The 53,812-nt window shown below is 58.0% G+C and carries 45 protein-coding genes (1 of these 45 cut by a window edge); 31 read left to right on the top strand and 14 right to left on the bottom strand.

The genetic code is table 11. The features are described from left to right. Positions 1-188: 188 nt before the first annotated feature. Entirely contained in the window at positions 189-1,196 is a 1,008-nt protein-coding gene (locus tag GTO89_RS09290; protein ID WP_170294442.1) for a methyl-accepting chemotaxis protein, read from the top strand. Between the two features lie 216 nt (positions 1,197-1,412). After that, complete coding sequence (locus tag GTO89_RS09285; RefSeq protein ID WP_161261791.1) at positions 1,413-2,438, top strand: polysaccharide deacetylase family protein; 1,026 nt, start codon at positions 1,413-1,415, stop codon at positions 2,436-2,438. 60 nt (positions 2,439-2,498) lie between these two features. On the opposite strand, the gene GTO89_RS09280 is transcribed toward GTO89_RS09285, so the two are convergent. Beyond that, positions 2,499-3,890, bottom strand: a complete 1,392-nt coding sequence (locus GTO89_RS09280; RefSeq protein WP_161261790.1) for a hypothetical protein — start codon at positions 3,888-3,890, stop codon at positions 2,499-2,501. A 267-nt stretch (positions 3,891-4,157) separates the two neighbouring features. On the opposite strand from GTO89_RS09280, the gene GTO89_RS09275 reads away from it, so the two are divergent. The 5 genes from GTO89_RS09275 to GTO89_RS09255 all read left to right on the top strand — a co-directional run bounded on the left by GTO89_RS09275 (position 4,158) and on the right by GTO89_RS09255 (position 10,388). Further along, complete coding sequence (locus tag GTO89_RS09275) at positions 4,158-5,564, top strand: RsmB/NOP family class I SAM-dependent RNA methyltransferase (protein WP_161261789.1); 1,407 nt, start codon at positions 4,158-4,160, stop codon at positions 5,562-5,564. Between the two features lie 136 nt (positions 5,565-5,700). Continuing rightward, positions 5,701-6,474, top strand: a complete 774-nt coding sequence (locus GTO89_RS09270) for a histidinol phosphate phosphatase (RefSeq protein WP_161261788.1) — start codon at positions 5,701-5,703, stop codon at positions 6,472-6,474. A 17-nt stretch (positions 6,475-6,491) separates the two neighbouring features. After that, positions 6,492-6,974 (top strand): methylated-DNA--[protein]-cysteine S-methyltransferase, encoded by a 483-nt coding sequence (locus GTO89_RS09265; RefSeq protein WP_161261787.1) that lies wholly within the window; start codon positions 6,492-6,494, stop codon positions 6,972-6,974. A gap of 210 nt (positions 6,975-7,184) precedes the next feature. After that, positions 7,185-9,344, top strand: coding sequence for an EAL domain-containing protein (locus GTO89_RS09260; protein WP_161261786.1), 2,160 nt, complete (start codon positions 7,185-7,187; stop codon positions 9,342-9,344). 6 nt (positions 9,345-9,350) lie between these two features. Next, the gene (locus tag GTO89_RS09255; RefSeq protein WP_161261785.1) at positions 9,351-10,388 is read left to right on the top strand and encodes a BMP family lipoprotein; all 1,038 of its coding nucleotides are present in this window, start codon (positions 9,351-9,353) and stop codon (positions 10,386-10,388) included. On the opposite strand, the gene GTO89_RS09250 is transcribed toward GTO89_RS09255, so the two are convergent. After that, a complete protein-coding gene (locus tag GTO89_RS09250) occupies positions 10,360-10,809 on the bottom strand; it encodes a YaiI/YqxD family protein (RefSeq protein ID WP_161261784.1) in 450 nt (149 codons plus the stop codon). The genes GTO89_RS09255 and GTO89_RS09250 overlap by 29 nt on opposite strands. Positions 10,810-11,216: 407 nt before the next feature. Between GTO89_RS09250 and gltB the strand changes: the two genes are divergently transcribed. From gltB to GTO89_RS09235, 3 genes are all read left to right on the top strand, one after another. Beyond that, positions 11,217-15,836, top strand: coding sequence for a glutamate synthase large subunit (gene gltB, locus GTO89_RS09245; RefSeq protein WP_161261783.1), 4,620 nt, complete (start codon positions 11,217-11,219; stop codon positions 15,834-15,836). Between the two features lie 184 nt (positions 15,837-16,020). Continuing rightward, positions 16,021-17,505 (top strand): glutamate synthase subunit beta, encoded by a 1,485-nt coding sequence (locus GTO89_RS09240; protein WP_161261782.1) that lies wholly within the window; start codon positions 16,021-16,023, stop codon positions 17,503-17,505. 196 nt (positions 17,506-17,701) lie between these two features. After that, positions 17,702-20,377: an ABC transporter substrate binding protein gene (locus GTO89_RS09235; protein ID WP_161261781.1), complete on the top strand. Its 2,676-nt coding sequence runs from the start codon at positions 17,702-17,704 to the stop codon at positions 20,375-20,377. A gap of 392 nt (positions 20,378-20,769) precedes the next feature. Here GTO89_RS09235 and GTO89_RS09230 read toward each other — a convergent pair whose 3' ends face one another. Further along, complete coding sequence (locus GTO89_RS09230) at positions 20,770-22,836, bottom strand: methyl-accepting chemotaxis protein (protein WP_161261780.1); 2,067 nt, start codon at positions 22,834-22,836, stop codon at positions 20,770-20,772. 329 nt (positions 22,837-23,165) lie between these two features. Between GTO89_RS09230 and GTO89_RS09225 the strand changes: the two genes are divergently transcribed. Next, positions 23,166-24,614, top strand: a complete 1,449-nt coding sequence (locus GTO89_RS09225; protein ID WP_161261779.1) for an N-acyl-D-amino-acid deacylase family protein — start codon at positions 23,166-23,168, stop codon at positions 24,612-24,614. A gap of 26 nt (positions 24,615-24,640) precedes the next feature. On the opposite strand, the gene GTO89_RS09220 is transcribed toward GTO89_RS09225, so the two are convergent. Further along, positions 24,641-25,687, bottom strand: a complete 1,047-nt coding sequence (locus tag GTO89_RS09220) for a hypothetical protein (protein WP_161261778.1) — start codon at positions 25,685-25,687, stop codon at positions 24,641-24,643. A 328-nt stretch (positions 25,688-26,015) separates the two neighbouring features. On the opposite strand from GTO89_RS09220, the gene GTO89_RS09215 reads away from it, so the two are divergent. Together GTO89_RS09215 and GTO89_RS09210 are read left to right on the top strand one after the other, a co-directional pair. Continuing rightward, positions 26,016-28,154: a sensor histidine kinase gene (locus GTO89_RS09215; RefSeq protein ID WP_161261777.1), complete on the top strand. Its 2,139-nt coding sequence runs from the start codon at positions 26,016-26,018 to the stop codon at positions 28,152-28,154. Between the two features lie 12 nt (positions 28,155-28,166). Further along, entirely contained in the window at positions 28,167-29,729 is a 1,563-nt protein-coding gene (locus GTO89_RS09210) for a DUF3369 domain-containing protein (protein ID WP_161261776.1), read from the top strand. 186 nt (positions 29,730-29,915) lie between these two features. On the opposite strand, the gene GTO89_RS09205 is transcribed toward GTO89_RS09210, so the two are convergent. Further along, positions 29,916-30,167, bottom strand: a complete 252-nt coding sequence (locus GTO89_RS09205; protein WP_012282061.1) for an AbrB/MazE/SpoVT family DNA-binding domain-containing protein — start codon at positions 30,165-30,167, stop codon at positions 29,916-29,918. Positions 30,168-30,280: 113 nt separating this feature from the next. Between GTO89_RS09205 and GTO89_RS09200 the strand changes: the two genes are divergently transcribed. From GTO89_RS09200 to GTO89_RS09165, 8 genes are all read left to right on the top strand, one after another. Continuing rightward, positions 30,281-30,505 (top strand): 4Fe-4S dicluster domain-containing protein, encoded by a 225-nt coding sequence (locus GTO89_RS09200; RefSeq protein ID WP_161261775.1) that lies wholly within the window; start codon positions 30,281-30,283, stop codon positions 30,503-30,505. 197 nt (positions 30,506-30,702) lie between these two features. Continuing rightward, positions 30,703-30,909, top strand: a complete 207-nt coding sequence (locus GTO89_RS09195) for a DUF1657 domain-containing protein (RefSeq protein WP_161261774.1) — start codon at positions 30,703-30,705, stop codon at positions 30,907-30,909. An 87-nt stretch (positions 30,910-30,996) separates the two neighbouring features. After that, on the top strand, positions 30,997-31,203 hold the full coding sequence (locus tag GTO89_RS09190) for a DUF1657 domain-containing protein (protein ID WP_161261773.1): 207 nt from the start codon (positions 30,997-30,999) through the stop codon (positions 31,201-31,203). A gap of 77 nt (positions 31,204-31,280) precedes the next feature. Beyond that, positions 31,281-32,141 carry a DUF421 domain-containing protein gene (locus GTO89_RS09185; protein ID WP_161261772.1) on the top strand — a complete coding sequence of 287 codons (861 nt, stop codon included), beginning with the start codon at positions 31,281-31,283 and terminating at the stop codon, positions 32,139-32,141. Positions 32,142-32,154: 13 nt separating this feature from the next. Next, positions 32,155-32,634, top strand: a complete 480-nt coding sequence (gene spoVAC / locus GTO89_RS09180) for a stage V sporulation protein AC (protein ID WP_161261771.1) — start codon at positions 32,155-32,157, stop codon at positions 32,632-32,634. Position 32,635: 1 nt separating this feature from the next. Continuing rightward, positions 32,636-33,646: a stage V sporulation protein AD gene (gene spoVAD, locus GTO89_RS09175; protein WP_161261770.1), complete on the top strand. Its 1,011-nt coding sequence runs from the start codon at positions 32,636-32,638 to the stop codon at positions 33,644-33,646. Positions 33,647-33,745: 99 nt separating this feature from the next. Further along, positions 33,746-34,099: a stage V sporulation protein AE gene (gene spoVAE, locus GTO89_RS09170; RefSeq protein WP_161261769.1), complete on the top strand. Its 354-nt coding sequence runs from the start codon at positions 33,746-33,748 to the stop codon at positions 34,097-34,099. Positions 34,100-34,161: 62 nt separating this feature from the next. Beyond that, a complete protein-coding gene (locus GTO89_RS09165; protein ID WP_161261768.1) occupies positions 34,162-34,650 on the top strand; it encodes a YhcN/YlaJ family sporulation lipoprotein in 489 nt (162 codons plus the stop codon). 10 nt (positions 34,651-34,660) lie between these two features. Here the strand turns inward: GTO89_RS09165 and GTO89_RS09160 are convergent, their stop codons facing one another. From GTO89_RS09160 to GTO89_RS09135, 6 genes are all read right to left on the bottom strand, one after another. Continuing rightward, on the bottom strand, positions 34,661-34,999 hold the full coding sequence (locus GTO89_RS09160) for a CXXX repeat peptide modification system protein (protein WP_161261767.1): 339 nt from the start codon (positions 34,997-34,999) through the stop codon (positions 34,661-34,663). 11 nt (positions 35,000-35,010) lie between these two features. After that, entirely contained in the window at positions 35,011-35,973 is a 963-nt protein-coding gene (locus GTO89_RS09155) for a CXXX repeat peptide maturase (RefSeq protein WP_161261766.1), read from the bottom strand. After that, entirely contained in the window at positions 35,974-37,161 is a 1,188-nt protein-coding gene (locus GTO89_RS09150; RefSeq protein WP_161261765.1) for a radical SAM peptide maturase, CXXX-repeat target family, read from the bottom strand. Positions 37,162-37,223: 62 nt separating this feature from the next. Beyond that, complete coding sequence (locus GTO89_RS09145) at positions 37,224-37,760, bottom strand: hypothetical protein (RefSeq protein ID WP_161261764.1); 537 nt, start codon at positions 37,758-37,760, stop codon at positions 37,224-37,226. 335 nt (positions 37,761-38,095) lie between these two features. Then, entirely contained in the window at positions 38,096-38,392 is a 297-nt protein-coding gene (locus GTO89_RS09140) for a zinc-ribbon domain containing protein (RefSeq protein ID WP_161261763.1), read from the bottom strand. Between the two features lie 201 nt (positions 38,393-38,593). Continuing rightward, positions 38,594-39,571, bottom strand: coding sequence for a patatin-like phospholipase family protein (locus GTO89_RS09135; protein WP_161261762.1), 978 nt, complete (start codon positions 39,569-39,571; stop codon positions 38,594-38,596). A gap of 218 nt (positions 39,572-39,789) precedes the next feature. On the opposite strand from GTO89_RS09135, the gene GTO89_RS09130 reads away from it, so the two are divergent. The 5 genes from GTO89_RS09130 to GTO89_RS09110 all read left to right on the top strand — a co-directional run bounded on the left by GTO89_RS09130 (position 39,790) and on the right by GTO89_RS09110 (position 45,057). Next, positions 39,790-40,554: a GNAT family N-acetyltransferase gene (locus GTO89_RS09130; RefSeq protein WP_161261761.1), complete on the top strand. Its 765-nt coding sequence runs from the start codon at positions 39,790-39,792 to the stop codon at positions 40,552-40,554. A gap of 27 nt (positions 40,555-40,581) precedes the next feature. Then, positions 40,582-41,484 (top strand): lysophospholipid acyltransferase family protein, encoded by a 903-nt coding sequence (locus tag GTO89_RS09125; protein WP_161261760.1) that lies wholly within the window; start codon positions 40,582-40,584, stop codon positions 41,482-41,484. Positions 41,485-41,650: 166 nt separating this feature from the next. Then, positions 41,651-42,661, top strand: coding sequence for a hydrogenase small subunit (locus GTO89_RS09120; protein ID WP_161261759.1), 1,011 nt, complete (start codon positions 41,651-41,653; stop codon positions 42,659-42,661). Positions 42,662-42,685: 24 nt separating this feature from the next. Further along, on the top strand, positions 42,686-44,095 hold the full coding sequence (locus GTO89_RS09115) for a nickel-dependent hydrogenase large subunit (protein ID WP_161261758.1): 1,410 nt from the start codon (positions 42,686-42,688) through the stop codon (positions 44,093-44,095). Positions 44,096-44,145: 50 nt separating this feature from the next. Further along, positions 44,146-45,057, top strand: coding sequence for a DHH family phosphoesterase (locus GTO89_RS09110; protein ID WP_161261757.1), 912 nt, complete (start codon positions 44,146-44,148; stop codon positions 45,055-45,057). A 143-nt stretch (positions 45,058-45,200) separates the two neighbouring features. On the opposite strand, the gene galE is transcribed toward GTO89_RS09110, so the two are convergent. Then, positions 45,201-46,187: a UDP-glucose 4-epimerase GalE gene (gene galE, locus GTO89_RS09105; protein WP_161261756.1), complete on the bottom strand. Its 987-nt coding sequence runs from the start codon at positions 46,185-46,187 to the stop codon at positions 45,201-45,203. 188 nt (positions 46,188-46,375) lie between these two features. On the opposite strand from galE, the gene GTO89_RS09100 reads away from it, so the two are divergent. Further along, positions 46,376-47,449, top strand: a complete 1,074-nt coding sequence (locus GTO89_RS09100; RefSeq protein WP_161261755.1) for a YeiH family protein — start codon at positions 46,376-46,378, stop codon at positions 47,447-47,449. On the opposite strand, the gene GTO89_RS09095 is transcribed toward GTO89_RS09100, so the two are convergent. Beyond that, positions 47,396-48,361 (bottom strand): LysR family transcriptional regulator, encoded by a 966-nt coding sequence (locus GTO89_RS09095; RefSeq protein ID WP_161261754.1) that lies wholly within the window; start codon positions 48,359-48,361, stop codon positions 47,396-47,398. The genes GTO89_RS09100 and GTO89_RS09095 overlap by 54 nt on opposite strands. 212 nt (positions 48,362-48,573) lie before the next feature. On the opposite strand from GTO89_RS09095, the gene GTO89_RS17840 reads away from it, so the two are divergent. Beyond that, the gene (locus GTO89_RS17840; protein ID WP_328793885.1) at positions 48,574-50,556 is read left to right on the top strand and encodes an ATP-binding protein; all 1,983 of its coding nucleotides are present in this window, start codon (positions 48,574-48,576) and stop codon (positions 50,554-50,556) included. Positions 50,557-50,655: 99 nt separating this feature from the next. Further along, on the top strand, positions 50,656-51,105 hold the full coding sequence (locus GTO89_RS09085) for a response regulator (protein ID WP_161261753.1): 450 nt from the start codon (positions 50,656-50,658) through the stop codon (positions 51,103-51,105). A gap of 84 nt (positions 51,106-51,189) precedes the next feature. Here the strand turns inward: GTO89_RS09085 and GTO89_RS09080 are convergent, their stop codons facing one another. Continuing rightward, positions 51,190-52,197, bottom strand: coding sequence for a methyl-accepting chemotaxis protein (locus GTO89_RS09080; RefSeq protein WP_161261752.1), 1,008 nt, complete (start codon positions 52,195-52,197; stop codon positions 51,190-51,192). Positions 52,198-52,435: 238 nt separating this feature from the next. Here GTO89_RS09080 and speD point away from each other — a divergent pair, with 238 nt between their 5' ends. Both speD and GTO89_RS09070 read left to right on the top strand, forming a co-directional pair. Then, positions 52,436-53,281 carry an adenosylmethionine decarboxylase gene (speD, locus tag GTO89_RS09075; protein WP_161261751.1) on the top strand — a complete coding sequence of 282 codons (846 nt, stop codon included), beginning with the start codon at positions 52,436-52,438 and terminating at the stop codon, positions 53,279-53,281. Positions 53,282-53,421: 140 nt separating this feature from the next. Continuing rightward, positions 53,422-53,812: the 5' portion of a Crp/Fnr family transcriptional regulator gene (locus GTO89_RS09070; RefSeq protein ID WP_161261750.1), read on the top strand. Its footprint extends 281 nt past the window's final position; 391 of the gene's 672 nt are visible here — the first part of the coding sequence; it begins with the start codon at positions 53,422-53,424; its stop codon lies off the right edge, out of view.

The raw sequence follows: 53,812 nt of genomic DNA, 5'->3' as shown, positions 1-53,812 counted from the left end.
CTATATAAAATTTGAAAAAATGCTATGGATGGGCGATCTGTGTTTGCTATACTGGTATCGCGCGTCTGTGACGATGAAGTCCGTCATGGCTCCTTTCGGGGCCGTGAGGGACTTTTTTGTCGTTATCCGCATAAGAGAGCGTCAATGGCTCCCGCCGTTCGGAAGGCGACGAAGGAGGAGATCATCTCATGGCGGTAGTGACACCGCAGGAGAGCAGCATGTCGGTTTTGTTGAAGCGATTGACAGAGGGAACGAGCCGGATGGTGAAGACCATCCAAACCATTGACCGGATCAGCAAACAGACCAATCTGTTGGCGTTAAACTCTGCCATCGAAGCGTCAAGAGCGGGAGAGGCGGGGCGGGGCTTTCGCGTCGTCGCCGATGAGATCAAGAAACTGGCCGGCCACAGCTTCCAGGCGACCCGGGAGAGTTCCGCCACCATCAACGACATCCATCGAACAGCCAATGAGGTCATCGCCGTCCGGACGGCTGATCTGGCCTATGACACCATCGACAAGATCGACCGCAACCTCTTTGAGCGCAATTGCGACGTTCAGGCATGGGCCACCTTCCAGGCCATCCGCGACTGTCTCCGCGAACCGGACAGGTACCGGTCAGAGGCGACGAGCCTGTTAAAAAAGATCGTCGATCTCTATGAGGTCTACCATGACCTGTACCTCGTCGATCGGAAAGGCCGGATCGTGGCGACAGGCCTCCGCGAAGATCTCCTTGGCAGCGACATGTCTGACGAGGACTGGTTCCGGGAGACGATGAACCGGGAGATTGTCCACGTGACAGACATGTATTTCTGCCAATCGGCGGGCGGCCATACCGTCGCCTACTCCTGCCCGGTCCGGGACGACCAAGGCGCTGTCGCGGGCGTCCTATCGACACGGTTCAATTGGCGGTTCATCTACGACATCATCGATAAGGCGAAAGTGAGCCAGGGGGGAAGCCTTTACCTGATCAACAAGGACGGCGTTGTGATCGCCTCCCTCGATCGCAGCGGGATTCTGGAGAAGAACCTGAGCGAACTGCCGGCGGTTAGGAAAGCGATCGCCGGCGAAACCTATGGATACGTCATCGACAGCGCCCAGGGAAAACTCCAGATCTACGGGTACGCCCACACCCAAGGCTATAACGCCTATGGGGGGAAGGGCTGGTCGGTCATCGTTACAGAGCGCGCGGGCGATTAAGGGAGAGAGCGGTCTCGCCTTCACCGCCATTGCAAAAGGCAACCAATTTCCCGAATTTTCAGAGAAAAGTGGAAAAATAATGGAGAAAGATTGAAGGGCGACGCGATTTTGTGCTATCCTTGTCCTAAAAATAGGCTAAAATGTGAACGCGCCGATTCTCCCTGAACCGAATCGGCGCTTTTTGTTCCATCAGCCTGATGACGCGGAGATGATTGGATGACATTGTCCTTGAAGAGAAAAAGGATGGGGCTGGCGGCTTTTGTCGTCGTCCTGCTCCTGCTGGCGGCCTTCGCGACGGGCTGTGGGCCGACCGGCTCGTCGTCGGCTGCCCCGCCGACACCGAACAGCGCCGCTTCGACTGATGCATCGACAGGAGCGAATCCCCCTGTTTCGCCGTCGTCGACGGCCGACGCAGGAGCCGCTGCGGAAACGCCGGGGCGATACCACCAGGCGGGAGAACCGATCCGGATTCTCATGTACCATCACTTTACCAACCGGGGTTATTTTAAGAACAATGGCGTGGCCGTCATCATCGATGACTTTGCGGCCCAGATGGAGTACCTGCGCCGGGAGGGCTACCATGTGGTTCCGCTCCAGCGCATCTGGGATTACGCCCAAAAGGGAACGCCCCTGCCATCTCGACCGGTGGCGCTCACCTTTGACGACGGTTATGAATCGAACTACACCCTGGCCTTTCCCATCCTAAAAAAGTACAACTATCCCTTTACCCTCTTCCCGGTGGCGGGCTGGCTCCTGGATGAAAACCCGCCCCACACCTTCAACCCCGCCAAAGCGGATCTTCTCGATTGGCGCCAGGTGGACGAGATGGTGGCCAGCGGGCTCTGCGACGTCCAGTCACACACCTTTGACCTTCACGACAAGGTGAATGGACGGTCCTTGCTGATTGCGCCGAAGGTCGTTGATGCCAAGACAGGACGGAAAGAGACGCCCGACGAGGTGCGCAGCCGCGTGAAAAGCGACTTGCAGATGGCGAAGGAAACCATCGAGAACCGCTATGGTCGCCCGGTCACCACCCTGGCCTATCCCTACGGCGAATACGATGTTTCCGTGATGAACATCATGGATGAACTGGGGTACAGCTATGCCGTCTGTATGGGCCGCGCGCAGCACAAGGACAACCTCAAAGCCGTCATCCGCCTCGGCATTGTGCAGGAGGATGGGATGGAGGGCTTTGCCAAAAAAATGAACCAGTGGGCGTGGACCATCAAGGGGAAAAAGTAGATAGGCGCAAAAAAGAGAAATCGGATACGGACGAAAAAATGGGGCTAACCGCTGCGGCGGTCAGCCCCATTGACTATAGTCGAGGGTGTCTGGTTGAAACCAGCGAACAGACAGGCTCGGGCGGCCCGTGTGGTCGGCAGGGTTGCGCGAGAGCAGGTAATCGGGGAATTGCCGTTCGCCGAGGAAGAGTTTCGTTTTGGCGGGATCGGTGCAGTAGAAGGTGATGCCCCGCACATCGTCGAGGACCGGTTTGAAAGCGCCCAGATGAGGGTCGTCGACGCCTTCAATGACGATGGATGCGCCTTCGCTGTCCTTGTGGACGCTGAAGCGAAGGAAATTGTTGATCTGGTTGTACCGCAGCAGCCGGGACGTGCGCGCCACCAGGATCGTCCCCTCGTGATGAAGCTGGGCGATGCGGCGGAGCGGCGGCAGCGTTTCATCGGGGAAGGCGTTGTAGAGGTCGGCGGGTCCGCCCAGGTGTTGGGCGACGGCGCTGAAGCCGCCCTCGTCGATCAGGCGGCGCAGGCTCTCTTCCGTCAACTGCCGGTCAAGGTTGTAGGGGCTCCAGAGATAATCCGGTGTGGCGCGGAGGAAGTGGCGGGCGCAGGAGAACCGGTGAAAGCCCCAGACACGCTGTCCGTCCCCCAAGGTGATCGGGTAGAGCAGATCAGGATAGCCGAAGAGGTATTCCTGGGACGAAGAGGCCGAATGCCAGACGAAACGGATGCCATAGGGGATCAGCAGGTCTGTGTGGTAGTAGGGGGAGGAGGGATCGTCGCCCCCCTCGTAGGTCCGTTTCCGGCCGTCTGACAGGTTTTGCACGTTGGAACTGTTGCCGTGGTTGATCCACACGGTGAATTGAAAGCCCAAGCTGTACCACTTGGCGATGCTTTCAGCGGCCACCCGGCGGTGAAAGGTCGTCTCACTGCCGTTCTGCCGGTTAAAATCGCCGTAGCTGTGCACGCTATCGATCCAACCGCAGCGGACATACTTGGTGATCCAATCGGCGGCATACTCATCGCGCAGGTTCATGTCGCGCCAGTAACTCATCTGGTCGCGCAGGTTGTTGCCGAAGCGATCGATCGTCCCCTCCCAGTTGGTGTCGACGACCATCCAACAGGAGTCGGCGATGTCGAGCGACAGGGCTTGTCCCGTCTCTGTCGGCAGGTCGGAGTTCAAAAACTGGTGGATCCGGTTGAATTCCTTCGGCGAAGTGCCGTCAATGTCAGAGGTGATGGACAGGCTGGCCCGGTAGGGATAGGGATGGCGGCGAAGGACGATATCTTCGGCGCCTTCAACAGACCGCAATGTCCATGGGAAAGAGGGCCTCCTGGAAGAAAAGAGGCCCCCATCGCTCCGGCTTTTCCAGAGCGCCAGGGCAGCCAAGCCAGCCGCCCCGGTGGCGCCGGCGGCCAGAAAGGCCCGGCGGTTCATTTTATGTTGCCAATCCAACATCATAGTCCCCTTGATGAAGTCATCCGATTTGTTCATACTGTATCGGAAAGCGCGCGAACGACGCCTGAGCGATCGAAGCGAATCCATGTAGGTACATAAAAAAGGCTACAGGACCCGTGGCCCCCTGTCAAGGATTAGCGGGTGTAAATAATAGTATATTATTACTTTTGTTGGACGCAACCAAGCGTATGTAGGAGATCATGGCCCCTTCGATTGTCAAGTGTCGAAAGAACGGCCAGGGTCACCGAGAAGGAGGAACGTTCCGTGATTTCGCTGCCCCCCCTGTTTATCGACCGCATGGCGGCGCTTCTCCCGGCGCAGGAAAAAAACGCTTTTTTTGCAAGTTATCAGCGGGGGCCGGCCCAGGGCCTTCGCTTCAATCCGCTGAAACTGGGCCGGGAAGACTTTCTTGCCGCCATGCCCTTTCGCCTGGAGCCGGTTGCCTGGTGTGCCGGCGGCTTTTATGTGGATGGCGAGGAACGGCCGGGCAAACACCCCTTCCATGCCGCCGGGCTCTATTACATCCAGGAGCCGAGCGCCATGGCCGTCGTCGAGGCCCTTGCGCCCCAACCGGGCGAGCGGGTGCTCGATCTCTGCGCCGCGCCGGGCGGCAAGGCCACCCAGATCGCCGGGCGGCTGAAGGGGCAGGGGCTTCTGGTGGCCAACGAGATCCACCCGAAACGGGTGAAAGCCCTGTCAGAGAACCTGGAACGCTGGGGCGCCCGAAACATCCTCGTCACCCAGGAGAGCCCCGACCGGCTGGCGGGACGGTTCCCCGCCTTCTTTGACCGGATTGTCGTCGACGCGCCCTGCTCGGGCGAGGGGATGTTTCGCAAGCTACCCGAGGCGATCGACGATTGGTCCCCAGAAAAGGTGAGCCGCTGCGCCGCCATCCAAGGGGAAATCCTGCCGCTGGCGGCGCAGATGCTCCGGCCGGGCGGCGTGATCGTTTATTCCACCTGCACCTTCGCGATCGAGGAGAATGAGCGGCAGATCGAGGCCTTTTTGGGCGAACACCCGGACTTTGCACAGGAAACCTTCCCAGCGACGCAGCACTTTTCACCGGGATATCTGGATAAAACGGCCCGCCTCTGGCCCCACCGGCTGCGGGGAGAGGGTCATTTCATCGCCCGCCTGCGCAAAGTCGGCGAGCGGGAGGGGGAGGGGCAACGGGAGGCGTCTTCCGGAAGGCGCCATTTTGCAAAAGCGCAGGGGCGGCGAGGCGATGGTCGCGGCGACGACAAAACCGTCGTGCCCAAAGAAGCGCGCGCCCTTTTCGAACGCTTTTGCGCCGCTGACCTGCGCGTCATCCCCGAGGGCCCGCTGGCCTTGTTCGGCGACGCCCTCTACGCCCAGGTGGAAGGATTGCCCGGCCTCGACGGCATCAAGGTGGCCCGGGCCGGGTGGCATCTGGGGACGGTCAAGCCGGGGCGTTTCGAGCCGTCCCATGCGCTCGCCCTGGCCCTGTCGCCTGGCCAGTGGCGCCGCAGCATCGAACTGGACCCTGACGGCGATGAGGCCCTCCGCTACCTGCGCGGCGAAAGCCTCTTCGCCGGCGGCGAGGCTGGTTGGACCGTCGTGACGGTCGGCGGTTTTCCCCTCGGCTGGGCAAAAGCCTCCGGCGGGCAGTTGAAAAACCACTACCCGAAGGGGTTGCGCTGGCTCGGCTGACGGGCCTTTCAGGGCGAAAAACAGAATGCAGCATCAAAACGCGATTATTTTCACAAGAAAAAAATATCCTCTCCAGCTGCGCCGAGGTACAATAAAGGGGAGAAACAGCAATGGGAGAGACGCACTGGAGGTTGCTATGATTTTTGATACACATGTGCATACGCGCTTCTCGACAGACTCGCTGATGGCCCTCGACCAGGCGAAGGAACGGGCGGAGAAGTTGGGAATCGGACTGATCATCACCGACCATATGGATCTGGAATACCCGAAGCCCCACAGCTTCACCTTCGACGTGGACGCTTTTTTTCGTGCCTACGAGCCTTGCCGGAGCGAACGATTGCGGCTGGGCATCGAGATGGGCATGCGCAGCGAACTGGTGGACCACAACCGGACACTGGCGTCGGCCTACCCCTTCGATTTCATCATCGGCTCCATCCATGTGGTCGATGGCGTCGAGGTCGTGGCGCAGCGTTTCTTTCAGGGGCGCACCAAACAGGAGGTCTATGACCGCTACTTTGACAACATGCTCGACTGTGTCAAGGCCTATGACTTTATCGACAGCCTGGGCCATATCGATTACATCGCCCGGTACGCCTTGCTCGACGATCCGGAGATCCACTACAGCGAGTTTCGGGAAAGGATCGATCCGATCCTGGCTGTGTTGGCAGAGCGGGGACAGGCCATCGAGATCAATGCCCGTCGCCTCGGCAATCCGGCTGTGGCGGAGGCGATCCTTCCCATCTACCGGCGCTTTGCCGAACTGGGCGGGCGGCGCGTCACCATCGGCTCTGACGCCCATACGCCTCGCGATGTGGGACAGAACCTGAAGGCGTCGCTGGACTTGGCGGAACGATGCCGCTTGCAGCCGGTCTGGCACAAGGCGCGGGTCGCCCAGCCGGTCGTCCTGTAGCGGAAGGGGGGAGGAGGATGCCGGAAGTGTGCCAAATCGAATACCAGTCGGCGATCGGCCTCATCGAGATCGGGGGGACGGATCAGGGGATCGAGTCCATCTGCTTCGTCGAGGACAGGGGGAACGACGCCCGTCAGGCAAGACCCGATCCGCCCGCCTGCCTGGTGGACTGCCTCCGGCAGTTGGACGAGTACTTTCAAGGCGCTCGTCAGACCTTTTCCCTGACCATGGCGCCCCGGGGCACGGCATTCCAGCAGCGCGTGTGGCAAGCCCTGGCCGCCATCCCCTTTGGCGAGACCCGTTCCTACCGGCAGATCGCCGAAACCATTGGCAATCCCAGGGCGGTCCGGGCCGTTGGCGGCGCCAACCACAACAACCCCCTGAGCATCATCGTCCCCTGTCACCGCGTCATCGGCAGCGACGGCAGCCTGACCGGTTACGGCGGCGGCCTGTGGCGCAAAGAGTGGCTGCTCAACCATGAAAAAGGGATCCTGCGATAGACGCCCGCCCGGGTGTCTATCTTTTTTTCGGCTCGCCCCAGGGGGCCGCGGCCTTGGCCAGGGACAGGCCAAATTTTTTTAAGACAAAAGAAAATATTTACAGGAAAAACATTATAACAATAGAATATTCATGCATAAGCACGCTGCTGTAATGGCTTCCTAATGATTGGATCGGCCGATTGCAACAGGGGAACGAGGGGTGATCCATCGTTGCGTTGGCTTCAGAATACGAAGATTGCAAACAAACTGCTGGCCTTTTTCCTGTTCATGGCCCTGCTGCTGGCTGTGGTCGGCTTTGCCGGCTACTGGGGAAGCCGGGAGATCACCAACATCATGTACCGGATCACCCAGAACCAGATCGTTCCCATGCAGCAATTAAACCGTTGCCGGTTCCTGCTGAAAGAACAACAGACCATCAGCATCCAACTGCTGTTGGCGTCGCCCAACAAGGCTGAATACAACAGCCTCAGCGCTCGCCAGGCGGAACAGTTCAAGGCCACCGATACCCTTTTGGGGGAATTTTACGGCATCCCCCTGGATGAGGGGGAATTGGATTGGATGCGCCGCCTGCGGCAGGAATACAGTCTCTTCCGCTTGGAATGGGATCATGCCAACGAGCGCTTCCAGAAGGGGGAGTCGCAAGGGGCGCTGGCCCAATACCAGAGCCGAGCGGCGATTCACCTCGACAACGCCGAGGTCCTGTTGCGTGTCTTGACCGACCACAGCATGGAGAAGGTGACGATCCTGAACCGGCAAGGCGATCGGCTGGCTCAAAACGCCGGACAGTTTGTCGCCGTCATCGCCGTTCTGTCCATCGTCATCGCCCTATTGTCGGGATGGAAACTGTCGGCGCTGATCACCCGCCCGCTCAAGGAGATGCTGAAGGAAGTCGAGGCGGTCGCCGCCGGCGACATGAGCGGCCTCGGCCGCAGCGTTCCCGCCAATTCGGAAGACGAGATCGGCAAGCTGGCCAAAGGGTTTAATCAGATGGCGAAGCGGCTGCGCAGTTACCTGAACGACTTGCAGGACATCAACCAGGCGATCCATCACCAGGCCCACCATGACGCCTTGAGCGGTCTGGCGAACCGAAGGCAGTTCCACAAGCGCTTGGAGGAACTGCTGGCGCTGGCCGGAAAGGATCCCTTCGCCATCCTCTTCATCGACCTGGATCGGTTCAAAGACATCAACGACACCTTTGGTCACAGCATCGGCGATCTGCTGCTGAAGGAGGTCGCCGGACGCCTCTCGACCTGCCTGTCCCAGTCTGACACGATCGCCCGCATCGGCGGCGACGAATTTACGGTCATCCTGATCCATCCCCGCTGTGACAAAGAGGTTCGTGAGGCGGCACAGCAGGTCCTCGACAGGATCGGCGAGCCCTTTTACATTCGCGGGCATGAGTTTTACATCTGCGCCAGCATCGGCGTCAGTCGCTACCCCGTTGACGGAAAAGACAAGGAGGCGCTGGTGCGGGCCGCCGACACCGCCATGTACCATGCCAAGAAAAAGGGCCATGACAACATCCAGTTCTACACGGAAGACATGCACGAGAGCAACCTGCGCCGCCTATCCCTCGAAAAGGATCTGCGGCAAGCCATCGAAAAGGGCCAACTGGAGCTGTACTACCAGCCGAAGGTGGAACTCCGGCGGGGATGCATCGCCGGCATGGAGGCGCTGCTGCGCTGGGAACATCCCCGGCAAGGGAAGATCGGCCCGGCGACCTTTATTCCCATCGCCGAGGAGTCTGGCTTGATCCATCCACTGGGGGAATGGGTCTTTCAACGAGCCTGCATCCAGAACAAAGACTGGCAGGATGCGGGATATCCCAAGATGCGAATGGCCGTCAACCTCTCGCCCTATCAGTTTCGCCAGCAGGACCTGCCCGATCGCCTGGCCTGCATCTTGCGGGAAACGGGACTCGATCCGGAGTGGCTCGAGTTGGAGATCACCGAAAGCAGCCTGATGGAACAAACAGAGGACACCCTGATGATGTTGCGGCGCCTGAAGGCGCTTGGCGTTCACATCAGCATCGACGACTTCGGAACGGGATACTCCTCCCTCAACTACCTCAAGCAGTTTCCCATCGATTGCGTCAATATTGATAAGACCTTCATCGACGATATCGTCGTGAACCCAAAAGACTCCAAGATCGCCTATGCTATCATCGGCCTCGTCAAGAGCCTCGATCTGCGGGTCGTCGCGGAAGGCGTGGAAAGTGTGGAGCAGTTGAGTTTTCTCGACCGGCACCACTGTGACGAGATACAAGGATACTACTTCAGCCGTCCGCTGCCGGCCGCCATCTTTGAATCGCTGTTGCAGGACCGGCTGTGGCTGCCCCAGCGCTGCGCCATCAAGCCGGAAAAGGGGTGAGCGAATTTGGCGAACCGCTATCGCGTGGCCGCGCTATTGCTGGCGACCCTGTTGCTCCTCCTGCCGGTGGGCTGCAGTGTGGCGACACGGGAAGCGCCCCCCCTCCGGGTGGTGTTGCTCTACGACCAGGGAGGGCCGGGGGACTGCTGTTTTAACGATATGGCACGGGAAGGAGTGAAACGGGCGGCCAAGGAATTCGGCCGGCGGATCGACACAAAGACCTTTCAGGTATCTTCCTACGGCGATAACCGGGAACTGCTCTTGGAACTGCAGGGGCAGAGCCGGGTCGATCTGGTGATCGCCGTCAGCTATGATTTTACCCGGTCGGTGCAACTGGTGGCGCCTCGCTACCCGGAGACGCACTTTGTCGTCATCGACGGCTATCTTCCCGGCCTTTCGCCGGAAGGAAACGTGACCTGCGTTACCTTCCGGGAGCAGGAAGGATCCTATCTGGTCGGCGCCATCGCCGCCCTGTTGACGAAGACAGGGAGCATCGGGTTCATCGGCGCCGTCAAAAATCCGGTCATCGAACGCTTTGAAGCGGGGTATCAGGCGGGCGCATGGCGGATAGACCCCGAGGTCAAGGTTTTATCGAACACGATCGGGATGGATTCCTCGGCCTACCTAAACCCTAGACGGGCCAAAGAACTGAGCGAGTGGCAGTACAACGCCGGTGTCGACATCATCTACCATGCCGCCGGCGCCTCGGGCATCGGCGTGATGGAAGCCGCCCGCGACCGGAACCGGTGGATGATCGGCGTTGACGCCGACCAATCGTTGACCGCTCCGGAAGGCATGCAGCCCTACATCCTGACGAGCATGCTCAAGCGTGTCGATGTGGCCGTCTTCGAATCGATCCGCATGGCCGTCCAGGGCGCCATCCATGGCGGCAACATCCTGTTGGGCTTGCGGGAAGACGCCGTCGGGTATGCCGAGAACGAATTCAACCGCGAGCGCATGGCGCCGATCCGGGAGCGGATCGAGTCCATTCGCGCCGAGATCATCGAAGGAAAGATCAAGGCGCCGGGCTGGCTGGGGGAGTAAGGAGCGCTTCCAAGGACGCGGCGAACCGTCGATCGGCATCGGCGGTTCTTTTTTTCGGCCCTTTCGTCCGGCCGCCGCCGCGGCGAAAACGCGCCTTCAATTCGCGCTCCTCCAGCAGCAGATCCATCCGCGCGGGGTCGTAGATCTGGCCTGTGGGGCCGAGGCAGCGGACGCCTTTGCCGATCAGCATGGCGGCGAGGCCGAAGTCCTGGGTGACGGCCACATCGCCCCGTTCGGCCAGGTTCATCACCTTGATGTCTGTTTCCTGAGCGGCGCCGCCGACGATAACATGGTGATCCGATTCGATCACATGGTTAAAGCTGGCGACGGTCCAGACGGGGACGTGAAAGCGGCGTCCCAGTTCGAGGCTGAGCCGGAGCGCCTCGCGAGGGCAGGCGTCGGCGTCGATGAGCAGTTTCATGGGATTCCCCTTCCTGTCTCTTGCTCGCGTTGGCGCGCCGGAGAGCCGCCGGAGACAAAAGACAAATTTTTTAAATAAACCCAGACTGCTGTCATGTTTCCTATTGCTGCATCAAAAGCGGGGAAAACTTAGCTTTTTACCGAAAAGTATACAATATTCTTTTAGGGTTTTCGCCGAATATGGGGCTAATTTACAGCATCGCATCTCCAAAAGCGCGACATTTGTTGCTATAATATTATGACAGAAAAATACCGCCCTCTGGCGGGCAAACAGGCAGTAGGCAAGCCTTTCCGGTATCGTGAAGCGTGTCCTGCTGGGAGTCCCGGATCAGAGGGGCCTTTTTATGCCCCTGTGCCGGGTTGAATTTGTTGTCAGCAATCGAGTTAGTGCAAAAGGAGAGAAAGAGATTGCAAGAAAAGAAATGGATTGGCTTGCCTCCCAAGCAGGGTCTCTATGACCCGCAGTTTGAGCATGATGCCTGTGGCATCGGATTCGTCGCCAACATCAAAGGGAAGAAGTCCAATGCGATGGTCCGCCAGGCCCTGTCCATCCTGATCAACCTCGATCACCGGGGCGCTAAGGGCGCGGAAGTGAACAGCGGCGACGGCGCCGGCATCCTGATGCAGATCCCCCATACCTTTATGACCAAAGAATGCGCTGCCCTGAACATCGCCCTGCCGCCGGTCGGCGAGTATGGCGTGGGCATGCTCTTCCTCTGCCCGAACGAAGCGGAGCGCGCCGCCTATGAGGCCCACTTCGAACGCATCGTCCGGGAAGAGGGGCAGGCCTTCCTCGGCTGGCGCGCTGTTCCCACCGATAACAGCAGCCTGGGCGACGAAGCCAAGTCGACGGAGCCCTTCGTGCGGCAGGTCTTTATCGGCGCCTCTGACGCCGTCAAGGCCCAACTGGCTCAAGATCCCCAGGCCTTTGAGCGCAAGCTCTATATCATCCGCAAACGGGCGGAAAAAGAGATCCGCCACGGCGGCAAACCGGGCTGCCAATACTTCTACTTCGCCAGCCTGTCGGCGCGCACCATTGTCTACAAAGGCATGCTCACGCCCGACCAGGTCGACAAGTACTATGTGGAACTGAAAGACCCCGCCATGGATACGGCCCTGGCGCTGGTTCACTCCCGTTTCAGCACCAACACCTTCCCCAGTTGGGAGCGGGCCCATCCGAACCGCTACCTGATCCACAACGGCGAGATCAACACGGTCCGCGGCAACGTCAACTGGATGCATGCCCGCCAGGCCATGTGCCAGTCCGACCTCTTCGGCGACGACCTGGCTAAGACGATGCCGGTCATCGACACGAACGGCAGCGACTCGGCCATGTTTGACAACTGCCTCGAATTCCTGCACATGAGCGGCCGTTCCCTGCCCCACGCCGCCATGATGATGATTCCCGAACCCTGGTCCAACCATGAGTCCATGAGCGACGCCAAGAAAGCCTTCTACGAGTACCACAGCTGCATGATGGAGCCCTGGGATGGCCCGGCCGCCATCGTCTTCTCTGACGGCCGCATGATCGGCGCCGTCCTCGACCGCAACGGCCTGCGCCCTGCCCGCTACTACGTTACCAAGGATGACATGATCATCATGGCCTCCGAAGTGGGCGTCTTGGAAGTGGCCCCGGAAAACGTTCTCGTCAAGGAGCGCCTGCATCCGGGCCGCATGCTCCTCGTCGATACGGAACAGGGCCGCATCGTCACCGACGAAGAACTCAAAGAGGGCATGGCCGCCGCTAACCCCTACCGCCAGTGGCTCGACGAGCACCTGTCCAGCCTGGAAGACCTGGCCGATGCCCCCGCCGTTCCGGAAGCCGACCATGAGACGGTCGTCCAACGCCAGCAGGCCTTCGGCTACACCTATGAAGACCTGACGAAGACCCTCGAACCGATGGGCAAAAACGGCGTCGATCCCATCGGCGCCATGGGCCATGACATGCCCCTGGCTGTCCTCTCGGATAAACCGCAGTTGCTCTACAATTACTTCAAACAACTCTTCGCCCAGGTTACCAACCCGCCCATCGACGCCATCCGGGAAGAACTGATCACCGGCTCGGGCACCACCTTGGGACCGGAGAAAAACCTCCTGAAGCCGGAGCCCGACTCCTGCCGCCAGATCCGTCTCAAGTCGCCCATCCTCAGCAACGAGGAATTGGCCAAGCTCCGCAGCGTCGACCGGGACGGCTTCAAGACCATCACCCTGCCGATCCTCTTCAACGTCAAAGAAAACGGCGCCGGCCTCGAAGCGGCCCTGGCTGATCTCTGCCAGGCGGCCGACAAGGCCATCGCTGACGGCTATTCGCTGATCATCCTCTCTGACCGCGGCATCGACGCCGAGAAGGCCCCCATCCCCGCCCTGCTCGCCGTCTCCTGCCTGCACCACCACCTGATCCGCAAAGGCACCCGCCTGAAGGTGGGCATGCTCCTCGAATCGGGCGAACCGCGGGAAGTCCATCACTTCGCCCTGCTCCTCGGCTATGGCGTCGGGGCCATCAACCCCTACATGGCCTTTGAAAGTCTCGACGACATGATCCGCCAGGGCATGCTGCCCGGCCTCAGCCATAAGGACGCCGTCAAGAACTACATCAAGAGCGCCACGAAAGGCGTCGTCAAGGTCCTCTCCAAGATGGGCATCTCGACGATCCAGAGCTACCGCGGCGCCCAGATCTTCGAGAGCGTCGGCATCGCCTCCGAGGTGATCGAGAAGTACTTCACCGGCACGCCGTCGCGCATCGGCGGCATCCGCCTCGCCGAGATCGCCAAGGAAGCGGAAATGCGGCACTGGCGCGCCTTCAACGACCAGCCCGGCCGCGACGCCACCTTGGACACCGGCTCCGGTCACCAGTGGCGCACCGACGGGGAAGAGCACATGTTCAACCCCGAGACGATCACCACCCTCCAGGAAGCCTGCCGCAAGGGCGACTACAAGCTCTTCAAGCGCTACACATCGGCGCTGAACGTGGAGACCCAAAAGGCGCGCACCCTGCGGGGCCTGCTCAAGTTCAAGAAGAAAAACCCCATTCCCCTCGATGAGGTGGAATCGGTTGAATCCATCTGCCGCCGCTTCAAGACAGGCGCCATGTCCTTCGGCTCCATCAGCCAGGAGGCCCATGAAGCGATGGCCATCGCCATGAACCGCATCGGCGGCAAGAGCAACACCGGCGAAGGCGGCGAGGATCCGGCCCGCTTCGTCAAGATGCCCAACGGCGACTCCAAGCGCAGCGCCATCAAACAGGTCGCTTCCGGCCGTTTCGGCGTCTCCAGCCACTACCTGGTCAACGCCGATGAGATCCAGATCAAGATGGCCCAAGGCGCCAAGCCTGGCGAAGGCGGCCAGCTCCCCGGCGGCAAGGTCTATCCCTGGGTCGCCAAGTGCCGCGGCACCACCGCTGGCGTCGGCCTCATCTCGCCGCCGCCCCACCATGACATCTACTCCATCGAAGACCTGGCCGAACTGATCCATGACCTGAAAAACGCCAACCCCCGGGCGCGCATCAACGTCAAGCTCGTCTCCGAAGTCGGCGTCGGCACCATCGCCGCCGGCGTCGCCAAGGGCCGCGCCGACGTGGTGCTCATCTCCGGCTATGACGGCGGCACCGGCGCTTCGCCCCGGACCTCCATCCGCCATGCCGGCCTGCCCTGGGAGCTGGGCCTGGCGGAAACCCACCAGACCCTGGTGCTCAATAAACTGCGCGATCGCATCGTCGTCGAGACGGATGGCAAGCTGATGACCGGCCGCGACGTCGTCATGGCCGCCCTGCTCGGCGCCGAAGAATACGGCTTTGCCACAGCGCCCCTCGTCGTCCTCGGCTGCGTCATGATGCGCGTCTGCAACCTGGATACCTGCCCTGTCGGCGTCGCCACCCAGAACCCTGAACTGCGCAAAAAGTTTGCCGGCGACCCGGCCCATGTGGTCAACTTCATGCGCTTCATCGCCGAAGAGATGCGCGAAGTCATGGCCGAACTCGGTTTCCGCACCATCGACGAGATGGTCGGCCGCACCGATGTCCTTGAAGCGGGCGACGCCGTCGACCACTGGAAAGCCAGCGGCCTCGACCTCTCCGCCCTCCTCTTCCAGCCCGACATGCCTGAAGAAGTGGGTCGCTACTGCCGCATCCGTCAGGATCACGGCCTGGACCGCTCCCTCGACATGCGCGAACTGGTCCCCATGTGCCGCCGCGCCGTCGAACGGGCGGAAGCTGTGGAAGCCTCCTTCAAGATTCAAAACACGGACCGTGTCGTCGGCACCATCCTCGGCAGCGAGGTCACTCGCCGCTACGGCGCCGAAGGGTTGCCGGAAGACACGATCACCCTTCGCTTCACCGGCTCTGCCGGCCAGAGCTTCGGCGCTTTCGTGCCGAAGGGCATGACGATGATCCTCGAGGGCGATGCCAACGACTACTTCGGCAAAGGCCTCTCGGGCGGCAAACTCGTCGTCTTCCCGCCGGCCGTCTCCTCCTTCGTCCCCGAAGAAAACATCATCACCGGCAACGTCAACCTCTACGGCGCCACAGGCGGTGAGGCCTACATCCGCGGCGTCGCCGGCGAACGCTTCTGCGTCCGCAACTCCGGCGCCACCGCCGTCGTAGAAGGCGTGGGCGATCACGGCTGTGAATACATGACCGGCGGACGTGTCGTCGTCCTCGGCGAGACCGGCCGCAACTTCGCTGCCGGCATGTCCGGCGGCATCGCCTACATTCTCGACGAAGAGGGAACCTTCGCCGGCCAGTGCAACATGGAAATGGTTTCGCTGGAAAAACTGGAGAACGCCGCCGAGATCGCCGAGGTCAAGGGCATGATCGAGCGCCATGTCCAGTACACGGGCAGCGAACTCGGTCAAAAGGTCCTCGCCAACTGGGAAGCCACCCTGTCCAAGTTCGTCCGGGTCATCCCGAAAGACTACAAGCGGATGCTGGCCGCCATCGAGCGGGCCACCCAGGCGGGACTCAGCGGTGAAGAAGCCATTATGGCCGCCTTTGAAGAGAACAAGCAAGCCAAGTCTCGCGTCGGCGGGAACTAAGGGAGTCACGGCGCAGCGTCGGGGTCGAGCCCAGGTTCAGCATGGCGAGTAACTTCCCGAGTGCGCTCTGGAAGGACATCGGGATTAACGCGAATCCAGTACCATACGTGAACCGGGCCGAACCCGGCGCCTGGCCGGCGTCGACAAGAGTACAGGACAAGAAAGAGAAGTAGGAGGAACGGCCATGGGCAAACCAACCGGCTTTTTAGAATACCAGCGCCAGCTTCCCGCTGACCGGGAACCCCTTGAGCGGGTCAAGGACTGGGGCGAGTTTCACTATCATATGAGCGAAGAAGACCTGCGCACCCAGGGCGCCCGCTGCATGGATTGCGGCGTCCCCTTCTGCCACAGCGGCATGATGATCGGCGGCATGGTCTCTGGCTGCCCCTTGCACAACCTCACCCCCGAATGGAACGACCTCGTCTACCGGGGCCTCTGGAAGGAAGCTTGGCTGCGCCTGAAAAAGACGAGCAACTTCCCCGAGTTCACCGGCCGCGTCTGCCCCTCCCCCTGTGAGGGCGCCTGCACCGCCGGCCTCGCCACCTCCCCGGTGACGATCAAAAACATTGAGTGCCACATCATCGACAAGGCCTTCGAGGAAGGTTGGGAAGTCCCCACGGAACCGGCCAAGCGGACCGGCAAAAAAGTGGCGGTCATCGGCTCGGGCCCCTCGGGTCTGGCGACTGCTGACCAGTTGAACAAAGCCGGCCACAGCGTCACCGTCTTCGAACGGGCTGACCGCATCGGCGGCTTGCTCATGTACGGCATCCCGAACATGAAGCTTGACAAGTCTGTCGTCCAGCGCCGCGTGGACCTGATGGCCGCTTCGGGCATCACCTTCGTCACCAACTGCGAAGTCGGCAAGGACTATCCCGCCGACAAGCTGAAGGAAGAGTTTGACGCCATCGTCCTCTGCGGCGGTTCCACCAAGCCCCGCGACCTTCCCGTCGAAGGCCGCAACCTCAAAGGCGTTCACTTCGCCATGGAGTTCCTGGGCGCCAACACGAAGAGTCTCCTCGACTCCAACCTGAGCGACGGCAACTTCATCAGCGCCGAAGGCAAGGATGTCATCGTCATCGGCGGCGGCGACACGGGCACCGACTGTGTCGGCACCTCCCTCCGTCACAAGTGCAACTCCGTCTACCAGATGGAGATCATGCCCCAGCCCCCCGTCGAGCGGGCTGCCAACAACCCCTGGCCCCAATTCCCCCGGGTGCTGAAGATCGACTACGGCCAGGAAGAGGCGGCCGCCATCGCCGGCGCCGATCCCCGCCACTACCTCATCTCGACGAAAAAAATCGTCGGCGATGAAAAGGGCCACGTCAAAGAAGTCCACACCGTCCAGATCGAATGGGTCAAAGACGAGCAGGGCCGCATGAGCCCGAAAGAGGTCGCCGGCACCGAAAAAGTCTGGCCGGCCCAACTGGTCCTCCTGGCCATGGGCTTCCTCGGCCCCGAAGACCAACTGCTCACCCAACTGGGCGTCGAGCGCGACCCCCGTTCCAACGTCAAAGCCGACTTCGGCAAGTTCGCCACCAGCGTTTCCGGCGTCTTCTCCGCCGGCGACATGCGCCGCGGCCAGTCCCTCGTCGTCTGGGCCATCAGCGAAGGCCGCCAGGCAGCGCGGGAAGTGGATAAGTTTTTAATGGGGACGACGAATTTGCGGTAGTTTTTGAGAAACAGTCTTTATACGTACAGAACGAAGTGCATGGTGCTTCGTTCTTTTTTTATCTCTCACGTCTTCTAGCTATGATGAAAAGAATTTGAGAAAACAGACACAAAGCATCGCCATTGAATACGAACCCCCATGGTATAATGAACTCAAACCATCTGTTCGGAAAGGCACAAAGCGAGGGCATCGGCATATGGGAAAAGACACCAAGTTTCGCGCCTCTGGCATCGCTGCATCCCAGGTCTTGACGGCACTCCTTGTGGTCTTCATGACAGTGCTGATTACACTGCTCCCTGCGTTATGCCCAACGCCGTTCCCGCCATCGCCCCCCAGGCTGTTTCCCCTTGGGGATAACCCCCTCGCTCCCGACACCGCCTATGCCGCGAGCGAGACCCCCAAACGCAATGTCCTCCTCTTGAACTCCTACCACGCCGGATACCGTTGGTCTGACGATATCATCGACGGCGTCCGCTCTGTCTTGTTGCGGCCTGGAAATGGCAACATTGACCTGCATGTGGAGGAGATGGACACCCAGAGGGTCACCGACCCGGAATATCAGGACAAACTGTTTGAGGTATACCGCCAAAAGTTTCGCCAGAGGCCGGTTGACCTGGTCCTCTGCGCCGATGACAACGCCTTTACGTTCATGCAGAAGCATGTGCAGGCGCTGTTTCCCGGTGTGCCTGTCGTCTTCTGCGGTGTCAATTACCTCGATGACCGCTGTCTGACCGACTGCGGCCTTTTTACTGGCGTCGTGGAGGATTATGACCTAAAGGCGACGATTGAAACGGCCCTGCGGTTGCGCCCGCAAACGAAGCAAATCTACTGGATCAACGACCGGTCCACCACCGGTCGCGCGATCGAAAAGAAGATGGAGGAAACGATCCCCTTCTTCAATGATCGAATCCGCTTTGAGGCCTTGCAGGATAAGACCATGCCGGAACTCTTGCAGACGGTACAGTCTCTTCCCGACGACAGCCTGGTGTTGTTTTTGATTTTCAACCAGGACGCAGCTGGTCGCTTTTTCGCGTATGACGAGAGCGTGTCCATGATAGCGGAAAAAAGCCGTGTTCCGCTTTTTGGCGCCTGGGATTTTTCTCTTGGCCACGGTATCGTCGGCGGCATGTTGACGGGCGGCTTTTCCCAGGGAGAAGCGGCGGCCAAGCTGGCGCTCCGGGTCTTGCAAGGTGAAAAGCCGTCCGATATCCCGGTGGTCCGTGAAGGCGTCAACCGCTACATGTTCGATGATACACAATTGAGGCGATTCGGCATCGACCCGGTTCGCTTGCCGGCGGGCAGTGTCATCATCAACCAGTCCTATACAGATAAAAAGCAGATCCTGCTGCTCCAGTCCTACGACAGCGGCATGGATTGGACAGCCAACATGGAAGCCGGTATCCGCGCCGTTTTTAACGACACCGATCGCTATACCCTGTACCTGGACTATATGGACGCAAAGCGGAACATCAGCCCCGAGTACATGCACAAGACGGTTCCCCTCTTCATCGAGAAGTACAAAAACAAGCATTTTGACGCCGTCATCGTCGCCGACGATGTAGCCTATCATTTTGCGCTCACCTACCGAAAGCAACTTTTTGCCGATACGCCGGTCGTGTTTTGCGGCGTCAATGGCTTTGAACCGGCCGACTTGGCGGGGCAGGTGAACATGACCGGTGTGGTCGAGAAAGTGGATTTTCAACAGACCATCGAAATGGCCTTGCGGTTACATCCACGCACAGAGCGGATCGTCATCGTGAACGACTGGAGCGATACGGGCATTGCCAACCGGCGCCAGTTGGAAGCGATCCTTCCGGACTTTGGCGAGCGGGTTCACTTTGAGTTTATCGGCGATGTGAACATGGCCGAGGTCCAAGAAAAAGTGGCCCATCTCTCTTCAGACAGCCTGGTTCTGTTAGTGACCTTCAATCAGGACAAGTCCCATAGCGTTTTTTCCTATGAGGAAAGCGCCGAATTGATCGCCCGGGCGTCGTCAGCGCCTGTGTACGGTTGCTGGGATTTTTACCTGGGACATGGTATTGTCGGCGGCATGGTGACGAGCGGCTATACCCAGGGCGAAACGGCGGCGAAGTTGGCCTTGCGCGCCTTGAATGGTGAACGACTGGAAGGGGTGCCGGTCATCCGGGAAAGCCCCAACCGGTATATGTTCGATCATCGCCAGCTTCAACGCTGGCAGATCGATGCCGCCCGGCTTCCCGCCGGGAGTGTCATTGTGAATAAGCCGGAATCATTTTATGAGAAAAACCAATCCATCGTCTTTGGCGCCTCTGTCCTCTTTGCCTTTCTTCTCTATATCATCGGCACCTTGCAGATCAACATCCGCCGCCGCCGCAAAGCGGAGGAGACGCTGCGCGTTTTCGCCACCATCGATGAGTTGACGGGACTCTTCAATCGCCGCAGCGGGATGCAGTTTCTGCAAAAGCACATGGAGGAAGCCAAGCGGTGTCGGAAAGAATTGACGGTCTGTTTTGTCGACGTGAACGACTTAAAGCGGATCAATGACACCTTCGGTCACGACGAGGGAGACCGGCTGATTAAGACGGTAGCTGACCTGCTGCAAAAATCCTTGCGGGACAGTGATGTGATTTGCCGGTTGGGCGGTGACGAGTTTTTGCTGATCCTTCCCGACTGCGACTTGGCTCGGGCGCAAAAGATTTGGGAGCGTGTGGAAGAGAGCCGGCGGAGCATCAACCGCATCGGCTTGATGCCTTATGCGATCAATTTCAGCCATGGCTTTGCCTGTTACGACCCCCTTGAGGGGCTTTCTCCCGATGAATTGATCAAGCGGGCCGATATGGAGATGTATGAGACGAAGCGAGCGCTAAAGGCGGAAAGGGCGTTGCTTCCGTGACAGTGATTTGGCTCTTCATCTAATTAATTCCAAAATGAACCATTCGGTTGTTTTTGGCATTATAAAAATGCATGAAAGGGCAAGCGAAAAGTGGAGCGCCGGGGTGCCGGAATAAAAAGGGCACTTGCAACATCCCATCACCCCCCATACCTTCGATGTGTGCAGAATCGGATGGGGGGGGAAAGGGTGTTACAAATGCCGCAAGAACAGCTTATCCAGTTTCTACGGGAACAGGAAGGATGTTCGATTTAAGAAATCGCGGATCGGGATCAAGTCAACTGGCGAAGGGCAAAGAAATAGGTATACCGGGGCGACTGGACCCCCTCGAGGAAGGCTTCTTTACATACGCATCCGATCATGGAGCCCTAAATGGAGATCATCGGCGAAGCCTATTACAATTTAAACTTCGCCACTTCCTCTAGCAATTTACGTGTGATTTCTGTTGTTTTATTCGCTTGTTTCATGACTTCAACTGATTTATTGCCTGCAACACTGACGCGCTGTGCAATATCAGTCGTTCCATGGGCGCCTTCATCAGCTGCTCTAGCTACTCCATCAATTGATATTAAAACTCCCTGAATGGAGGCAAGCAGTTCTTCTGATGTAGTGTTGAATTCATTGACAAGGTCATCCATTTTTTTTGAATCATCACTATATTGTTCTGTTATATTGAGCATTCGACTATAGTCATTCACGACCTCCGTAGACACAAAAGTTAATAAGTCGTTGGCGCTATTTGAAAGATAATTTACAGAACCGGTAACTTTAGAAGTGATATCTTGAATTTTAAGTACCGCATTTTTTGATTGCTCCGCAAGCTTTCTGATTTCATTGGCAACAACAGAAAATCCCTTTCCTGCCTCTCCAGCTCTTGCAGCTTCGATGGCCGCATTTAATGCGAGTAAATTAGTTTGCTGAGTGATATGCATAATCGATTCGGATAAGACATCAATCTGTCCCACAACCTTCGATTCTTCAATAGCGTTTTTCAATTGCTCTTTCGTGTTAAAGAATATTTCAGCCGCTTTCATCTGAGCCGCTTTTACATCTCTTTTTGTCTCTTCTGCTTTTTCACGGTTCTCCCTAGCGGTATAAGCGCCCTCCTGTGACTTCTCTGAGATAGACCGAACAGCTCTTTCAATTTCTTGCGAGGTGGATGTCATCTCTTCAGAAGAAGCAGCCGTTTCCTCCATCCCTGCGGCTAATTCTTCAGTCGTTGCAGAGATGTCCTCTAAGTTGCTGCTTAAGACATTTGCGTTATTCAAAACCGATTCTACTTCATTTTGAATGTTGAAAGACTCATTTCTTATACGATGAACTAATTGTTTTAATGAACTTTTCATGTGACTAATGCCATTGATTATTACGCCTACCTCATCTTTTCTAGACAGGTACTTTTCATCAATTTCTTGAGAAAAATCACCTTTTGCGATGACTTCTAAATAATGTGCCGCTTTGATGATGGGTGTAACAATCCGTCTTGTACTAATAAAAAAGATTACACTCGTAAACACTAGCGCAATAAGAGAGATAATAGTAATAAAAGAGATGATTTTTCTGGCACCTGCTGTGAGTTCATCTTCTTGGATAAAAGAAGCCAGAATCCAATCTGTCCCTTCAACCGTATAGGGATTAACGATGTACTTTTTCCCGTCTATCAGAAGCGAAAAAGATTGTGCTTGTTTTATTAATAACTTATCTAACCCTTCAATACCAACATCTACCAACTTTTTTGAGTTGTTGTCTGGATTATTCCCGTCAGCCATGATAAATCCTGTATTGTGAATCAGCATGGAGAAGCCAGTCTCTCCTGTCTTCATTTGATAAAGCATCTCACTGATGACTGATTGATCAACATCAATGGCAACGACACCGATGATTTCTCCCTTTTCATCAGTAAAAGAGCGTACATTGCTGACGATTAGTGAATTAGTGACTATATCTATGTAAGGCGCCGTACGGACGATCGCTCCGTTTCCTTGTAAGCCTGCCTTATACCATTCTCTTTTTAGAGGATCATAATTAACAAAGCCGGAAGATTCTGGCCACTGAATATAGCCACTATTTTTAGTACCCAAATAAACGTACAAAGTTCCATGGTGAGCATCTGCATAGTGTTTAAATACCTCAAAAATCTGCTGCTCGATTCCTCCATTTTTCGAAGGAGTTATCGGATTATTTTGCAGATTATTTTTATATGTAGTAATGCTATTATCGGCTTTCATTACTACTGGATCTTTCGCCATCATATTAATGTCTTTATCGATTTGACTGTAAAACATTTTTATGGATTGGGCGACAAGCTTCATCTGTTCAGTTGAATGAGTAAAGTAATCTTCTCTTGCTTGCTCAGTCGTTTTATAACTCACGATTCCGCCGACACCCACTAATGTGAACATAACCACAAGCACAGATATGGAGACGAATTTTGTTTGAAGACTTTTAAAATTCCGAACCATTTTCAAACCCTCCTTAACTGATTTATGGCTATGACGCTAGCACTATCATATCAACTGTTGTTGTAAAGTACAATGATTTACGGTACGGACGGATTTGTTTTTCATAAAGTTGAAAATCTAAATTATTCTATTTTTGTAAATAAAAAAGACAAAGAGTTCCGACATGTTTGACGCATATTTGATCCAGTTAAACCTCGATTACGATTCGATATAGACAAAATACGCGCGGCCCCTTTCCAGCAATGTGAAGATTGCTCTGGGAAGGGGCCGCGCGATTTGCTATGCTGGAGGTAACGGAATGAGCGGATGAAGCGAGGGGGCAGGGGTCGATGAGGGGGATAAGCCGAAGACAATTTATCACCGTTGCCGGCGTTGCCTTGGCCGGCGGCGTCGCCAGCGGCTGTGGCGTCAGGGAAATCGGTCTGGGGCTGTTGCCGGCGGAAGCCGAAAACAACGACGCTAAGGGGACAAGCCCTGGCGGCGACGGGAGCGGCAGGGCCGGGCAGCCGGTCGCCTGGGAAACACTGATCGTCAACGGGCTGATCGTCGATGGGACAGGCGTCCCGGCCTTTGCCGGGGCGGTGGCGGTGGAAAAGGGGCGGATCGCGGCGGTGCTGCCCGCCGGCGGTGGGCAACACCGGGATGGCGGGCGTTTTTTCTCAGCCGGGAAAAGCTATTTGCCGCCGCCCGAATGCCAGGTCATCGACGCGCAAGGAGCCTATGTCACCCCCGGCTTTATCGACATACATACCCATAATGAGGTGTACTTGGGCACAAACCCCCAGGCGGAGGTTCGCCTGTTGCAGGGCGTCACCGCCCAGGTGGGCGGCAATTGCGGTGATTCGGTGGACAGCATCGCCGCATTTCGCCACCGCCTCGGTTCCTTGGGCGTCAACTACGCTCAGTTGGTGGGTTACCGAAACCTCCGCCGGCAAGCCTTGGGCGATGACGCCAACCGACCGGCGACGGCGGTCGAGATGGAAGGGATGATCGGCCGGCTGGAAGAGGGGCTTGATGAGGGCGCGCCTGGGTTGTCCATCGCCTTGGAGTATGCGCCCCAGTCGGCGGTAAGCGTCGATGAGTTGGAACAGTACGCCCAGGTGCTGGCTCGCCGCGGCAAGCTGTTGACGGTGCACCTCCGTTCTGAGGGCAAGCGGGTCTTGGAAGCCCTCGAAGAGGTGCTGGCGGTGGCCCGTCGCACCGGCGTGGCCCTTCAGTACAGCCATGTGAAGGCGCTCTTTGCGGCGAACTGGGACAAGTACCCTCGCATCCTGGAATCCCTCGACGCGGCGGTTGCCGAAGGGGTCGATGTCTGGGGCGATATGTATGTCTATGACTTTTCCTCCTGGGACTTCGGCACAGACCGGGTGTCCATCGCAGAGGATAATATCCTGCAAGGACTTGCCCATCCGCGCCTGTTCATCGCCAGCGACAGCGGCCTCTACGAAAACGGGCGCGCCAACCACCCCCGGGCCTATGGCAACTTTTCGCGGGTGTTGGCGCGCTATGTGCGGGACAAGCAGGCCTTGTCGCTGGAAACGGCGGTGGCCAAGATGAGCGACCTGCCGGCAAGGCGGTTCGGGTATACCGAGCGAGGACGGTTGGTCGCCGGAAACAAAGCCGATCTGCTGATCTTTTCCCTGGATGCAGTGGAAGATTGCGCCACGCGCCAGGAGCCGGCGATCCTGGCCGAGGGGATGCGCTATGTCTTTGTCAACGGCGTCAAAGCCGTTGATGGGGGCGCGCCTACGGGCGCCCTGGCGGGGGAATGGTTGTAAGGGTTGCCCGGGATACGCGCTGGCTACTACAACGGGGCGTCCCTTGCCGGTGAGGGCGGAGCGGGGAACAGCCATGCATCGACGATGGCGGCCAGGGCGCGCAGCGAGCGGATCTGCACCTCCGGGGAATAGCGCGGCAGTTCGTCCATACAGGCCTCGGTGGTGATGGAGGCGGGGCCTTGCGCCAGGATGTGCCGGAGGAGCGTCCGGGCGTAGCGGTTGTTTTGGATCTCCCGGTGGGCGGCGTTCCGACCGCCGGCGAGGATGCGGTAGCTGCCGGTGAAGTGGTAGCGGTCTGTCGCCAGCCGGGCCAGTTGCTCACGGATGCGGTGATCCGCCGTGGGTGCGAGCACCATGCGACCGTCGCGGACGAAGGCGCCGTAACGTTCCAGGCAGGCCTGTTCATCCCTGTCAGCCGGTCTCAGGCGCTCGCTTGTCTGGCTGGGAAAGAGCCGGAGTCCTCGCAATGACTGGTAGAGGTGCTCCACATCGACCAGGACATGGCAATTGAGGTCCTCTGCCAGGGCCGAAAGATCCCGCTGAAAGATGCCCACACAGGTGATCGGGAAGGTGCGTCCGGTGACGACGCCTTTTTTCTTTTCAAGGCGCACCCAGGGCAGCGTCTCCAGATAGAGGTTGCTCGCATGGGTGAGGAGCGCCCGCTTTCGCCGGCAATCGTCGATGATGCGAAGGAAGTCGCCGCTGTCGAGGGGCGGTTGGCCGTCGAAGGCGTAATCGCCGCCGTGGATGACACAATAAAGAGGTTTTTTTCCCTTCAACCAGGCATTCAGCCCGATCGTCTGTCTGTCGTCCAGGTTATGGAGGCTGGGCAGGTGCAGGGAATAAGGAACACCTGCCGATGTCGCCATCGCGATCAGGCCTTCGGCGCCATCGAGAACAGCTTGTAGATTCACAAGCGGGTTGTGGTTGATGTTGACTTCGACGCCAAAGGGAAGGCGGGGAAAGGCGTCGCGAACGGCCAGAAAGGCGGCAAAGAGGCGCTCGGCCTCTTCCTGGGCGGCATAGCGCATGGACAGCAGCAAATGGGGCCGATCGGGCCGCCGGTTCTTCATCATGGACACCCCTCGTTTCTACGGCATAAATAAAAACCTTTTATAAATGCAATCGTCGCGGCGTTGCCCAGCCGAAAAGGCAATCAAGAGGCAACGCGGCGGAAAAGCGAGAGCGAAATGGCGCCGCTCATCATTATTATATCAACATCCCACGGTGGAAGCCTGTAGCAGATCACATATGCGCTTTTGCACTTCATAAAGGCAGGAATTCGAGATGGCCCTGTCGAAGTGATTCGAATGTCAAGTTGTGATTAATATAACAAATAACTTGGTTCAAAAATACGGATTTTTTAGAATTAATTTCTTTGTTGCAAAGGGGTGGGGCCGGATGTGTCGGCGTCATCACAGTCAGCCGGCACAGCCGTTCCAGCAGGCAAAGGTGTTTGCACGCAACAGGTGGACGCTATCCCTTGCCTTGTTGCTGATGGCGGCGCAGTTGTTGGCGATGGCAGCGGCGCCTGTCGATGGGGCGTCTTTTCTACCAACCATGCCAGAACCGGCCCTGTTATCGCCGTCTTTCGCCAGTCATAGGGATGCGACGCCGCGCAAGCATGTGCTGATCTTAAATTCATATCATAAAGGATTTGTCTGGACTGAAGATGTGGTCCGCGGGATTGAGTCGGTGCTGCAGCCGCTGGAATTGGAACTCAACCTGGAATTATATACGGAATACATGGACACGAAGCGGTATAACAGCAACGACTACGACGAGCACATGTACCGCTACCTGCAGGAAAAGTACGGCCAGGAGCACTTCGACCTGATCATCGCCTCCGATGATGACGCCATGAATTTCTTGCAGAGATACCAGCAGCGCCTCTTCCCCGAGGCGCCTGTCGTGTTTTGCGGCGTCAATTACTACCAGGAGGACAAATTCAACCGGCAGCGGGTCACCGGCGTCGTTGAAGTCAATGACATCAGGCGCAACGTGGAAATCGCGCGCAAGCTCCAACCGGGACTGAAGAAGGTGCTGTTTCTCAATGACCAGACCTTTACCGGCAAGTCGCAGGTGAAGGTGCTTCGAGAAGCGATGGCGCCCTTCGGCGATACGATTCAGTATGAGATCTTCGATGAGTGGGATTTGGGCGAACTGCGCGCTAAACTGGAAAATTTGGACGCGGACACGATGGTGTTTCTGCTGATCGCCTATTATCGGGACAAGTCGGGGGCCACCTACTCGAACGACCAGTATATCCGTGTCGTCAAAGAGTTCAGCAAACAGCCTGTTTATGGGATTTGGGACTTTTATCTCGGCAACGGGATCGTCGGCGGCATGTTGACGAGCGGCTTTAGCCAGGGAGAGGCGGCGGCCCAGTTGGCCCTCCGGATCCTGCAGGGGGAAAAGCCAGCCGATATTCCGGTGGTGATGGAGGGTCCCAACCGGCTCGTCTTTGACTACCAACAACTGCAGGAACTGCATTTGAATCAGGCCGATCTCCCGGAAGGGAGCACGGTTGTCAACAAACCGTCAACCTTTTATGAGAACAACAAGGATATTGTGTGGAAGACGTTGCTGCTCTTCGGGGGGCTGCTGCTGGTGATCGCCGCCCTCGCCGTCAACATTGTGCGGCGCAAGATCGCCGAAGCGGAACTCTTGGAGATGTATGAACAATTGGAACGGCGCGTCGAGGAGCGAACCCGCCAGTTGGAAGTGGCCAATCTGGATCTAAAAGGCGCCATGGACGAGCTGGAACAGGCCCAGGAGCAGTTGATCGAGTCCGCCAAGATGGCGGCCCTGGGCAAACTGGTGGCCGGCGTGGCCCACGAGATCAACACGCCCGTTGGCATTGGCGTCACGGCCGCCTCCCACCTGCACCGAAAGACGCGGGAACTATCGGCGCAATTTCGAGAGAACCAGCTGAAAAAATCGGAACTGCACAGGTACCTCCTCCTGAGCGAGGAGGCGTCCGACATCATCCTTAAGAATCTGGAACGGGCGTCAACGCTGATTCACGGGTTCAAACAGGTGGCTGTCGACCAGTCGCGGGAGACGCGGCGGCGGTTCAACCTGAAAGAATACATCGGAGAAATCCTGATGAGCTTGCAGCCCAAGTTGAAGAACAAAGCCTACCGGATCGAACTGAACTGTCCTGACGATCTGGAAGTGGACAGCTATCCCGGCGATTTTTCTCAGGTGATCACCAACCTGATCATGAATTCGCTGATCCACGGTTTTGGCGAATGCGGCCATGGAACGATCCGCATCGATCTGCAGCTTGTGGGCGACCGGGTGCGTCTCGTCTATAGCGATGACGGGCGGGGGATCCCGCCGGAGCACCTGCAGCGCATTTTTGACCCCTTCTTTACGACCAACCGCGCCCAGGGCGGCACCGGCCTGGGGCTGAATATTGTCTATAACCTGGTGACGCAGCGCCTGCGGGGGAAGATTCGCTGTGAGAGCATCGTGGACGCCGGGGCGGACGCCGGCTCGGGCACACGTTTTACGATCGATTTTCCACAGAAATGAGGTGATTTGACAGTGCACGATTCGAACCATCCGAATGACGATGATTTGTTGTTTTTCGTCGATGAACATGACGATGCCCCAGGGCAGGGGGATAGCGAGACCTGGAAGGTGCTGATCGTTGACGACGATGCCGAGGTGCACAAGGTGACCCGCGTCGTCCTGGCGGGGATGCGCTTTGATGATAAGCCGCTGGAGTTTTTTAGCGCCTATTCGGCGGCGGAAGCCAAACGATGGCTCTGCGATCACCCGGACATGGCCGTCGTCTTGCTGGATGTGGTCATGGAATCGGATGACGCCGGGTTGCATCTGGTCCAGCATATCCGGGAGGGGTTGAACAACAGCCATGTGCGCATCGTGCTGCGCACGGGCCAGCCTGGGTATGCGCCAGAGGAGCGGGTGATCGTCGACTATGACATCAACTGCTATGTGTCGAAGACGGAGTTGACGGCCCAGAAGCTGTTTTCCACGGTCTATGTGGCGCTGCGGGCCTACCGGGACATCCGGACCATTGACCTCAACCGCCGGGGCCTTGAACAGATCATCCAATCGTCGGCGAACATCTTTCGCATGCAGTCGATGCGCATGTTCGCCTCGGGCGTGCTCACCCAGTTAACGTCACTCCTGCGTTTGAACCGCAACGCCATCTACTGCCAGATGTCCGGCTTCGCCGCCACCAAGAACGAGCGCGATTTTTACATCCTGGCGGCGACAGGCGACTACTCGCCCATGGTCAACCGTCCCATCCGCTCCGCCGTCAGCCCGTCCATCCGGGAGGATCTGGAACGGGCCATGCGCGCCGGTCAGAGCCTGGCCTTGGGCAATCGCTATGTAGGGTATTTTCACAGCCAAAACGGTTCTGAAAATTTGGTCTATCTGGAAGGGTTCAACGGCTGGAGCGATTGGGACCGCAACTGGGTGGAACTGTTCTGCTCCAACGTAGGCATCGCCTTTGACAACATCAGCCTCAATGAGGAGATCGAATCGACTCAGCGGGAGATCATCTTCACCCTCGGCGGTGTCGTCGAAGCGCGGTCAAAAGAGACGGGCTGCCATGTGAAGCGTGTCTCCGAATATTCCCGCCTGTTGGGCAAGCTCTATGGCCTTACCCGAGAGGAGACGGAACTGCTGCGGATGGCGTCGCCCATGCATGACGTGGGCAAGATCGCCATTGAAGACGCCATCTTGAACAAACCGGGCCCGTTGACAGCGAACGAGTATGAGCAGATGAAAAAGCACACCATTGCCGGTCACGAGATGCTCCAACACTCCAACCGGCGCATCCTGCGCACGGCGGCCCAGATCGCTCTGGAACACCATGAAAAGTACAACGGCGGCGGCTATCCTTACGGCCTGCGGGGCGAGAAAATCCACATCTATTCGCGGATCACCGCCGTGGCCGATGTCTTCGACGCCCTGAACAATGATCGTGTCTATCGCGCCGCCTGGCCGATCGAGGACATTCTGGGCCTGTTTCAGCAGGAGCGCGGTCACCATTTTGACCCCTATCTGGTCGATCTGGTGGTGAAGCATCTGGATGAGTTTTTGAAGATTCAACAGGCTTTTCCCGATCACTGATCGTGACGCCTCCGGTAATGCCGGGGGCTTTTTGCATGGACGCAATCGGAGCATCCCAGATGGGTTCCCCTGTTCGATTCACCCGGTTGTAACAGCGAACCTGGAATGATAGAGTAAATAAAGAGCAACAAAAAAACCGAACCGCTCTCCGGTGTGGGGAGAACGGTTCGGTTGGTCGAATCAGGTTCAGCCGGCGGCGTTTTGAGCCATCGAGACGGCGCATTCCTTGCAGACGATTTTGTTGCGGAAGTTCTGCACGTCGATGGCGCTTCCGCAGAAGATGCAGGCCGGTTCATACTTTTTCAGGATGATTTTTTCGGCATCAACGTAGATTTCAAGGGGATCTTTTTCGTCGATACCCATTGTCCGGCGCAGTTCAATCGGAATCACTACACGTCCCAGCTCGTCTACCTTGCGTACAATTCCAGTTGACTTCATGTCATTTGACTCCTTTTGTTTCGACGTTATTCGACAACGTTCTACACCCTGATTGTACCAACCGTGCCAAGTAACGTCAAGATACATTTTTATACGAAATGAGGAAAGATGTCATGGGAAACAAGGTCTCCCAATTTTACCGTATCGAAAAGAACTGCATCCGCTGTGGCTTTTGCCTCGATATCTGCTCCTGGGACGCCCTGGATTCGCCGGGAAAAGGGCGGGCCTTTACCATTGAGGAGGAACTCTGCCCCGGTTGCGGGATCTGTGTCGATTGCTGCCCTGTCGGCGCCATCTGCCGATCCGGCGGTGGCGATGATGACCCGCCGGAACGATAAGGCGAGGTCAACGGTCTTTTGCATCGGTCGATCGGCGCCGGATGGTCGTCCACGCCGGCAGCGACCGGCGCATCATGAGCCAAGCGGGCGAACAAAAAATTCGCTTTCGAGAAGCCGCTGTGGCACATATTTTCTGGACAATCAACTCATTCTACCTGGGGAAAGAGAACCACTTTTCAACCGGGGAGGAATGGGTTATGACCGTATCACAGCAACTCAAACAGACCGTCGCCGGCCTGAAGAGCGCCGTCGGCAGCCTGGAGCAGTTTGCCCTTCAAACGCAGGACCAGAACGCCAAGAACATTTATACCACTGCGTCGCAGCAGGCGCAACAGATTGTTAGTTCCCTGGAGCCGCGAGTGAAGGAAATCGAAAAGGAAGAACCTCAATACAAGGGTTTTTAGCCCGGGCGGTTCTTCTGTGAGAAGAACGGTATACGAGCGTTCGGGCCGGATCGTGCGATCCGGTCTTCCTTATATGGAGGTGATCCCTTGACGGTAAGCGGACAGGTCAAACAGACGCTGGCCAGCTTGAAAGGGGCTCGTTCCACGCTGGAGAGCTTTGCCGCCATCGAGGAGAATGTCGATGCCAAGCAGGTCTATGGGCAAAACCTGCAGCGGCTTGATCGCGTGATCGATGGGATGGAAAAGCGCCTCCAGGTGCTGGAGTTTGAAGAGCCCCAGTATAAAGGGTTTTAATCATGGCATGTGGCGGCAGGCGTTCTGCAAACAATGGAGGCCGTTTTCGATTCTTTTGTGAATAAGGAGTTTACCTCATGCCGGAATGGATGATTGCCCTCCTTCGTTCGACAGCCGTCTTCCTGCTCATCCTGGCAGGGGCGCGGCTGCTCGGCAAGCGGCAGCTTTCCCAGTTGACTCTTTTTGACCTGATCGTCGTCGTCGCCATTGGCGTCGTTGCCGGGGCGCTTTCGCTCAACCTGGCCGGCGATCTGGCCAGCGCCTTGATGGCGATCGTCGTCTGGATCGGTTTTCCCATCGCCCTCTTTTACCTGTCCATCAAGTTCAAGACGGTGCGCGATCTGGTGCAGGGCAAGGAGACGATCCTGATCAACCATGGGAAGGTCCTTGACGCCAGGTTGATGGAGGCCCGCATGAGCCCCGAGGATCTGTTGAGCCAGTTGCGGCGGAAGAATGTCTTCAACTTCGCCGACGTGGAGTTCGCCCTGCTGGAACCGAGCGGCGATCTCAGCGTGCTGTTGAAAAAGGAGAAGCAGCCCGTCACCGCGGCGACGCTGGAGAGAAAAGTTGGCCACGAGAGCGCGCCCCAGACGGTGATCCTGGACGGCAACTTTCTGGACGAGCCCCTTGCCGCCATGGGGCTGAACCGGCGTTGGCTCCATGAAGAGTTGGAGAAGATCGGCGTGGCGCCGGAGAACGTCTTCCTGGCCCAGGTCGATTCGGTGGGCCAACTCTATGTGGATCTCTTCGATGACGCCATCAATCTGCCACAGCCGAAGACGAAGGAACTGCTCTTTGTGAACCTGAAAAAAGCCCAGGCCGATTGCGAACTCTATGCCCTGGCCACGAAGGATTCCCAGGCGAAACAGATGTATACGGAGGCAGCCGGCGTGATGGCGGAGACGGTCCGCGATCTGCAGCCGCTGCTGAAGCGCTGAGGGGGAAGCGGGATTGTCGAACAAAAAGAAGAAGAACCTGACGCCGGTCCAGCAGGAGTACCATGACTTTTCCAAGCTTCGGGAACCGAAACGGCCGGTCCTCAAAAACTGTCTCTGGGCTTTTTTTGTCGGCGGGTCCATCTGCCTGTTCGGCCAGTTCCTCCAAAACTTTTTCCTCTGGAACTTCAATTTCAATGAAAAGACGGCCGGCAACCCGACGGTGGCGATCCTGGTCCTGCTCTCGGTGGCGCTCACCTCATTGGGGGTCTACGATCACGTCGCCCAGCACGCCGGCGCCGGGACGGCCGTGCCGGTGACCGGTTTCGCCAACTCGATGGCCTCGGCGGCCATCGAACACCGGACAGAGGGCTATGTCCTTGGCGTTGGCGGCAAGATGTTTAAGCTGGCCGGGCCGGTCATCGTCTTCGGCGTCGTCGCCGCCTTCGTGGTGGCGCTGGTGAAGACGCTCCTCTCCATGGCGGGGGTTTTGTAGTATGCAGCAAGGACATCAGAGCTGGTCCTTTGCCAACCGGCCTGTGATCATCGCCTCCGCTGCCGTCGGCGGACCTTTTGAGGCCCAGGGACCGCTGGCGAAGGACTTTGACATGCTCCACGGCGACATCTGGCTGGGCCAGGCCAGTTTTGAGAAGGCGGAGCGCAAGCTCCTGGAAGAAGCCTGCGAGGTCGCCGTCCGCAAGGCGGGGCTGCAGAAAAAGGACATCGAGTTTTTCCTCTGCGGCGATCTGATGAACCAGATCACCGCCAGCAGTTTTGCGGCCCGCACGATGGCCGTCCCCTACCTGGGGCTCTTCGGCGCCTGTTCCACCTCCATGGAGGGGCTGGCCCTGGCCTCTTTGATCGTCAACAGCCGGGCGGGGCGCTATGTCCTCTGCGGCACCTCCAGCCACAACGCGACGGCGGAAAAGCAGTTTCGCTACCCCACCGAGTATGGCGGTCAAAAGCCGCCGACGGCCCAGTGGACCGTCACCGGCGCCGGCGTGGCCGTTGTCGCGCCCGAGGGGGAGGGGCCTCGGGTGACAGGGGCCACCATCGGTCGCATCGTCGATATGGGCATCACCGATCCCTTCAACATGGGGGCGGCCATGGCGCCGGCGGCGGTCGATACGATCACCGCCCATTTCCGGGACTTTGGCACCTTCCACGAGGAGTACGATCTGATCGCCACGGGCGACTTGGGGAAGGTGGGCCACCACATCGCCAGAGACCTCTTCGCCAAACATGGCATGGCCATCCCGGAGGAGAAGTTCGTCGACTGCGGCCTCCTCATCTACGGCCGGGACCAGCAAGCCGAGGTGATCGCCGGCGGCAGCGGCTGCGGCTGTTCGGCCACAGTCACCTACGGGCACATCCTCAACCGGATGCGGCAGGGCGAACTGCGCAAGATCCTGATCGTCGCCACAGGCGCCCTGTTGTCGCCGATCACGTACCAGCAGAACGAGTCGATCCCCGGCATCGCCCATGCGGTGGCGATCGAGCGGGAGTAGTGCTGATGTTGGTCAGCCCGATGATGGAGATAGCTGGGGCAGTGAAAATAGGAAATTGAGAAACAGGCATTCGGTTTTATGGGAGGGGAGGCGTAAACTGTGGAGACATACTTCTGGGCCTTTGTCGTGGGCGGGCTGATCTGCGTCATCGGGCAGTTGCTGTTCGATGTAGCGAAACTGACGCCGGCCCACACGATGACCCTCCTCGTCGTCTCCGGCGCTGTCCTGGACGGCCTGGGGCTCTATGAGCCGCTGATCGACTTCGCCGGCGCCGGCGCGACCGTTCCGATCACCAGCTTCGGCAACGCCCTGGTGCATGGGGCGATGGCGGAAGCCAAGGCGACGGGGCTGATCGGGATCCTGACGGGGATCTTTGAGGTCACCAGCGCCGGCATCTCGGCGGCGATCATCTTCGGCTTTATCGCCTCCCTGATTGCGAAGCCGAAGGGATAAAGGGACGAGTGAGCGTGTACGATGCGGTGGGTTTCGGAGAGCGCAGGGAAGGGTGAAGGCAGATGCCGTCCGTAGATGGGGGGATGCTTCGTTTGGGTTTGCCGAAAGGGAAGCGGAGGTGGAAATGGGCCGCCATGGCCCTTTCGTTCGCCCTGCTGTTCAGCGGTTGCGCAGCCGGGCAGCCGGCAGTAAAAAACAGCGATGTACAAGAACGGCCTTCCCGGATGGATCCGGCGCTGGCCCAGGACGTAAAAAGCGCCGTCAAGTCCATCCAGGGAGTCGACGACAGCACGGCCTTCGTGCTCGGCAACGATATCGCTGCCGGCGCGAAGGTGACCGGCTTTGATCGCCTGCGCCTGAAGGGCATCCGAAGCGCCATCGATCGGCAGATCCGGGAGACCTACAAGGGCTACCGGGTGCATGTGACGACCGATAAAAAGCTCTTCAAGCAGATCCAACAGATCGAAGCGCAAGAAAAATCCCCGGGGGACGCGCCGCCGGAGATTGAAAAGAATTTCCGCAAGATTTTGTTGGACAATGATTCGCCCTAAAGGCCCTTGACTATTGACGCAAAAAGATGTTGCAACTGTCAAAATCGATTTCCCAGCTGCCGCCGTCGACGTTTTTCCAACGGTATGTTTGGCTTTTCTCGTCCCACCAACGTTGAAAACGGGCGGAAATATCGGAAATATCATGGACGAGTTTATGGTACAATCCGCTGTTTTCCAACTCTTGTTCCGGCAATTTGTTCAGTGTGAGTGAAAGCTCCAGCAAGCCGTTTTTTCGCTCATAGAGAAAGCGGATCTCGTCGCGCTCTTCCGGCGTCACTTGGCCGACCAGTTCTTTTTTTCCGTGTTTTTTACAGGTTCGACAAGCCTTCCAGTCTTCCTGGTTTCGCATGAACGGGCCTCCTATTGGTAGAGTAACCGCAGGGTTTTGGAGATGGGATCGAGGTAATCGACGCCCGGGATGGCCGGGAGTTTGGCGAAAAGGCCCATCGTATGGAGCCGGTGAAGCAACCGTCGCGACGCATCCCGTTCAATGTGAGAAAGGAGGCACTGTTGCCGGGAGGGGATATGGATTTCGCCGGTCGTCGTGACCGATAAAAAGTGACAGCGCTTACAGTGAAAAGCGTCACAGGCTCTGCAGATGGGGGCATGGTCCAGGCGGAGCAGGTGGCTGTTTTTTTGTTGCAACCCGTCGCGCAAATGGCCGATGGAATGGGCGGGATCGTGGTAAAAAAAGGCGGGACACAGGTACAAGGCGCCATCGGGCGCCACGGTCACATGATCGATCCCGGCGTTGCAGTTGTTCATATCGCCGAGCATGAGCCTGTCCGAAAGGACGCTCACCTCAAAAATATGGTGGCGTGAGTAGGCGGCGATGAGCAATTCAATGACTTGCTCCAACTGTTCCGTATAGGTCCAGAATTCATTGCCTGTAAATTGAGGGATGTCCTCCAAGATCACGTTGATTCGCTTGGTGAGATGGGACAACAGGGTGATCCCATTGGCCAGTTGAGCCAGGGCGGTCTTCGGCACCAGGAGGATCACATTGTCAACGGACTCGTTCAGGTTCACCAGATTGTCTTCGGACAGGCGAATCACGACGGTGGCCGGACGGACCTGGCTGACGCTGACTGGGGAGATGAAAGCGCCGCCGCTCTGCGCCATGAGGTCAAGCAAATCATCGGGCAGGTGATGATCGCCCAGCAGGTAATTTACGGACAGGTTTTGCGCTGCGGCAAAGGCAATCGCCTCCGTGAGGCGCTCTTTTGCAATAAATCCCGTGAAGGGCTGGTTTTTTTCTGCTCGATAGTAGCACATGGGGGCTACCACGTTTTCCGTCATGATCATCAGGTGTGTGAGTGCCATCTATGCCTCCGTTGACTGCGCAGCGCGCAGCTTGTTCCAAAAATAATCGTTGGCCCGCACCCTGGCCTTGTGCATGTTACAGATAAATGTGGCCCGTTGGTAGATGGTCGGCGTGTCGGCATAATCATAATTCGCGCCCGGACACCAGGCGCATCCGCTGGCCACTTCACAGGTCATGCATTCGCTGTTGCTCTGGGAGATCCGGTCCAATACCAGAAAGGGTCGCAGCTTATTCATGTCCACACCGGTGAAACAATCGCCGACGACCCGCGCAGGCTTGTGATTGAGGGAAAAGGGGGCAAAGCGCACACAGGGATAGAAATTGCCTGTATGGTTGACGGCGAGCATGCGGCCGGCGCCACACCAGTTTTGATTGTCATGAACGGCATCCAAGGGTTTTCCGATCAGTTCTGAAAAGAAGGATACATTATGGTCTTCGTAGAGCTGGTGGTCGATGATGTAATCGGCCAGTTCCCTGAGTTGGGTTTCAAAAAGGACATCATCGCCGTCGTGCCAGACATCTTCAAAGACCAGGTTGATGTCGATGGTCTTAATCCCCAGTTCCCATAAATGGATCACGCTTTCCTTGATATAGGGGAGATCGTCCCGGGAGACGGTCGATTTGGTCCGCGCGTCGGGAAATTGGTGTAACCAGAGGGGGATGTTTTTCATGATCAGATCGTACGAACCAGACCCGTTGGGGAAAATCCGGTTGGCGTCATGTTTCGTCTTCGTGCCGTCGAGGGTGATCCCGATGCTCAAGTGGGTTTTGTTTTTTTGAATAAACCGTTGAACCCGTTCGTCATCATACATCAACCCGTTGGTGGTGAAATTGAACCGGTAGCTGTTAAACCAGGGATGATCCAAGCGATACATAGCGATTTTGATGTAGTCGCAGATCTGGTCCACCCGATCGATCTCGAGAAAAGGCTCGCCGCCGATAAAATCAAAAATGACCGACTTCTCGCCAAACAGGCTCCGTTCAGCCAACAGATAGTCGACCGTGCGTCGGGCGATAGAAAAGTCCAATTTGTTCACATTGTTTTTGCCGACAACATAGCAGTATTTGCATCTCAACTGACAATCTTCCGTGACGATAAAGGTGATGCTTTTTACGCTTTCTTCTTGCCAGTTCTTAAAGGGTTGTCCCAGTCTGTATCCGAGTTGACTCCTTTGCCCGTCGGACATGTGGCGTTACCTTCTCCCGTGCATCCAATTTTCCCGCGGCAGTCACTGGGTCAAATAAAGGATCACCGGCCGTGCAGGCAGGTCACATGACACCCGCCCTGGCAGCTGCTTTGACAAAGGCCGCCACAACTGGAACCGCACATACCGGAGCAGCGGCCACTGCAGCCGGTCATGCAACTGCCACTGCAGCTGCCGCTGCAGGAACCGCTGCAATTGCCGTCACAGGTCGATTTGGAACTGCTTTTGGAATCACTCGAAGTGGGTTTCGCCGGTTGACTCGATGAATTCGTCGGGGTGGATGTCGTCGAGGATTTGCTCGACTGGCTGGAACCACCACTGGTGGATTTATTCGATGAAGTCGAATCATCTGTCGTTGTCGATTTCGCCGGTTGACTGGAGCTGGAGCTGTCTGTTTTTTTGTCTTTCTTATCCGATTTATCGTCATCATCGGAATCACTGTCACAACCGCTGGTAAGCAGTCCGAGCCCGAGGATGGTTAGCGAAGGGATGAGGATGGTGGTGTTCTTCACAAAACTTCGTCGACTGATCCTTTCACTTTGCAATGGTTCGGTTCCTGAGTTTTTTTCTTCAAAATCCATACGACTCATCCCTTCTCAAATCATAATCCCATCTACATAATGTTTTATTTCTATGGCCGCAACCGCCAAATCGGCGTAAAGATTTTACAAATAAACAGAAAAGATGTCCTTGTTCTAAGCTTACCATGTCAAAAAAATCAAATCAATGCGATAACCTCGAAGAGGTCAGTCTATATCCGTATAAAACAACAGGGTTTCTGATATTTTTATGTAAAAGATTCGGGGCTTGTCGGGTGGGGACATTATCTTTATCGCATACTTGATTTCTAGATATAATTTTTTAAAAAGAAAAAGCACCCCAAGGCAGGCCTGGGGTGCTTTGTATGTTCAGAGGATTACCAGTTGCTGCGGCGGTTGTTGAAGCAGTCGCGGCAGTAGACGGGCTTATCGCCGCGGGGCTGGAAGGGAACACTGGTTTCCACGCCGCAGGAGGCGCAGACGGCGGGGAACATTTGACGCTCTTGACGGGGTTCGGTGGAACCGCCGCGTTGAGCTTTCCGGGCAGCCCGGCAACCGGCGCAACGGCCAGGCTCGTTAGTGAAGCCTTTTTCAGCGTAGAATTCTTGCTCCGAAGCGGAGAACAGGAACTCGCTACCGCACTCTTTACAGGTGAGATACTTGTCTTGGTACATGAGAAAATCCTCCTCGATAATCGTTTGCCCGTGCTAAGGAGGTACCGCATCCCATCACTTCCCATAGCCGGTGGCAATCGAGAAGGGTATCGTCCATCCGTAAGCATCGCGAGCTTAAGCTCAGTATAACCGATGAATTGCGGGTTGGTAAAGAAAAAAACGGCGAGAGACATAAGATCTTCCACCGGAATACCTTCGGAATCACTGTCGAATTTTGCTGAAAAAAGAGGAAGTCGTTGACGCAAGTCTCTGTCGAGATCGGAAGCTGGCAAAGGGTTTCCCTGTTAACAGATGTGTCATCGACGATGGCGCTTTTCTGTGGCAGGCCCTATCGACCCGGTCGAGGATGTCGAAAATCTCGTCCAGGCGTTCTTTCGCATGGTCATAGCCGCGCTCCATGCAGTGTTCCGCCTGGTTGAAATCGAACATGCCGATGCCGCCCACATGGGGGCGAAGCACGAGATCGGCATGTTGGGCGGTCCGTTTCGACTGGCTGGCCACGTTGATGGTGATCACCCGGTACAGGATGGACATGAAGGAGTGGAAAGGCGCGTCGACGGGATCGGCAAAGACCAGGTCGACGGCGAGGACGATGTCGGCGCCGAGGGCGCGCGCAGCCGAGGCGGGGCAGTTCTCCAGGATGCCGCCGTCGACGAAGAGGTGGTTCTTGTATTCGACCGGCTGAAAGAGCAGGGGAACGGCGCAACTGGCCTGGACGGCCCGGGCGACGGAGATGTCGGAAAAGACGTCGCTGTCAGGGAGGGGATGAAGGAGCGGTCGGGAGGCAAACAGCGCCTGCCGGCCTCGTCGCAGGTCCGCCGACAAGATAGCGACGGGGTTTTTCAGGTCGACCATCCGGGCGTCCCCCGTCTTTTCGGCGATCAGTTCGAAGAGCTTTTTGCCGCGCACCAGACCGCGCGTTTGCGCGTCCTTGCGGAACAGCTTATTAAGAAACTGGCCGTAGTCGTAATCGAGATAGCTGCGGTCGATGGAGGGGACGAATTCGATCAGTTCCCGGGCGCTGTAACCGAATCCGTAGAGGGCGGCCACGATGGAGCCGGAACTGGTTCCTGCCAAACAGTGGATGGGGATGCGCGCTTCTTCGAGGGCGAGGAGGATCCCCAGGTGGGCGCAGCCGACGATGCCGCCGCCGCCCAGGGCGATTCCGATTTTCGTCAAAGCTGTGGGCCTCGCTTGCGGGTCCGGATGTGCCGGGACGTTTTCAGTGTGCGCGCCTGTGAGCAGGTTATGTTACCATTTTTTAACCATTTGGCAACAAAACGATAAGATGGGGCTGATACAGTTTTCACACTGTTGTGATTGCCGCACTTGCCGGAAAAGGGTCTGCTTTCCAGGAAATCATCGAGGAGCGACCGGTATGGAAAGGGGAGTGCGCCATGAACCGCACAGTGGTCCCTGTCGCTCGACGGGCGGCGTTGCAGGTCAAGCTGGCGCAACGGGCCGACGAGATCGAACAGGCGCTGCGCTTGCGCTACCAGGTTTTCGTGGAAGAGTTGGGCAATCGCCATCTCTATGACGCGTCCGGCATCGAGCGTGATGCCTATGATGCCTATTGTGATCACTTGATCGTGACAGATGCGGACAGGGATTGCGTCGTCGGCGCGTACCGCCTGCTCCCGGGATACCGGGTGATGGAGCATATCGGCTTTTATTCGGAGACGGAGTTCGACCTTTCCGCCTTTAGGGCGGTGAAAGGGCTCACCTTGGAATTGGGCCGCAGTTGCGTCGCTCCGGAATACCGCAACGGCACGGTGATTCAGCGGCTCTGGGAGGGCATCGCCGATTATCTGCAACTGCACAGCCATCGATACCTGATCGGCTGTGTGAGCCTGCCGGGGCAGGATGTGGACGCTGTAAGCGAACTGTACAGCCTGTTATGGAAAAAAGGCGTCGTGACGGAGCGCTTTGGGATCTGCCCGCTCGCTTCCCACCGGATCGCGGGGTTGCGACAGGTGGACATCGCCTACAGCGAAAAAGAGATGAACCGGCGCTTGCCGCCGCTGCTCAAGGGCTACCAGTGGCTGGGTGCGGAGATCGCCGGTGAACCGGCCTATGATCCGATCTTTCGGACCACCGATTTTTTCGTTGTCCTCGAGACGGCCAATGTGGCGAGGCGGTATCAGCGGCATTTTCTGCGCTAACGGCAGCGGGTGAGGGGATGGGCTGTTATGTACGAATGGATCGCGAAAATCACCGGCGATGAAGGGCGCTTCGAATCGCTGGCTCGGCTGGTCGCTCTTCTGCCGCGGCCCATCGTGTTGGCCGCTTGCCAGACGCTGGGATGGGCGCTGTACCGTTTCGCCGGCGTCGTGCGGGAACAGGTGAAGGCGAATATGGGCGAACTGCTGGGGGAAGCGTCGGAGGCTCGCTTGTACACATGCTGCCGGGACTTTTTTCGGCATGGCGCCCTCGCGTTGTACGAGGTGCTGGCGGCTGTCGCCGAGCCGGAGAGGCTGCAAGAACAGCCCTTCGCCATCGAAGGGCTGGAACACCTGGAGACGGCGCTGAGCTCCGGGCGAGGGGCCATCCTGTTCACCCCCCATCTGGGGAATTTTTTTTATTCCTATTGGGCCCTTTCCCGGCGGTATCCCTGCCTGACTGTGGGGACCGCCGGCAGTCCCGAACTTCGGCCCATCTACGAACGTTTTCACCAGTTGGGCTGCCCGGGCCTGGATTATGACGCCACACCGCCCTTGGAATTGGTTCGCGCGCTGCGCCGGCACCTGCAGCAACGAGGGCTGATCTTTTTGCTCGGCGATTTTTGGCGTCCCAACTTCCCGCCGTCCCTTTTTTTCGATCGCCCGACGCGCAGCCCCGGCGGAACGGCGCTGCTGGCGCTGGACCTGGAGACGCCGGTCGTGCCATTTTACGGCCACCGGATTCGTGGCTCTGAGCACTGTCTCGTCTTTTGCCCGCCCGTCTACCTGCATAGGGAGTTTCGTCCCCACCAGCGGACCGAGGCGACAAACCGCCTGAACCGTCTGCTGGCTGAGATGGTGGCCTGGGTTCCCGAGCAGTGGTTTTACTGGTTTAACGTCCATGAGCGATGGGAGCGCGAAGGGGCCCTTTGAAAAGCGCCCCAATGACAATAAAGAGAAAGGGATACATAAGCGACGTCTTCGGCGGAGGCGTCCTTTCTTTCTCTCGTATGGCATGTTCTACCGTCGCATACACATACCGTGAACAGGAGGATCGGCGAGGCGACAGGTGACAGGCGGCATCGGGGAGGGGACGTCCATGCGCAGGGCGGAATTTGAGCGGCTGTGCCGGAACTGGCCTTTTGAGAAGGGGGATGCCTTAACGGGCGCGGTGCTGCCCCTGGTTCGGGGGCGCCTGGCGGGACAGCGCGGCGGCAAGCTGCCGGTCATCTGGATCGAGACCTGTGACAGCGGCGACAACAACATCTCCTTTTTGAACACGGCCGCCCCCTATGCCGATCAGGTCTTTTCCGGGATGATCGATCTGCTCTACAGCAACACGTTCATGGCAGCCCAGGGAAGGGACGCCCTTTGGTTGTTGCAGGACGCCCATGAGCGCAGGAAGCAGCGCTACACCCTCGTGGTCGAAGGCGCCATTCCCCTAGGCGGGCGGGGGCGCTTTGCGGTGATCGCTTGGACGCCTGCCGGTCCGTTGACAGCCTACGATGCGGTGCGGTGGTTGGGAAGCGCGGCCGAATACGTGGTGGCATTGGGGACCTGCGCCGCCTTTGGCGGTCCTTCGGCGGCCCGGCCCAACCCGACGGGATGCGCCGCTGTCAGCGAGGTGATCGACGGGACGGTGATCAACGTGAGCGGATGCCCTGTCAATCCCGACTGGTTCGTGGGGACGCTGGCGCACCTGCTTCTCTATGGGATGCCGGAACTGGACGAACGGGGGCGCCCGGTGATGTTTTATGGCAGCACCGTTCACCGGCACTGCCAACGGCGGTCCTATTTCGATCAGAAGGTGTTTGCCCAGCGACTTGGCGACCGAGAGTGCCTGTTTTCGCTGGGCTGCGCAGGACCGAAGACGTACGCTGACTGTCCCTACCGCTTATGGGTCGATCATGTGAGTTGGCCCGTGAAGGCGAACACGCCCTGCATCGGCTGCACCAATCCGGACTTTCCAGACGGGTCGACGCCTTTTTTCACGCCGTTGCCAGAAAAAGCGAGGCTGCCGCAAAAAGGCGAAACCGCCGAAAACAGGAAACCTCCGCGAGTGCTGGGGGACGCTGCCAGAGGGAGAGCGTCGCCAGAGCCCGGAAGTTGACGGCGTGAAAGGAGGGGTGGACCCATGAGTCCTCAGCGGGTGCTCTTCAGCCCGGTCACGCGGCTCAGCGGTCTTCTCTCGGCCCAGGTGATCCTGGAAGGGGGACGTGTCGTCGACGCCTTTGTGTGCAGTCCTCTCTTCCGGGGATTTGAGGCGATCCTGCGAGATCGCGCCGTGACCGACGCCGTCTATCTGACCCAGCGGGTCTGTGGGATCTGCTCGCTGGCCCATGGCGCCACGGCCAGCTATCTCCTCGATGAACTCTACGACCATGAGATCTCCGAAAATGCTCAGCTCTTGCGCAACATCATGTATGGCGCTGACTTTTTGCAGAATCATCTCCGCCACTTTTATCTCTTCAGCCTGCCCGATTTCGTACAGATGCCGGAGCGGCCGCCCTTTCTCCGGCAAAACCTCACGGATGCCCGCTTTGATGAAGGAACGACAGCGCGCCTGGTGGCCCATTATGGGGAGGCCATCGGCGCCGCGCAGAAAAGCCACCGGATCTTGGCCCTCTTCGGCGGCAAGGCGCCCCACCAGCATAGCTTTGTCCATGGCGGCGTCAGTGTGGCGCCGACGGCCGACAAGGTTGCCCAGGCGTGCGCCTTGTTGCAAGACATTGAACGCTTTATCGAAACTTGCCTGTTGCCGGATACGGCGTTGATCGCCAAAACCTATGGCGACTACTTTTTCATCGGCCAGACGCCCATGCGCCTGCTCTCCTTCGGCCTCTTCCGGTTTGGGCCGAGGAACGAGCGCTTCCTGTGGAAGGGCGGGGCGATGACGGAACAGGGGATGGCGGAGCCGCGGAGCGAGTGGATCCGGGAAGAGACGGCCCACAGTTGGTTTCGAACAGAGAAGGGGGAACTTGCGCCCGATCCCGATAAACCAGGGGGCTACAGCTTCGTCAAAACAGTTCGCTACGCAGGGGAGCCCTTCGAGGTGGGGCCGCTGGCGCGGATGCGGATCAACGGTTTTTACGACGGCGGGACCTCGACGATGGATCGGATTTGCGCCAGGTCGCTCGAGATGGCGCGGATCGCCCGGCTGATGGGGGAGTGGCTGCGCCGGCTCGTCCCCGGCGAGCCGCCGATCGCTCAAAAAAAGACGCCTGTCAAAGGCCAGGTGACGGCAATCACCGATGCCATGCGAGGGGTGTTGCTGCACCGGGCGGAGGTCGAAGCGGAACGGGTGGTTCGCTACGACATCATCACGCCGACTGTCTGGAATTTTTCGCCGAAGGACGGGCAGGGACGGCGGGGTCCCGTGGAGTCGGCCCTCGTCGGGACGGAGATCGGGCGCCCCGATTCGCTCTTCACCATCCTGGGGCGGATCATCCGCGCCTACGATCCCTGCCTGGCCTGTGCGACCCATGTTGTGGACAGGAAAAAAGACGCTGCCGCTTTTCGTTTTAGTGAATTGCCGTTACAATAGAGGCAGGAGCTTGACTGGGAGGTGAATCCCCGGTTTTTCGGGGAGCGAAGATGCGACTGCTGACTCGATCGGATTTTGACGGTTTGGCTTGCGCGGCCCTGCTGATTGAACTGGATCTCGTCGATTCCTTCAAATTTGTCCATCCGAAGGACATGCAGGATGGACTCATTGAGGTCAATGAAAATGACGTCATCGCCAACGTTCCTTTTGTCCCCGGTTGCGGTCTCTGGTTTGACCACCACTCCTCCGAGGAGGAGCGGGGCAGCCTGAAGGCGCAGTACCAGGGGATGTCACGTCCGGCGCCCTCCTGCGCCCGTGTCATCTACGATTATTACGGCGGACAGGAAAAGTTTGGTTCCGACTTCGACGCCCTCATGGCGGCGGTCGATAAGGCCGACTCGGCCCAGTTCACCGTGGAAGAGGCGTTAAACCCGACCGGTTGGGTGCTGCTCTCCTTTGTCATGGATCCCCGCACCGGCCTGGGCCGGTTCCGCAACTTCACCATCAGCAACTACCAGTTGATGGAGAAGCTGGCCCATGAGATCCGCCATAAGCCCATCGAGGCGATCATGGACGATCCCGATGTGAAGGAGCGGGTGGAGCTCTACTTTGAGCAGGCCGAGTTGTTCAAAGGGATGATCAAGGCGCATTCGAAGGTGGAGCAGAACGTGTTGATCACGGACCTGCGCGGTGTCGAGCCCATCTATTCGGGCAACCGCTTCATCCCCTACGCCCTCTTCCCGGAAGTGAACATCAGCATCTGGATCGTTCAGGGCAAGCTGGACAACTGCGTCTTCACCTGCGGCAAGTCGATCTTCGACAAGTCTTCCTCCGTCAATATCGGATCGGTCATGCTCAAGTATGGCGGCGGCGGTCACTTCAATGTGGGCACCTGCCAGGTGCGGCATGATGAAGCGGAAAGGACATTGCAGGCGCTGACAGCGGCCTTCCGGGATCGGTAACGGACGGTTACGCTATGGTCGATAAACCAATACAGCAAACAGAGGGGCTGCCGACGATGCGGCAGCCCCTCTGTTTCTGCGCCATGTTGAAAAAGGGTTCCATGCAGCGGGGAAGCTCCAATGAGCATTCTCCGCTGTTACTTTTACAGGCCTTTGTCCCCACGCCGGCTCTGCCACCGCCAGGCCGTCTCGATGATGGCGGAGAGGTCGCCATGGCGGGGGCGCCAGCCCAGTTCAGCCGTCGCCCGCGCATTCGAGGCGACGAGAACCGCCGGGTCGCCAGGGCGGCGCGGCTCCATGCGCAGGGGGATGGGATGGCCTGTCACTCGGCGGGCCCTTTCGACGACCTGCAAGACTGAGAAACCCTGCCCATTGCCGAGGTTGCAGACGCCGGAAGGGCGACGGTTGGCGAGGGCTTGCAGCGCCAGCACATGGGCGTCGGCCAGGTCGCTCACATGGATGTAGTCGCGGATGCAGGTGCCGTCCGGGGTGGGATAATCGTCGCCGAAGAGGGAGAGGAATTCTCGCTTCCCCTCGGCCACCTGGAGCACATTGGGGATGAGATGGGTCTCCGGCTCATGGCATTCGCCGCTGCGCCCGTCCGGGTCGGCGCCGGCAACGTTGAAATAACGCAGGGCCATCCAACGGATCCCGTGGACGCGCTCAAACCAGGGGAGCATGGCCTCGATGAGCTGTTTGGATAAACCATAGGGGTTGGTGGGGCGAACGGGGTGGTCTTCGGGGATGGGGACCTGTTCCGGCTCGCCATAGACGGCGGCGGTGGAGGAGAGGACGAAGCGCCGGACGCCGGATTTCGCCATGGCTTGCAGCAACACCGCCGTCTGGCCCGTGTTGGCGAGAAAATAGCCTCCCGGGTCTCGCATCGATTCGCCGACGAGGCTTTTGGCGGCGAAATGGAGGACGCCGTCGATGGCGTGGGTGGCAAAGATCTCTGTGAGCAGCGCCGCGTCGCCCACATCGCCCTGGTAGAAGGAGACGCCCTGGGGAGCGAGTTCGCGATGGCCTGTCGTCAGGTTGTCAAGGATGACCACCTCTGCCCCAGCGGCCAACAAGGCCAGGGCGGTGTGGCTGCCGATATACCCGGCGCCGCCGGTGACGAGGTATTTCAACGTGTTCCGCCTCCGTCGCATCGTTTTTTACGTTTGTTCCTGTTTTCTTATCGTTCTTTTCCCTTTTCCTTATCGGTGTTGTGTGGTGGTCTTTCATCACTTTTGCTTATGTCATACATCTTCAACAGTAATTTTACATTTTCCTTGTTGAGGCGTTACGATTGTGCCTGTAGACAAGGAGGGATACGATGAAGTACCGGTGGACTGTGGGCGGGATGCTGTTGACGGCGCTGGTGGCGCTGGCCGCCCAACAGTTGATTCGCTTTTCTCCCTTTACCGTTTTTGGCGCCTTAGTTTCGGCCATCCTGCTGGGGATGGCGGTGCGCGCCGCGGCCGGTGAGCGATTGGCGTCGATGAAAGGGGGCTTCGCCTTTGCGGCAAAGTTCTTGCTCCGGCTGGGCATCGTGCTCATGGGGGTGAGGCTGAACCTTGCCGATATCGCCGCTGCCGGATGGCGCATGGTGGCCCTCGATGGAACCGTGATTGTCTTTGCCTTGACCGTCATTCATCTCCTCGGCAAGCGCCTCGCCGTGGGCGAACGGCTCACATCGCTGATCGCGATTGGGACAGGCGTTTGCGGCGCTGCCGCGATCGGGGCGGCGGCGCAAGCGGTGCGGGCGAAAGACGAAGAGGTGGCCCTATCGGTCACCTTGATTTCCTTGCTGGGAACGGCATTCACCGTCCTGTACACGCTCCTGCAGCCGGTGCTTGCCTTTTCGGCGCAGCAATACGGCGTCTTTGTCGGGGCGACGCTCCATGAGATCGCCCATGTGGTGGCGGCAGCGGCGCCAGCCGGCGCCAGCGGCAGCGACCAGGCGCTCCTGGTGAAGCTGGGCCGGGTGATCCTCCTGGCGCCTGTCGTGATGGCGTTGGAGTGGCGGTACCGCCAGCGCGCCAGCGCCGATGCAACCGACGCCAACACCAACACCGGCGCGGGCCTCCCCGACGGCGCTGCCCCTGGCGTCGGCGCAGACGAAGGGATCGGCGCCAGGGTGAAGACCCCAGCGCCGATCCCCTGGTTTGTGGTGGGCTTTTTGGCGATGGCTCTGCTGAATACGTATCATTGCTTTTCGCCGGCGATCACCGCTGCCATGGTCAGCGCCAGCCTGTTCCTGATGGCCATGGCGATGGCGGGGATGGGGCTGAATGTGTGGATCGGCGATTTTAAGCGCGTCGGCGTTGCGCCCGTCTTGCTGGGAGTGAGCGGGTCAGTCCTGCTCAGCCTTTTCGGGCGATTCACCATGGCCGTCCTCAGCCTGTAACTCCCCATCGGTTGATGCCGGCGCGTCCAGCCGGTGGCGGATAAAGTCAAGGAAGTGTTCCGCCGCCAGGGTGGCGAACTTCTCCCGGTGGTAAAAGAGGGTAAAGGTCCGGGCGATGGTCCCCTCAGCCAGGGGGAGGATGGTCAGATGGTGCTGGGCCACGTCATCGACGACGGCCAGCCGGGAAAGAACGGAAAAACCGAGCCCCGCCTTGACGGACTCTTTGATCGCCTGGGTGCTGCCCAACTCCATCACCACCTGCAGATCGGCAGGCCGGACGCCATGGGATTGGAGGAACTGTTCAAAAAAGCGGCGTGTTCCCGACATGGGCTCGCGCAGCACCCAGCGCAGCCGCAACAGTTCCGCCAGGGAAAGGGGCGCCCGGTGTTCGATGTCGGGCGGGGCGATGATGACGAGTTCGTCGCCGCCGCAGGGAAGTTGGATGAGCGTGCCGGGGAGTTCGTCGGGGCTTTCGATGAACCCCAGATCGAGCTGTCCACGGGTGACCATGGCGGTGATCTGTTCCGAATTGGAGACATCCATGGCGAGGCGCACCTTGGGATGGGTCTGGCGGAAGAGGACGAGGAGTTTGGGCAGCAGATACTCGCCGACAGTCAGGCTGGCGCCGACGCGCAGATGGCCGCGGATATCTTGCGTCAATCCCTGCATGGCCTTGCCGGCGCGGCCGTAAAGGCGCTCTAGTTCAAGGGCAAAGGGATAGAGGGTCTTGCCGGCCGTCGTGATCAACAGACGCCGGTGCAGGCGATCGAAGAGCTTGACGGCGAAGTGGGCCTCCAGGTTGAGGATTTGTTGGCTCACCGCCGACTGGGTCATATGGAGTTCCTGCGCCGCCAGGGAGATGCTGCCTTTGTCGACAACGGTCTTGAAAATCGACAGTTGGGTGTCGAGCATGACATACCGTCTCCTTGCCAGTCCGTAGATTTCAGGTCAAAAAGAGCGCTGTTCAAAGACGTTCCAGTCATAGGTGAAGGAGTTTATCCTTTTTTCTCGAACAGACTGTAAAATGGGAAATTGAAGAACGCGCTCTGTTTGCGTCAGGCTGAACCATTTTTGGTTCGAGCCTTTTTCATTTTGACGCCTTTTGGGCGAAAGGACGCAAAGGTGTGAACGGGATTTGGGTGATGGTCATGGAGAAACCGGAGAACTCCCTGTTGAATAGCGGCGCATGGTTTCGATTCTGGCGGCAGAAACTGCTTCCGCAGCCGATCACCAAGCGGTTTTACCTGGCGATGGTGCTGCTCGTCATCGTCCATACGGCCATCTTGAGCGGGATTGTTCATATGGTGTTTTTGAAAAAAGAGCGCTTTGAACGCTCCAATGATATCATATCGGCCACGGCAGAGATGGAAAAGCGAGCCGCCTCAGCGGGGTGGCAAGCGGTGGCAGACGAGATCGCGGCGCTCTATCCCGGATTGACGATCGGTTATTACTCCGGTGAGCAGGGTCAGTTTCTCGCTTTGCGCAGCCACGAACGATACCGCATCCGTGTTGTCGATTATATCTTTCCCCTCTGGAACGCATCCCTTCCGGCGTTGCCGGAAAGGGAGCAAACGGGTCTGGCCGCCCATGTCCCGGCGCCGGTGTTGGCGTCCGGGGAGACGGAGGAAAGGGGAGCGGTCTTCCTGGGATGGTGGAGCAACCCGGTGCTTGTTCAGATACGGCCGGTTCCCGGCGAGGCGTCGGTCTATGGCATGGCCTTTGTCCGGAATCGCGACTTTCACATCCCTGTCCTGCTGCGGACGGGGGAGGTGATCTTTGTGGAGGCCATCCTGGCGGGACTGCTCATCGCCGGCGCGGGGAGAATATTCAGCCGTTTCCGCGCCGAGATCGTGGGTTTTGGTCGCGCCGCCATGGTCGAGAATCATCATGTTTCGCCCGATCTGTTGCCGGAGTTAAATCCGCTGGTGGACAAGTTTCGCGCCGACTCTCGCCATTTCCGGCGAGTGAAGCGAGACCTGGCCATCGAAGTGACCAAGCGGATGCAGGCCGTCAACGCCTTGACCACATCGGAAGCGAGATTCGCCAAAGCCTTTCACGCCAATCCCCACCCCATGTGCATCACCGCCATGGGCGATGGCCGTTTTATCGAGGTCAATGACTGCTTTTTGCAAGCGACGGGGTATGAACGGGATGAGGTGATCGGGCAGAAATTGCCCGAATTCTGTCTCTGTGAGGCCGAGGAGAGCGGCGCCCCCGATGCCGGCGAGGCGATCACCGGCGTTTTTCGCAATGTGGAGCGGAAGATCTGCACCAAGTCGGGGGAGGACCGGATCTGGCTGGTCTCGGCAGAGGTGATCGCGCTGGAAGGGCGCCTCTGTCATCTCTACTCGGTGAACGATATCACGGAGATCCGCAAGTTGGAAGGGGAGTTTGCCCGTCTCGACCGGCTGAATCTGGTCGCTCAGATGGCCGCCGGCATCGGCCATGAGATTCGCAATCCCATGACAACCGTCCGCGGCTTTCTGCAGATCCTAGGGGCAAAAGGGGAGTTGGCGCCCCATAGGGAGCATTTTGACTTGATGATCGACGAACTCGACCGGGCCAACTCGATCATCACCGAGTTTTTGTCGCTGGCCAAGCACAAGGTGGACGATCTCAAGCGGCAGGACCTGAATGCCATCATCCGAGCGCTCCATCCCCTGCTGGAGGCCGACGCCTCGCTGGGCCAAAAAACCATCCGGTTGGATCTGGGCGAGATCCCGGAGATTTATCTCGGGGAGAAAGAAATCCGCCAACTCGTACTCAACCTGGTTCGCAATGGTCTCGAGGCGATGGGCGAAGGCGGGGCGCTGACGATCCGCAGCGGTTGCGAAGACGAAGAGGTGGTGCTGGCGGTCCACGATCAGGGATCTGGGATCAGCCCCGCTGTGCTGAAAAAGCTGGGCACGCCTTTTTTCACGACGAAGGAACAGGGAACCGGTTTGGGGCTCGCCGTCTGCCAAAACATCGTTGTCCGCCATCAGGCCCAGATGTCCATAGAGACGGGAAACCAAGGAACCACTTTTCTTGTGCGCTTTCCCTTTCATGTTGATTTTTCTCATTCATCTCTTTCCGGGGAGAACGACTTCCATTATACTGGTTTGTGACGAAAACCATTGATGTTGTACGCGACCGAGCAAACAACCGCTTTGTTTGATCAATGAAGCCGATGGACGAGAGGCAGCAATAAAAGAGGAATACGGAGCGTGGTTGCCGTGGCGCGGATTCTGATCGGTGAAGACAATGTGGCGAACTGTGAGTTGTTGAAGAAGATCCTGAGCCCCCAGGGACATCGTGTCTTTATCGCCCACAACGGCCGGGATGTGGTGGAGATGGCCAAGCGTCTGCAACCCCCTCCAGAGGTGCTGCTGCTGGACATCATGATGCCGGTCATGGACGGCTTTCAGGCGATCGCCGAATTGCAGCGGGACTGGCGGACCCAGTCGATCCCGATCATGATGATCACCTCGAGCGCCAACACGGTCGATGTGTTGCGGTCCAAGTCAGCCGGCGTGGCGGGGTATGTGTTGAAGCCCTTTGAACCGCAGGCGCTGTTGGAACGGATCGATCAGATCGTGGGCAAGGAGTTGCCGGAGAAAGCGCAGCCGATCAGCAAGACCTTCTCGGCCAGTGATCTATTGGATACGGAGGAATAAGGCAAAACCGCCCTTCCCCACATAGGCTGCGGAAGGGCGGTTTTTTACGTCGATAGGGACGAGGATGGGCGGCGGGGCGCTACGTTACAGGGCTTCACTGACGATGACGGACCAGTCTTTTCCCTTATAGGCGTTGTATCCCCGTGTGCGGGCGTAGCCGAAGATCTGCAGCTTGCCGTTGCCGTCCTGCTCGATGGTGAAGCCATAGGGTTCGCCGGCCATCGCCTTTTGAGCCGCCTGGAGGTGGCTGAGGTTCTTCTGGAGGATCCCGGCGCGGTTGCGCCCGCCGATGACGAGACCGGCCTTGTTGATCACAAAGATATCGCCGGTGCTTCCGGTGCGAGCCGAATCGATGATGTCATAGATAAAGTTCCAGTTGAAGCGGGTGGAAAAAACGCCCAGCACATTGCCCTCTTCATCGCGAACAGGACAGGAATAGGAGACGGTGTGGCCTTTGACCACCTCGGAGTAGTACATGTCCGTCACATAGACGTCGTTGCGGCGCATCGTTTCGGCAAACCAGTCCCGACTGGACATGTCCAGCCCGATAACGGACTTGTCCACGCCGGAGGCGACGATGCGCCCGTCACGGTTGACGAGGTACAGGTCATAATAGACCTCATAGATGTCGACGATTTTTTTCATCAGCGCCGTCGCCGCATCGACGCGGGCCGGCGTCTCTTCGCGGAGACAGGCTTTGATCTTGTCGAAGGTGGCCCAGGCCTGGACGTCACAGTTGCGCTCAAAGAGGTTGCGATCGATCTTGTCGATCGTATCATAGGCCACATCGGCAGTGCGCACGGCGATGACGTCATTCGCTTTGCTCTGGATGTTGCCGATCAGGTCGGTGCTTTCCTTCGTGGCGGCAAAGCTGCGATCAGCCAGTTTCTTGATCTCGGCCGCGACGACGCTGAACCCGCGGCCCGCTTCCCCGGCGCGGGCGGCCTCGATGGCCGAATTTAAGGCCAGTAGGTTTGTTTGCTTGGTGATATGGTCGATGGTTTTGACCACTTTGCTCATCTCGGTGTTCGCTTCTTTGAGTTGATGAAGCAGTTGGGACACGTCCATGATGTTTGCTGTTTCCTTCGCCATCGCGGCTCTCCCCCTCTTCCCCCGAAGACTTTAAACAAACAGTACACCCCCGATTATGCCATATCTACACGTTTCGGAACAGGTCGACAAGGGGGATTTTTTCAAAATGGTTTAATTGTCAAAGAAATTACATACGGGTTGATTCTTGACACTATCCCGGCATCGAGCGGATAATCAACGTATTGATGAAGTGGGAGAAAAGACAGACCGATAAGTCAGAAGGCGTGGGGAGAAGAGCATGGAGATTAAGTCGATTAAAAAGTTGAAGCTCTACGGATTTAACAACCTGACCAAGACATTGAGCTTCAATATGTATGATATCTGTTACGCCAAAACGCCGGAGCACCGCAAGGCGTACATCGAGTACATCGATGAGGAGTACAATTCGGAGCGCCTGACCAATATTTTGATCGAAGTGGCCAACATTATCGGCGCCAACATCCTGAATATCGCCAAGCAGGATTACGATCCCCAGGGCGCCAGCGTGACCATGCTGATCTCGGAGGGCAAGGTCGAGCAGGAAGCGGGAATCGGAAATGGAAACGGGAGTGAAGACGGGGAGGGCGGCGATGACGATGACGCCATGGTCATTCCCAATGCGGTGGCGGCCCATCTGGACAAGAGCCACATCACCGTGCACACCTACCCGGAAAGCCACCCGGACAAGGGGATCAGCACCTTCCGGGCGGATATCGATGTGTCGACTTGTGGTGAGATTTCTCCCTTGAAGGCGCTGAACTACCTGATCAACAGTTTCAGTTCCGACATCGTCATCGCTGACTACCGGGTGCGCGGCTTTACGCGCGACGTGAGCGGGAAGAAGTATTTCATCGATCACAAGATCAATTCGATCCAAAACTACATCGCCAAAGATACGCGCGAACTGTACCAAATGATCGATGTGAACGTCTATCAGGACAACATCTTTCACACCAAGATGCTGTTGAAAGAATTTGATCTGGACAACTATTTATTCGGAACGGCGAAGAAAGAATTACTGCCCGGTGAGAAGAAAAAGATCAAGCAGCGGCTCAAAAAAGAGATGTATGAGATCTTTTCGGGGCGGAACATTCCGAAAGTGTGAGTCTGGGCGCGCCAATACACCCAGGCTTTCCCTGTACATGAGACTATTCCGTACAGAAAGTTCCCTAAAAACAGGACCGGAGAGAATGAAAACGCCGCCAAGACGTAAGGGAGGCGATTAAGATCATCGAATGGGAAGCCTTGAAAGCGATCGACGCGTTGGCCTCTTTGCCGGAGGAGGTTTTGCGGCAGTTGGCCGCCCGGGTGGGGGAACGGGTGTTGAAAAAACGCCAGCCCCTGTTGCAGGAGGGAGAGGTGGCCGATGCGGTCTACTTCCTCCATGAGGGGAAGGTGCGGCTGGCCAAGATGAACCCTGACGGGCAGGAGAAGGTGGTGTCGATCGTCGATCCCGGCGACATCTTCGGTGAGATCGCCGCCTTTGACCCGGGAGCGAGCCCCTATACGGCGGAGACGATGGAACCGGTCCGTGTGAGCCGGCTGCCGGTGGAGGAGTTCCGGCAGTTGGTGGCGGACCACCCGGCGTTGGCGGCAGCTTGCCTGCAGGTGGAGGCGCGGCGGCTCCGTCAGGCCT

The organism is Heliomicrobium gestii (genome assembly GCF_009877435.1).
GTDB lineage: Bacteria > Bacillota > Desulfitobacteriia > Heliobacteriales > Heliobacteriaceae > Heliomicrobium > Heliomicrobium gestii.
This window is presented reverse-complemented; position numbering and strand designations above follow the sequence as displayed.

Coding starts and splice junctions, on each gene's coding strand:
- GTO89_RS09290 (WP_170294442.1), top strand. CDS start 189: ATGGCGGTAGTGACACCGCAGGAGAGCAGCATGTCGGTTTTGTTGAAG.
- GTO89_RS09285 (WP_161261791.1), top strand. CDS start 1,413: ATGACATTGTCCTTGAAGAGAAAAAGGATGGGGCTGGCGGCTTTTGTC.
- GTO89_RS09270 (WP_161261788.1), top strand. CDS start 5,701: ATGATTTTTGATACACATGTGCATACGCGCTTCTCGACAGACTCGCTG.
- GTO89_RS09265 (WP_161261787.1), top strand. CDS start 6,492: ATGCCGGAAGTGTGCCAAATCGAATACCAGTCGGCGATCGGCCTCATC.
- GTO89_RS09250 (WP_161261784.1), bottom strand. CDS start 10,809: ATGAAACTGCTCATCGACGCCGACGCCTGCCCTCGCGAGGCGCTCCGG.
- GTO89_RS09240 (WP_161261782.1), top strand. CDS start 16,021: ATGGGCAAACCAACCGGCTTTTTAGAATACCAGCGCCAGCTTCCCGCT.
- GTO89_RS09235 (WP_161261781.1), top strand. CDS start 17,702: ATGGGAAAAGACACCAAGTTTCGCGCCTCTGGCATCGCTGCATCCCAG.
- GTO89_RS09230 (WP_161261780.1), bottom strand. CDS start 22,836: ATGGTTCGGAATTTTAAAAGTCTTCAAACAAAATTCGTCTCCATATCT.
- GTO89_RS09225 (WP_161261779.1), top strand. CDS start 23,166: ATGAGGGGGATAAGCCGAAGACAATTTATCACCGTTGCCGGCGTTGCC.
- GTO89_RS09220 (WP_161261778.1), bottom strand. CDS start 25,687: ATGAAGAACCGGCGGCCCGATCGGCCCCATTTGCTGCTGTCCATGCGC.
- GTO89_RS09215 (WP_161261777.1), top strand. CDS start 26,016: ATGTGTCGGCGTCATCACAGTCAGCCGGCACAGCCGTTCCAGCAGGCA.
- GTO89_RS09205 (WP_012282061.1), bottom strand. CDS start 30,167: ATGAAGTCAACTGGAATTGTACGCAAGGTAGACGAGCTGGGACGTGTA.
- GTO89_RS09200 (WP_161261775.1), top strand. CDS start 30,281: ATGGGAAACAAGGTCTCCCAATTTTACCGTATCGAAAAGAACTGCATC.
- GTO89_RS09195 (WP_161261774.1), top strand. CDS start 30,703: ATGACCGTATCACAGCAACTCAAACAGACCGTCGCCGGCCTGAAGAGC.
- GTO89_RS09185 (WP_161261772.1), top strand. CDS start 31,281: ATGCCGGAATGGATGATTGCCCTCCTTCGTTCGACAGCCGTCTTCCTG.
- spoVAD (WP_161261770.1), top strand. CDS start 32,636: ATGCAGCAAGGACATCAGAGCTGGTCCTTTGCCAACCGGCCTGTGATC.
- GTO89_RS09165 (WP_161261768.1), top strand. CDS start 34,162: ATGCCGTCCGTAGATGGGGGGATGCTTCGTTTGGGTTTGCCGAAAGGG.
- GTO89_RS09160 (WP_161261767.1), bottom strand. CDS start 34,999: ATGCGAAACCAGGAAGACTGGAAGGCTTGTCGAACCTGTAAAAAACAC.
- GTO89_RS09155 (WP_161261766.1), bottom strand. CDS start 35,973: ATGGCACTCACACACCTGATGATCATGACGGAAAACGTGGTAGCCCCC.
- GTO89_RS09150 (WP_161261765.1), bottom strand. CDS start 37,161: ATGTCCGACGGGCAAAGGAGTCAACTCGGATACAGACTGGGACAACCC.
- GTO89_RS09145 (WP_161261764.1), bottom strand. CDS start 37,760: ATGGATTTTGAAGAAAAAAACTCAGGAACCGAACCATTGCAAAGTGAA.
- GTO89_RS09140 (WP_161261763.1), bottom strand. CDS start 38,392: ATGTACCAAGACAAGTATCTCACCTGTAAAGAGTGCGGTAGCGAGTTC.
- GTO89_RS09130 (WP_161261761.1), top strand. CDS start 39,790: ATGAACCGCACAGTGGTCCCTGTCGCTCGACGGGCGGCGTTGCAGGTC.
- GTO89_RS09125 (WP_161261760.1), top strand. CDS start 40,582: ATGTACGAATGGATCGCGAAAATCACCGGCGATGAAGGGCGCTTCGAA.
- GTO89_RS09120 (WP_161261759.1), top strand. CDS start 41,651: ATGCGCAGGGCGGAATTTGAGCGGCTGTGCCGGAACTGGCCTTTTGAG.
- GTO89_RS09115 (WP_161261758.1), top strand. CDS start 42,686: ATGAGTCCTCAGCGGGTGCTCTTCAGCCCGGTCACGCGGCTCAGCGGT.
- GTO89_RS09110 (WP_161261757.1), top strand. CDS start 44,146: ATGCGACTGCTGACTCGATCGGATTTTGACGGTTTGGCTTGCGCGGCC.
- GTO89_RS09100 (WP_161261755.1), top strand. CDS start 46,376: ATGAAGTACCGGTGGACTGTGGGCGGGATGCTGTTGACGGCGCTGGTG.
- GTO89_RS09095 (WP_161261754.1), bottom strand. CDS start 48,361: ATGCTCGACACCCAACTGTCGATTTTCAAGACCGTTGTCGACAAAGGC.
- GTO89_RS09080 (WP_161261752.1), bottom strand. CDS start 52,197: ATGGCGAAGGAAACAGCAAACATCATGGACGTGTCCCAACTGCTTCAT.
- speD (WP_161261751.1), top strand. CDS start 52,436: ATGGAGATTAAGTCGATTAAAAAGTTGAAGCTCTACGGATTTAACAAC.